We start from the raw sequence: 57,671 nt of genomic DNA on the forward strand, positions 1-57,671 counted from the left end.
ACGCTGCGTGTTCGTGGCGGCGGCCGGAACGGATTGGGTCAGGCCGCGGACTCGGAGGTCGACTCGGCGGACTCCGTGGACTCGGCGGACTCGGCGATGACCTCGGCGATCTGCACCGCGTTCAGCGCGGCGCCCTTCCGCAGGTTGTCGTTGCTGATGAACAGCACGAGGCCGCGCTTGCCCGGCGCGCTCTGGTCTTGACGGATGCGCCCCACGTAGCTCGGGTCGGTGCCCGCCGCGGTGAGCGGCGTGGGCACGTCGGCAAGCTGCACGCCGGGGGCACTCGCGAGGAGCTCCTGCGCGCGCTCGGGGGTGATGTCCGAGGCGAACTCGGCGTTGATCGAGAGGGAGTGCCCGGTGAAGACCGGCACGCGCACGCAGGTGCCCGCGACCAGCAGTTCGGGCAGCTCGAGGATCTTGCGGCTCTCGTTGCGCAGCTTCTTCTCCTCGTCGGTCTCGAGGTCGCCGTCGTCGACGATCGAGCCGGCCAGCGGGATCACGTCGAACGCGATCGGGGCCACGTACTTGACCGGAGCCGGGAACTCGACGGCGTGGCCGTCGTGCACGAGGTTCAGCAGGGCCTCGGGGTCGGCGGTCGCCGCGATCGCCTGGTTCGCGAGCTCCTCGGCGCCGGCGAGACCGGAGCCCGAGACCGCTTGGTAGGTGCTGACGATGAGGCGTTCGAGGCCGGCCTCCTGGTGCAGCACCTTGAGCACGGGCATCGCCGCCATGGTGGTGCAGTTGGGGTTCGCGATGATCCCCTTGCGGGCCTCGGCGATGGCGTGCGGGTTGACCTCGGAGACGACCAGCGGCACATCCGGGTCCATCCGCCAGGCGCTGGAGTTGTCGATCACCGTGACGCCGGCCGCCGCGAAACGCGGGGCCTGGGCGCGGGAGCCGGTGGCGCCGGCCGAGAACAGGGCGATGTCGAGGCCGCTCGGGTCGGCCGTCTCGACGTCTTCGACCACGATGTCCTCGCCCTTGAACGGGAGCACGGTGCCGGCCGAGCGCGCGGTCGCGAAGAACCGGATCGACGCGATCGGGAACTCGCGCTCCTCGAGGAGGCGGCGCATGACCTTGCCAACCTGACCGGTGGCGCCCACGACGCCGACGTTGAGAGCCTTGCCCACGGTGTACCCATTTCCTCGCCGAGAAGTCACTTTCCGTGCTTCCCTGGCGATTTTAGAACGATAAGTGACTTCTCGAGCGCGTCAGCGACCCGTACCGGCGTGCACCACGGCATCCTCGTCCCCGTCGAGGCCGAAGGCGGTGTGCACGACGCGGAGGGCGTCGTTGATGGTGTCGGCGCGGGTGACGACCGAGATGCGGATCTCGGAGGTCGAGATCATCTCGATGTTGATGCCGGCGTCGAACAGCGCGGTGAACAGCTTCGCCGAGACCCCGGCGTTCGTTCGCATCCCGGCGCCGACCAGGGCGAGCTTGCCGATCTGGTCGTCGTACTGCAGCGCCTTGAAGCCGCTCTCCTCCTGCTCGGCGCGGAGCGCCGTGAGCACGAGCTGACCCTCGCTCTTGGGCAGCGTGAACGAGATGTCGGTGAGCCCGGTGCTCGCCGCCGAGACGTTCTGCACGATCATGTCGATGTTCGCGCCGGTCTTGGCCACGATGGTGAAGATCTGAGCGGCCTTGCCCGGGATGTCGGGGACGCCGACGACGGTGATCTTCGCTTCGCTCAGGTCGGTGGCGACACCGGCGATCATGGGCTCTTCCACTGCGGGCTCCGTTTCACTGGGGTTGTAGACGATGGTGCCCTCGTTGTTGTTGAAGCTCGAGCGCACGTGCAGGGTGACACCGTGCCGGCGCGCGTACTCGACGGCACGGATGTAGAGCACCTTCGCCCCGCTGGCCGCGAGCTCGAGCATCTCCTCGCTCGTGATGCGGTCGATCTTCGAGGCCTTCGGCACCACCCGGGGGTCGGCGGTGAAGATGCCGTCGACGTCGGTGTAGATCTCGCAGATGTCCGCGTCCAGCGCGGCGGCGAGGGCGACCGCGGTGGTGTCGGAGCCGCCGCGGCCGAGGGTCGTGATGTCCTTCGTGTCGCGGTTGAAGCCCTGGAAACCGGCGACGATCACGATCGCCCCGTCATCCAGCGCCTCGCGGAGCCGCACCGGGGTGACGTCGACGATGCGGGCGGCGCCGTGGCGTGCATCCGTGATCATGCCGGCCTGGCTGCCGGTGAACGAGCGGGCGTCGTGGCCGAGCGACTCGATCGCCATGGCGAGCAGGGCCATCGAGATGCGCTCGCCGGCGCTGAGCAGCATGTCCATCTCGCGGGGGGCCGGGATGGGGGCGACCGCGTGCGCGAGGTCGAGCAGGTCGTCGGTGGTGTCGCCCATCGCCGAGACGGCGACGACGACCTCGTTGCCCGCCTTGCGGGTCTCGACGATGCGCTTGGCGACCCTCTTGATGCTCTCCGCGTCGGCGACGGAGGAGCCGCCGAACTTCTGCACGATCAAGCTCACGTGGACACTCCTGGAGGGATGGCGCCCGCGGGAGGGCGCTGGGGACGAGGTCTGGCGACCCGACTGCCCACTATATCGCGGGCCTCTGGCTCTCTCGCGGGCATCCGGGGGGCTCGGGGATTCGGGTGCCGCCGCTATTTGGCCTGGTCGTAGCTGTCGACCGTCGCGACCGTGATCGGGAACTCGACCGGGGCGTCGCCGAAGATGAGACGGCCGGCCTCGCCGGCGGCCTCGCGGAGCGCGTCGGCGACGGCCTCCGCGTGCGCCATCGGGGTGTGGACGACGACTTCGTCGTGGAGGAAGAAGGCCAGGTGCGGGCGGTGCTCGAGGGGTTCGTTCGGTGCGGTCGTCGCGCCCAGGGTCCAGAGCCGGGTGCGCAGCGAGGCGAGCCAGCACAGCGCCCACTCGGCGGCGGTGCCCTGCACCACGAAGTTGCGGGTGAACCGGCCCCAGGATCGCGCGGCCGAGCGCGCCCGGCTGCGCTGCGCATCCGTGGCGCCGTCGGCGCGGGCGGTGTCCTGCACGTCGAGCCAGTCGTCGCCGGGCCGAGGCGAGGTACGGCCGAGACGCGTGCTCACGAGGTTGCCGGCCTCGCCGGTGCGGGCCGCCGACTCGACGAAGGCGATGGCGGCCGGATAGGCCCGGGCCAGGCGCGGGAGCATGCGGCCGCTCTCGCCGGCAGTGCCGCCGTACATGGCGCCGAGCATCCCGAGCTTGGCGTGGGCCCGGGTGTCGACCGCACCGGAGGCGACGATGCCGTCGTAGAGGTCGCGGCCGCGGCCCGCGGCGGCCATGGCGCGGTCGCCCGCCAGGGCGGCGAGCACGCGGGGCTCGAGCTGGGCGGCGTCGGCGACCACGAAGGTCCAGCCCGGGTCGGCCCGCACGGCGCCGCGCACCTGCTTGGGCAGCTGGAGCGCGCCGCCGCCCTCGGCCGCCCACCGGCCGGTCACGACCCCGCCGGGGAGGTAGTGCGGATGGAAGCGGCCGTCGCGCACCCAGGTGTCGAGCCAGTTCCAGCCGTTGGCCGTGAGCAGGCGGCTGAGCTTCTTGTAGTCCAGCAGCGGGGCGATGGCGGAATGCCGGAGCTCCTTGAGCTCCCAGGAGCGGGTGCTGCGGGCGTCGATGCCGGCGCGACGCAGCGACTTGAGCAGCTCAACCGGGGAGTCGGGGTTGGCGGTGGGGTCGCCGAGCGCGTCGCGGATGCGGTCGAGCAGCTCGGCCAGGCGCGCCGGGCGCTCCTGACCGGTGGGGCGGGGGCCCATCAGTGCGGTGAGGATGCGGTCGTGCTCGACGGCGCTCCACGGCAGGCCGACGTGCTCCATCTCGGCGGCGGCGAGGCTGCCGGCCGACTCCGCGGCGACCAGCAGGGCGATCCGGCTCGGGTCGGTGGCGCCGTCGATGGCGGCGCGCTGGCGGCGAAACTCCTCGGCCTCGGTGATCCGGGGCCGGCCGGATGGCGGACCAGATTGCGGGCCGGATGCCGGGCCGGCCGAGGCGTGCGGCCCGGATGCTGTCTCGACGAGGTCGTCGTCGAACAGCGCGGTGTCGTGGGTGCGGCGATGCGTGACCACGTCGAGCACGCTGTCCGGGGCTCCGACGCCTCCCGGATGGCCCGGGGTGCCGGGGTGCACGGGGCCGCCCGGGTTGCCGATGGCCGGCATCGCGTCCCACTCGGAGGCGGGTGCCGTCGCGAGTTCGGAGGCGGCCGTCAGCTCGGAGGAGCGGAGGATGGCGTGGGCGAGGCGCAGGTCGACGCAGCGTTCAATCCGCACGCCGGCGGCGAGCAGGCCGGGGTACCACCGGGTCGTGTCGCCCCAGACCCAGCGCGGTCGTTCGGTGCGTTCGAGCAGGGCGACCGCCTCTGCCAGCTGGTCAAGCCGACAGGCCTGGGGGCCGTCGTCGCCCGCGGGCGCGCCCCGTTCATCCACGCGCTCGAGGAGCGCGCCGCCCGGGGTCGCCGAGACGACGATGAACGGATTCATCTAGCGGCGGTGCCGGGGCAGGGCTGCGGGTTAGGCACGTCAGCTCTCGACGAGTCGGCGGCCTTCGAAGGCGCGGCCGAGGGTGACCTCGTCGGCGTACTCGAGGTCGCCGCCGACGGGGAGGCCGGAGGCGAGGCGGGTGACGCGGATCTCGAGCGTGGTCAGCAGCCGCGAGAGGTAGGTGGCGGTGGCTTCGCCTTCGAGGTTGGGGTCGGTGGCGATGATGACCTCGGTGACGGTGCCGTCGGCCAGACGCTGCATCAGCTCGCGGATGCGCAGGTTGTCGGGCCCGATGCCGTCGATCGGGCTGATGGCTCCGCCGAGCACGTGGTACAGGCCACGGAACTCGCGGGTGCGTTCGATCGCCACGACGTCTTTCGCCTCTTCGACCACGCAGATCAGGTTCTGCGCACGGCGGGGGTCGCGGCAGATGCCGCAGGTCTCCTGCTCGGAGACGTTGCCGCAGATCTGGCAGAAGTGCACCTTCTCGCGCACGTCGGTGAGGATCTCGGCCAGGCGCGAGACGTCGAACGACTCGGTCTGGACGATGTGGAACGCGATGCGCTGCGCCGACTTCGGCCCGATTCCGGGCAGGCGGCCGAGCTCGTCGATCAGTTCCTGGACGATTCCTTCGTACATGTCTCTACGTTCCTGCTCCCGCTAGCCGTCACGGCCCGGGAGCGGCTGCTCTTCGATGAAGTTCGCGCCGAGGATCTCGCGCACCACTGCCTCGCCGTACCGCAGCCGGCCGCCGGCCTGCGTGGCCGCGGGGGTTCGGGGTGCCGACTGCGGGGCCGGTGAGCCCGCGGCCTCCGGCTGAGCCTCGAACCGGAGCGCGCCGGGGCGTGCGGCGGGGTCGCCGCCGGGGGTGCGGCCCGTGGCGGAGCCGGCGGGTCCGGCGGCCGGTGGGCGGCCCGCCGCAGAGCCGGCCCGCGCACCGTCGCCGGTCGTCTCGGGAGCCCGCGTGGGGTCGGCGGCGATCGTGGAGTCGTTTCGGCTCGAACTGGTCGTCGGGATCGAATTGGACGACGGGAACGACTCGGCGCGGTCGGCGGGCAGGTCGGGCTCGTCGCTGGGCATCGGTTCGTCGGCCAGCGGCACGTCGTCGTCGTCGCCCGAGGAGGTGGGGATGGCCACGACGTCCCACGACGTCGTCGGAGCCGCTGCGGCTTTGGCGGCACCGGGAGCCTTGGTGCCACCAGGAGCCTTGGTGCCACCAGCCTCGTTCGCCCGGGTCGCGGCCGGTGCGGCCGTTGCGCTCGCCGGCGCGCTCGTCGGGCTCGCCGGCGCGTTCGTCTGGCCCGCCGGGGCGTTCGTCTGGCCCGCCGGGGCGTTCGTCGGGCCCGCCGGGGCGTTCCTTCGCTCCTGTCGCACCGGAGGAGCCTGCACCTGAGCGGCGGACGACCCGGAGCTCTTCGCATCCGCTCCGCCCTGGTCGGCGGCTCTTCCGGCGGGCGCAGTCGCCCCATCCGGGCCGGGCGAGGTGCTCGGGGCGGCCGGCCCGGCGGCCGGGGTCTGGGGTTCGGTCGCGAGGCCGGGCACGGCCCAACCGGACGCGTCCACCGGCGGGCGCCGCGGCGCGACCGGTGCGGGTTCGGGCTGAGCGGCACCCGGGGCAGCAGACGCACTGGCCCCTGCCGTCGATGCGACGGGCACGCTGGCGCCCGAGGCCGATACGCTCGGCGCGTTGGCACCCGAGGCCGGTGCGCTCGGCGCGTTGGCACCTGAGGTCTGGGCGTCGGTTCCGGGCGCGGGGGCCGCGGGGCGCGCATCCGGGGTGTCGGGGTCGTGGGGGCGCAGAGTGGTGTCGACCCGGGCGATGTACTTCACCCGGAGGCCGAGCACGTCGAGGATCGCCTGGCGGAGGAATTCGCTGACGCCCTGCCCGGGCGCCGAACGCTCCTTGAAGCTCGCCACGTCGTTCTCGCTCGGGAACGCCAAGGTCAGCACGTCGCCGTCGAGCGCCCGCACCTGGGCGGTGAAGACGACGAGCCACGCCGTCATCTTCGCCTTCTGCACGGCCTCGAGGATCTCGGGCCACGCATCCTTCAACTGCTGGAGCGTCACCTCGCCCGCGGCTGCAGCCGCGGCGGCCGGTGCCGAGTCGCTGCCCAGCGGCGGCGCGACAGGCACTGCCGATGCAGGCACGGCCACCACGTCGGGTGTGGCGATGCCGGATGCGCCGGACGCGCTGGCACCGTCGGACCCAGTGCCGCCGGCGGGCGCAGTGCCGCCGGCTCCGCCGCTACGAGACCCGCTGTCGCCGGATGCTCCGCCTGCGCCGACCCCGCCGGTGGCCGAGCTCGACGTACCCCCGGCCTGTTCAGCCGGGGCGGAGATCGAAGGCGCGGTCGCGGCCGGTGAGCCGGGAGTCGCTGCGGTTCCGACAGCCGTGGTCGCGACACGACCGGGGCCGCCCGTCGCTCCGGACGACTCGGACCGATCGGTCGATGAACCAGCGGAGGTGGAGGCGCCCCCAGCAGAAGACGAGGAAGAAGCCGAACCCAAGGCCGAGCCCGCCTCGACGGCCGCGAACGACGCGACCCCCGCATCCGGCGAATCGACGCCGATGCGCCGCTCGAGGCGCTCGACGCGTGCGAGGGCCCCGCGCTGCGTGTCGTCGGAAGCGGGAACGAGCGCGCGCGCCACCATCAGTTCGAGGTGCAGTCGCGGTGAGGTGGCGCCCGTCATCTCGGAAAGCGCCGTGTTGACGATGTCGGCCACCCGCGACAGCTCGGCGTGCCCGAACAGGGCGGCCTGGCGGCGCATGACCTCGATCTCGTCGGCGGGCACACCGCGCAGCACGGAGGACGCCTGCTCGCGGGTCGCCGCGACGACGATGATGTCGCGGAGCCGCTCGAGGAGGTCTTCGACGAAGCGCCTCGGATCCTGCCCCGTCTGGATGACGCGGTCGACCGCGTCGAAGACCGCCGCGCCGTCGTGCGCGCCGAGCGCGTCGATGGCCTCGGAGAGCAGGGCGCCGTGCGTGTAGCCGAGGAGCGCGACGGCCCGCTCGTACTCGACACGGTTGTGCTCGGATCCCGCGATCAGCTGGTCGAGCAGCGACAGCGTGTCGCGCGCCGAACCGCCGCCCGCCCGCACCACGAGCGGGAGCACGCCGGGAGCCACCTCGACCCCCTCGGTCTCGCAGAGGTGCTGCACGTACTCGAGCAGCTGCGCCGGCGGGATGAGGCGGAACGGGTAGTGGTGGGTGCGCGAGCGGATGGTGCCGATCACCTTGTCGGGCTCGGTCGTCGCGAAGATGAACTTGATGTGCTCCGGCGGCTCTTCGACGATCTTGAGCAGGGCGTTGAAGCCCTGCGGCGTGACCATGTGCGCCTCGTCGAGGATGAAGATCTTGAAGCGGTCGCGGGCCGGTGCGAACACGGCGCGCTCGCGCAGGTCGCGGGCGTCGTCGACACCGTTGTGGCTCGCGGCGTCGATCTCGACCACGTCGAGCGAGCCCGGGCCGTCGCGCCCCAGCTCGACGCAGCTCGGGCAGACGCCGCAGGGGGTGTCGGTCGGACCCTCGGCACAGTTGAGGCAACGGGCCAGGATGCGGGCCGAGGTCGTCTTGCCGCAGCCGCGCGGGCCGCTGAACAGATAGGCGTGATTGACCCGGTTCGTGCGCAGCGCCGTCATGAGCGGATCGGTCACCTGCGACTGTCCGATCATCTCGGCGAACGTCTCAGGCCGATAGCGGCGATACAGGGCGGTGACCACGGACCCAAGACTACCTGCGGCCACCGACACTGGGGCTGTGCCTCTGCGCGGGGCTGTCCTCTGCGCCGGGGCTGTCCTTTCGCGCCGGGGGCCGTGCTGCGCGCGGCTCCCGGCGGCTGCGCCGGTCCCTGCCCGGCGCAGCGCGGCATGTTCGCGTGCGGTCGCTGCCGCGGCCGCGCGCTCACCTTGGGTCGACGAGCGCGGCCTGCGGCTCTGCCTCGCGCTGCCTCGTCTCTCGCGGCGTCAGCGTGCGCGCCCTACCGACTGTCCGCGATCCGTCAGTTGTCGTCGCTAAACGGCCTGGATAGCGACAACTAGTGACGGGTCGGGGGCCTTGGAGCGGGTCACGGGGCCCAGGGGCTCCCCCGGCCCCACGGTGGGCGGACGCCGCGGCGAGGCCGCGGGCCGCGCCCGACGACCCAGGGTGAGCGCGCGGCCGCGAAGCGACCGCACGCGAACATGCCGCGTCGCGCCGGGCAGGGACCGGCGCGACCCGGGACGGGCGCGCGGAGCACGCCCGTCCCGGCAGCTAGCCCAACTCCTTCGCGTAGCAGAGGGAGAGGGGGGAGCCGACGTAGGGGCCGAAGGCGGGGATGGGGGTGTAACCCTCGCGCTCGTAGAAGCGCACGGCGTCGGGCTGGCCGGTGCCGGTCTCGAGCACGAGGCGGTCGAGGCCCATGGCCCGGGCCTCGTCCTCGATCGCACGGAGGATCGCGGTCGACACACCGCGCCCGCGCGCGGCCGGCGCTACGTACATCCGCTTGATCTCGGCCCCGCCGCCCTCGAGCGGCCGGAGTCCGCCGCAGCCGACCGCCTCGCCCTCGGCCGTGCGCGCGACCAGGAACACCGGCACCGACGCCGCCGTCGGCACCGCGCCCGGCTCGTGGTCGTCGCTGCCGTACCGCGCATCCAGCTCGACCCGCTGCGCGGCGCGAAGAGCGGATGCGTCGGCCGAGTCGAACGGCTCCCGGGCGACGACGACGGGCAGGACGGATCGGGTCATGGCAGGCTCTCCTCGCAGAATCTTTCAGGAACAGTTGTTACGATATCAAACGCATCACCCGTCCGACACCGGAGGAGAACTCAGCCCATGCCCCGCACCCGCGACCTCCCCGAGCAGCAGCGCCGGCTCTCCGAAGCGACCTGGGCGGTGCTGACCGAGCGCGGCCTGCCCGGACTCACCATCCGCGCCGTCGCCGAGCGCGCCGGCTGCACGACCGGCCTGGTGATGCACGCCTTCCCCACGAAGGAGGCGCTCCTCCTCCACGCCCGCGACCTGCTCCACAAGCGCACGGGCGAGCGGGCGGATGCGGCCGAGCACTCCGCCGCCGACCCCGAGACGGCCCTGCACGCGGTGCTGCAGAACGCGATGTCGGTCGACTCGCAGAGCGCCGACGAGGCCCGCGTCTGGGTGAGCTACCTCGCCGCATCCCTCGCCGACCCGGCCCTCGCCGAGCGCCACACCACCGGCAACCGCCGCTTCGTCGCCCGGATCACCCGCCTCCTCACCGCCGCCCGCCCCGCCTGGCCCGAGGCCCGGGCCCGCCAGGAGGCCGTGGCGCTCACCGCGCTGGCCGAGGGCATGAACTCCCTGAGTGCCGCCGACCCCGAGACCTACTCCCCCGATGCCCAGCGCCGCGCTATGACGGATGCGCTCCACCGCGCCCTCGACGCCGCCCCCGGCCCCGCCAGCGCCGGCCCGGATGCCAGCCCGGACGCCGGCCAGACCCCGCCGGCACCGACGGAGCCCTCCGCGTCCGACGGACTGAGGATCCGCCCCCTCCGCCCCACCGACCACGACTCCGTCGTCGCCCTCTGGGCCGCCGCCGGACTCACCCGCCCGTGGAACGATCCCCGCAAAGACATCGCCCGCAAGCTCACGGTGCAGCCCGAGCTCTTCCTCGTCGGCGAGACCCCGGATGCACGGGTCGTCGCGACCGTGATGGCCGGCTACGACGGGCACCGCGGCTGGGTCAACTACCTGGCCGTCGACCCCGCCCACCGCGGAGAAGGCCACGCCCGCACCCTGATGCAGGTCGTCGAGACCGAGCTGACCCGACGGGGCTGCCCGAAGCTCAACCTGCAGATCCGCGAGGGCAACGAGGGCGTGATGGCGTTCTACCGCGCCCTCGGCTACGAACGCGACGCGGCGGTGAGCTTCGGCAAGCGCCTAATCCCCGACGCCGACTGACCCGACCGCCCGACCCCGACCCGCCGCACGCCAATGCCGCCCGAACCGGCCGACCCGGTAACAGCCAGCCGCCCGACCCCTTCTACCCCCGACCCACCGCCTCCAGCGACTGCCGCGCGATCTCGAGCTCCTCATCCGTCGGCACCACCAGCGCCGTGACCCGCGCCGACGCCGGCGAGATCACCCGCGCCCCGCGGTCGGACGACGCGTTGAGCTCCGCATCCACCTCGATCCCGAGCTCGGCGAGCCCCGCCACCGCACCCGCGCGCACGAGCGGGTTGTTCTCGCCCACGCCCGCCGTGAAGACGACGGCGTCGAGGTGCCCGAGCTGGGCGTAGTACTGCCCGATGTAGCCGCGGATGCGGTGCAGGTACACGTCGAGCGCGAGCTGCGCCGCCTCGTCGCCGTCGGCCGCGGCCGTCTGCACGTCGCGCATGTCGCCGTGGCCCGAGAGCCCGAGCAGCCCACTGCGCCGGTTCAGCAGCTCGTCGAGGTCGCCGAACGACATGTCGGTCTTCCGGTGCAGGTGGAACAGCACCGCCGGATCCAGGTCGCCCGACCGCGTGCCCATCACCAGCCCCTCGAGCGGCGTCATGCCCATCGAGGTCTCGACCGAGCGCCCGCCGTCGACCGCGCACATCGAGGCGCCGTTGCCCAGGTGCAGGATGATCATCTTCAGCGAGGAGAGCGGCTTGCCGAGGAACTCCGCGGTCGCGCCCGCCACGTACTTGTGCGAGGTGCCGTGGAAGCCGTACCGCCGCACCCGCTGCTTCTCGGCGAGCGCCGCGTCGATCGCGTAGGTGTAGGCCGCCGGCGCCAGGGTCTGGTGGAACGCCGTGTCGAACACGGCGACCTGCGGCACCGACGGGAATGCCTTCTCGGCGGCGTCGATCCCGGCGAGGTTCGCGGGGTTGTGCAACGGCGCGAGCTCGCTCAGGTCTTCGATGTTGATCTTCACCAGGGGCGTCACGATCGTCGCCTCGTGGAACCGCTTGCCGCCGTGCACGACCCGGTGGCCGACGGCGACCAGCGGATGCTCGTCGAACGACGGTCCGTGCTCCGCGAACGCGTCGAGCATCGCTCCGAACCCTGCTGTGTGGTCGGCGATCGGGCGGGTGCTCTCCCAGGTGCCGTCGGGCGTCGTGTGGCGGGTGTGACCGGACTCCTCGCCGATCCGTTCGACCAGCCCCGAGGCGAGCACCTCCTCGCCCTCCATCTCGATCACCTGGTACTTGAACGACGACGAGCCGGAGTTGACGACGAGGATGGCGCTCATGCCGACAGCCCCTCCGCCTGGATGGCCGTGATGGCGATGGTGTTCACGATGTCGGGCACGAGCGCTCCTCGGGACAGGTCGTTGATCGGCTTCCGCAGCCCCTGCAGCACGGGGCCGATGGCGACCGCTCCGGCGCTGCGCTGGACCGCCTTGTAGGTGTTGTTGCCCGTGTTGAGGTCGGGGAAGATGAAGACCGTCGCGCGGCCGGCCACCTTGGAGCCCGGCATCTTCGCGGCGGCGACCACCGCATCCGTCGCCGCGTCGTACTGGATCGGACCCTCGACCAGCAGGTCGGGCCGAGCCGTGCGCACGAGCGCGGTGGCCTCGCGCACCTTCTCGACGTCGGCGCCGGAGCCCGAGGACCCGGTCGAGTACGACAGCATCGCGACCCGGGGATCGATGCCGAACTGCGACGCCGTCTCGGAGGAGGACACCGCGATGTCGGCCAGCTGCTCGCTCGTCGGGTCGGGCACGACCGCGCAGTCGCCGTAGACCAGCACCCGGTCGGCGAGCGCCATCAGGAACACGCTCGACACCACGGAGACCTCGGGCCGGGTCTTGATGATCTCGAACGCGGGCCGGATGGTGTGGGCGGTCGTGTGGGCCGCACCCGACACCATCCCGTCGGCCAGGCCGAGCTGCACCATCATCGTGCCGAAGTACGAGACGTCGGCGACGGTGTCGAAGGCCATGTCGTAGGTGATGCCCTTGTGGGCGCGGAGCTTCTGGTACTCCTCGGCGAACCGGGCCCGCAGCACCGCGTCGAAGGGGCTGACCACGGCGGCGCCGTCGATGTCGAGGCCGAGCTCGGAGGCGCGGCCGCGCACCTCCTCCTCGTCGCCCAGGATCGTCAGCCGGGCGACCTGACGCTTCAGCACCGTGCTCGCGGCGCGGAGGATGCGGTCGTCGCCGCCCTCGGGCAGCACGATGTGCCGGGCGGCCGAGCGCGCGCGATCCAGCAGCCCGTACTCGAACATCAGCGGGGTGACGACGTCGGACTTCGACACGTCGAGCAGCTCGAGAAGCTGCGTGCCGTCGACGTACTGCTCGAACAGGCCGAGCGCGTTGTCGTACTTCACCTGCGAGTCGGCGGCGAGCCGGCCGCGGGTCGAGGTGATGCGCACGGCCGTCTCGTAGGTGCCGAGCTCGGTCGAGATGATCGGGATCTTGGGGTCGAGGCCCTGGATCAGGCGCATCACCGGCTCGGGCACCTCGAAGCCGCCGTTCAGGATGATGCCGGCAAGCGACGGGAAGGTCCCCGACGCATTCGCCATCAGCACGGCCAGCAGGAGTTCGGCCCGGTCTCCCGGGATCACCACCACGGCCCCCTCGGTGAGCCGGGGCAGCACGTTGCGCATGGACATCGCGGCGACGACCACGCCGAGCGCCTCGCGGGCGAGCAGGCGCGGGTCGCCGAGCACCAGCGTGCCGTCGATCGACTCGACGATGCTGCCCACGCTCGGGGCGACCAGCACGCGGTCCTCCGGGATGGCCCAGACCGGGATGCGGCGGGGCTGCACGGGAATGGTGCCGGTGGCCGTGTCGGTGGCACCGGCACCGGCACCCGCACCGGCACCGGCGGCGGATGCGGCCAGGCCGTCGGCGGCGTCGCGGGCGGCGACCCCGATCGCGTCGCGGATCTTCTCCAGGTGCCCGGGGTCGGAGCGGTTCGCGATGATACCGACCAGGGTCGCGTGCGCGTTCCGCAGCTCGACCAAGGCGAGCTCGGTGATCTGGCGCATCTCGTCGGCCGAGCGCGGCTCGGTGTGGCCGAGCAGTTCATCCGAGCCCTGGCCGCGACGGCCGCCGAGCACGAGCAGCACCGGGGCGCCGAGGTTGGCGGCGATGCGGGCGTTGAAGCCGAGCTCGGTGGGGCTGCCGACGTCGGTGTAGTCCGAACCGAGGATGACGACGGCGTCGCACTCCCGCTCCACCGCCTTGTAGCGCTCGACGATCCGCGACAGGGCCCGCTCCGGATCCTGGTGCACGTCGTCGTAGGTGACGCCGATGGCCTGCTCGTAGTCGAGGTCGCTGCCGTCGTGGTCCAGGAGCAGTTCGAGCACGTAGTCGCGCGAGCTGACCGACCGCGCCACGGGCCGGAAGACGCCGACCCGCTGCACCGAGCGGCGGAGCATCTCCAGCACGCCGAGGGCGATGGTGGACTTGCCCGAATGACCTTCGGCGCTCGTGATGTAGATGCTCTTCACGCCGGTGGGCTGTGCGGGAGCGGGGGCAGGGATGTTGTCGACTGGTGTCACGGAATCCTCTTCGGTCGTCCGCTCCAATCCTAGGCCGGGGCCCGGTGAGCAGGCCTGGAACCGCCCGTTAACGAGAAGGACTCCCCGCGCACCCGCCAGAGCCCGGTTACCCTTGCTACGTTTCCGTCCTGGGGGAGTTGGCCTGGATGGCGCCACACGGGGAGCCGTCGACCAGTGTAGCAACTCCGATCGGGCGCTCGCGCCTTGAGGATGTCGGGCGCGAGGCGTTGACTGGGGAGATGAAGATCGCCATCGCAGGTGGGCACGGGCAGATCGCCCTGCTCACCACCAAGCTGCTCACCGCATCCGGCCACGAGGTCTGGGGCATCGTCCGCAACCCGAAGCACTCCGCCGACATCGAGGAGGTGGGCGGCAAGGCCCTCGTGCTCGACCTCGAGCAGTCCGACTCGGAGGGGCTGGCCGCCGAACTCTCCTCCCGCGAGATCGACGCGGTCGTGTTCGCCGCGGGCGCCGGGCCGGGGAGCTCGGCCGAGCGCAAGCTCACCGTCGACCGCGACGGCGCCATCCTGCTGGCCGACGCCGCCTGGCGCGCCGGGGCCAATCGCTACGTGCTCGTGTCATCGATGGGGGCCGACTCCTTCGACCCCGACGGCGACGACGTCTTCCAGGTCTACCTGCGCGCCAAGAGCGAAGCGGATGCCGCGGTGCGGGCCACCGAGCTCGACTGGACGATCGTGCGCCCCGGTGGCCTGACCGACGACGCCGCGACCGGGTCGGTCACGCTCGCCGAGGAGACCGGCCGCGGATCAATCCCGCGCGCCGATGTCGCCTGGATCATCACGCAGCTCCTGACCACGGGCGAAGGCGTGCACCGGCAGTTCGAGGCCATCTCGGGGCCGACGCCGATCGCCGAGGCGCTGCGCGCGCTCTGATCGGGGCTCTCGACGGCCGAATCGTGATCGGGCGCGATGACCAGGTAGGATGCTTCTTGGTCATCGCCCGCTCGCGGGAATGATGCTCCAGGAGAATTCGCCTAGTGGCCTATGGCGCACGCTTGGAAAGCGTGTTGGGTGCAAGCCCTCGGGGGTTCGAATCCCCCATTCTCCGCCAGACGCGTGTTGGGTGCGCGCACGAGCCCCCAGCCGGGGTTCGAATCCCCCATTCTCCGCACAAGTGTCAAGAACGGCAAAAGGCCCCGGTTCGAGGAACCGGGGCCTTTCGCGTTGGGTGGCTAGTTGTCCGAGCGGATGCGGCGGGCGCGGGTGCGCAGCACGAGCAGCAGCACGCCACCGGCCAGCAGCACCAGCATCCCGGCCGAGAGGCCGATCATCGGCGCGAAGCCCGTGGCCGCGAGGCTCCCGGTGCCGGCACCGGCAGGCGCCGAGGCCGACCCGGCGGGCGCGGTCGTCGACCCCGACCCCGGCTGACCCGCGGTCGGAGCGGGCGTCGGCGTCGCGGTCGGCGCCGGATCCCCCGCCGCAGCGGCGATCGAGAACGCGACCGTCACGGGCTCCGAGCTCCGGGTACCGAGCGCCTGGGCCGCCGAGTAGGAGTACGACCCCGCCGCGGTCAGCGTCGACGGGAATGAGTACGACCAGGTTCCGTCCTCCCCCACGACCGCCGAGGTCTCCATCGCCGTGAGGTGCGCGTTCGACTCGGTCCGGGCCGACTCGGCCGCCAGCGTCACGGCGCCGCCCTCGATCTGCACCGAGGCGCCGGGGAGCCCGGTGCCGGTGAGCGTGGTGACCTTCGAACCCGCGGCCAGCTCGCCCGACGGGGCGTCCGTCACCGTGAAGCCGGTGAGGTCGGCACGCGAGGTGAGCCACTCGGCCGGGCCGGTCGGGTGATCGATGATGCGGGTCTCGCCCACGCAGCCGTTCCAGCCGTTGCGGGCCGCGTCGTCGACCCAGTCGGCGCCGATGATCCAGGGCATGTCGGGGTTGGCCGCGAGCCCGGCGGCGTCGACCGCGTTGCGGAGCACGGGTGCACCGTCGACATACATCGTGATGGTGCCGGCGATCGCGTCGCCGACCACGGCCACGTGCGCCCAGGAGTCGACCATGATCTCGCCCGACCAGTTGGTCTTGTCGCCCTTGGTCGGGTCGCCGGGGACGGCGGTCCACTGGAACTCGCGCAGGTTCGAGATGCCGAGCGCGGAGGGGGACGCGGTCCAGTCCCACTGGGTCTCGGCGAAGCCGTCGATCTTCGACCGGTTGCCCGTGTGCACCAGGAACTTCGACCAGCCGTTCGCCGAGGCCTCCCACTCGGGCGACATCTTCACGAAGGTCTCGATCGTGTAGCCCTTCGAGAAGTCGGCGTTGTTGACCGGCGCATCCGCATCCGTCGTCAGGTAGCTGTACCGCGAGCCGCTCGAGTCGGCGAAGCAGACGCCGGCCTGGTCGGCCGAGTAGCCGTGCACGTCGTCCGACTCGACCGTCACGTCGGCGAGCTCGGTGCCCACCGAGTTCGTCGTCGCGGGGTCGGCCCGGTGCAGGTCGTTCGCGCCCGGCGCGGCCCCGGAGATCGAGGTCGCGACGTCGGGGATCGTCACGTCGGTACCGACGACCCCGTCGAGCCCGTTGAACTGCCAGTGCGCGAGCGTGCCGTCGACCTCGGGGTAGTCGGCAGGCGCGCCCGGGAACTCCGTGGTGATCGGGTCGGGGCCCTCGAACCCGTCGAGCAGGATGTCGCGGGCCTTCTGCGAGAGCGAGGTCGAGTCGGCGGGGCCGGCCGCGAACGTAGGATCGAAGCCCTTGAAGCGCTCGGAGAAGTCGATCGGCACCGTGAACTGCTGCTGCGAGCCCTCGAGGAAGGGCTGGTCGTAGCTGGTGAGGGCGTCCTGCGGCTTCCAGGTGACCCAGGGCGACGCGGTCTGGACGTTGATCACGTCGTGCGTCAGGTCGAACTCGTAGAGACCGAGGTAGCCGTCGCCGCCCTCGTAGGCCATCTGGTAGTCGATGACGACCTCGGTGACCGCGTGACCGAAGTCGTTGGTCTTCGTCAGGCGCGACGAGCCGTGGAAGTGCCCGTTCAGGGTGAGGAAGATCTGGTCGTGGTTCTTGATCAGCCCGTCCCAGAGCCGCAGCCCGTAGTCGGTCTCGCGCGGCGACTCCCCGTCGGGGTCGATGTCGATGACCTGGTGGGTGGTGAGGATGACGGGCACGGTCGGATGCGCGGCCATCACGTCGGACGCCCACTTCAGCGTCGCATCCGAGGCGCGCCAGGAGAGCGCGAGCACCATGTACTGCTGGCCGTCGGCCTCGAAGATGTGGAACTGGTTGAACCCGGTCGGGTCGCTGCCCTCGAAGGTGCTGACGTTCGCGGCGCGGTTCGGGCCGAACCACTTCAGGAACGGCTCGTTGGGCAGGTCGTACTGGTCGTCGTAGAGGTGGTCGTTGCTGTCGCGCACGTCGTGGTTGCCGGCGAGGATCGAGTAGGGCAGCTTCGCGTCGTCGAGGTTCTTGATCGCGTTGTCGGCCGCGACCCACTCCCGGTCGACGCCGACCCGGTCGACGATGTCGCCGAGGTGCGTGACGAAGGGGATCTGCAGCGCGTCGGCGTTCTTCGCCAGCCACTCGGTCTGCACCGAGAACGGGTCGTCGCCGTAGCGCGGCAGGAACTGGTCGGAGGAGTAGCGCGAGTAGAACTGGGTGTCGGGCAGCACCGCGAGGGTGAAGCGCGAGGCTTCGCCCTGATCGGCGGCGGCCGGAGCAGCGGCGGGAGCGGCAGGGACGGCAGCAGAAGCGGCGGCGAGCGCGGGAGCGAGTGCGGGCGCGACCGGGGCGGCGGACGCCGGAGCCGCGGCGACGAGCGCCCCGGCCGCCAGGCACCCCGCCAGCGCGGCGGCTGGGATGGTGGAGAGAAGTCGTTTCACGCCCTCCACGCTCGGCGAGGGCGTCGACCGGCTTCTGGACACCAGACGAACTGGCCCCCGTCCGAGGGTGAACGATCTCGGACGGAGGTTAACGGACAGGTGTCTACCGCACGCCGGACTCGATCGCCTCGACGGCCCGCGGGTCGGCCCCGTCGAGGAACTCGGTCAGTCGCTCGACCTCACCGGTCTCGCCGATGGCCTCGGCTGCGCGGCGCAGCATGTAGAGCGACAGCAGCACGCCGCGGTTCGGCTCGTGCGACCACGGCACGGGCCCCTGGCCCTTCCAGCCGGCGCGTCGCAGCGCGTCGAGGCCGCGGTGGTAGCCGACGCGGGCGTAGGCGTACGACTGCACGGGCTCGCCGCGGTACCAGGCGCGATCGGCCAGGGTGGCCCAGGCCAGCGACGAGGTCGGGAACGACTTCACCGTCTGCTCCAGCACCTCGTCGACGTCGTAGCCGATGGCGCGCGACAGCGAGTCGGCGACGCCGGGCTCTTCGGGCAGAAGGGTCTCGGGCAGGCCGAGGAGGTTCGCGTTGCTCATGCTCCGATCTTAAACGGGAAACGCCCCCCGCCGATCGGCGGGGGGCGTTCTCGAATTCGAGCTGGAAATGCTGCGCCTGAGCGTCAGGCCAGCACCTTCTGAATCGAGCCCAATGAACTGTGCACCTTCATATCGACTCCCTTCGTTGTTCCGTGAACACATTCTGAACCTCCCCGTCGTGAAACGCCAGTGGCTCACAGGATTCAGCGCGCGTTGTCGTCCCCGGTGTCGACGGCCGCCGCGCGTCCGTTCTCGCCGAACGGCAGCCCCGCACTCCCCTGCACGTCCGGCGCGTCCTCACCGTGCGCCCGGGTGTAGGCGCGATGGGCGGCGCGTTCGTCGTCCATCCGCTGCGACAGACCCGCGTACGCGGTGCTGAGGCGCGGCACCCGCCGGATGACGTCCATCACCAGGCGGAACCGGTCGAGGTCGTTCAGCATCAGCATGTCGAAGGGCGTGGTGGTCGTGCCCATCTCCTTGAAGCCCCGCACGTGGATGTTGCTGTGGTTGCGACGCCGATAGGTGAGCCGGTGGATCAGCGACGGGTAGCCGTGGAACGCGAACACGACCGGCTTGTCGCTCGTGAACACCGCGTCGAAGGCGTCGCCGTCCAGACCGTGCGGATGCTCGGCGCTGTCCTGCAGGCGCATCAGGTCGACGACGTTGACGAACCGCACCGCGAGATCCGGGATCTCGGTGCGCAGGATCTGCACCGCCGCCATGGCCTCCACGGTCGGGATGTCGCCGGCCGAGGCCACGACGACCTCGGGCTCCTCGCCCTCCCGCTCGGTGCCGGCCCACTCCCACACGCTCAGCCCGCGGGCCCCGTGCGTGCGGGCCTCCTCGAGCGAGAGCAGGGTCGCGGTCGGCTGCTTGCCGGCGACGATCACGTTGACGTGGTCGCGCGTGGCCAGGCAGTGCTCGGCGGTGACCAGGAGGGTGTTCGCGTCCGGCGGGAGGTAGACCCGCACGACGCTGGCCTTCTTGTTGACGACGTGGTCGAGGAACCCCGGGTCCTGGTGCGAGAACCCGTTGTGGTCCTGCCGCCAGACGTGGGAGGAGAGCAGATAGGTGAATGAGGAGATCGGCCGCCGCCAGTCGACCTCCGCGGCCGACTCGAGCCACTTCGCGAACTGGTTGAACATCGAGTCGACGATGTGGATGAAGGCCTCGTACGAGGTGAAGAGTCCGTGACGGCCGGTGAGCAGGTAGCCCTCGAGCAAGCCCTGCGCCAGGTTCTCGCTGAGGATCTCGATCACCCGGCCGTCGTGCGACAGGTGCTCGTCGGTCTCGAGCACCTCGCCCTGCCACTCCTTGGCGGTCACCTCGTAGACGTCGTCGAGGCGGTTCGACGCCACCTCGTCCGGCCCGAAGATCCGGAAGCTGTCGGGGTTCACCCGGATCAGGTCGCGCAGCCACCGGCCCAGGATGCGGGTCGGCTCGACGACCGTGCCCCTCCCGCCGGAGACGTCGACGGCCTGCGCCTCCAGGGGCGGCAGGGTGAGGGCCCGGCGGAGCAGTCCGCCGTTGCCGTTCGGGTTGTCGCTCATCCGCAGTTCGCCCTCGGGTCGGTCGCCGTCCAGCAGCGCCACCGGCCGGCCCTGGGAGTCGAAGAGCTCCTCGGGACGGTAGCCCGTCATCCACTCCTCGAGCTGGGCGAGGTGCTCGGGGTTGTCGCGCACCGTCGACAGCGGCACCTGGTGCGCCCGCCAGGTGTTCTCGACCGGCAGACCGTCGACGAACTTCGGGCCGGTCCAGCCTTTCGGCGTCTTCAGGATGATCATCGGCCATGCGGGTCGTTCGGTGCGGCCCTCGTTGCGGGCCGCATCCTGGATGGCGGTGATCTCGTCGACGGCCTCGGCGAGCGCCGTCGCGAACCGCTCGTGCACCAGCGCCGGGTCCTCCCCGTCGAAGCCGCCCGAGACGATCCGGGGTGCGTAACCGTAGCCGACGAACAGCGCCTCGAGCTCGCGCTCCGGGATGCGGGCCAGCACCGTGGGGTTGGCGATCTTGTAGCCGTTGAGGTTGAGGATCGGCAGCACCGCGCCGTCCGTCGCCGGGCTGATGAACTTGTTGAGGTGCCAGCTGGTCGCGAGCGTGGCGGTCTCGGCCTCGCCGTCGCCGACGACGCAGGCCGTGATCAGCGACGGGTTGTCGAGGATGGCGCCGTAGGCGTGCACCAGCGAGTAGCCGAGCTCGCCGCCCTCGTTGATCGAGCCCGGGGTCTCGGGCGCCGCGTGCGACGGGATGCCGCCGGGGAACGAGAACTGACGGAAGAGCTTGCGCATCCCCTCGCCGTTGCGGGTGATCTGGGGGAACAGCTCGGAGTACGTGCCGTCGAGCCAGGCGTTCGCCACGACGCCGGGGCCGCCGTGGCCGGGGCCGGCGATGTAGAGCACGTTGCAGGAGCGTTCGACGATGATCTTGTTCAGGTGCGCCCAGATGAAGTTGAGCGCGGGCGTGGTGCCCCAGTGCCCGAGCAGACGCGGTTTGATGTCGGAGGTGCGGAGGGGCCGCTTGAGCAGCGGGTTGTCGAGCAGGTAGATCTGCCCGACCGAGAGGTAGTTGGCTGCGCGCCACCAGGCGTCGACGACAGTGAGTGGGACCGTTCCCGTGGAGGTCATGACTTCAGCCTAGGCGGGAGTACCGTGAAAGAGACAGGGCCTTTCGGCCCGGAACAGGAGCGCCAGGGATGCCTTTCGTCACGACGGATGACGGGGTGCGGCTGCACTATCTGGAGCACGGCGACCCCCAGGGCGACGTGGTGGTGCTGATCGGCGGGTTCAAGGCGCCGGCGGCGAGCTGGAGTGCGCAGCAGGCCTCGCTCGCCGAGGCGGGCTACCGGGTGCTCTCGCTCGACCGGCGCGGTCACGGCGCATCCGACCAGCCTCCGGGCGGCGACACGATGCAGCGGCACGGCGACGACCTCGCGGCGTTCCTGATCGAGCTCGCGCTCTCCGACGTGGTGCTCGTCGGGGCCTCGATGGGCGGCGACACGATCTGGGCCTACCTCGACTCGCACGACGACGACACGGTGCGGGGCATCGTCATCGTCGACCAGACCCCGCGGATGCTGAACGACGAGGACTGGTCGTACGGCTTCTACGGCTACGACGAGTCGAACCGGGACACCTACTTCGCCCACGGCATCCCGGATCCCGAGCGGGTGACCCTGCTCTCCAAGGGCCCGGTGCGGATCGCCCGGCTGGTCAAGGCGCTTGGCCGAGGCGAGGGCAAGCACCTCTCGGCGAGCGAGCAGTCCCTGCTCCAGGACTACGCCGTCTCCGACTGGCGGCCGGTGATCGGCCGCACCCGCACCCCGGTGCTGTTCGTCGCGGGCCGGGAGAGCGAGTACTCGCCGAGCGCGCACGCCGCCGCATCCGCCGCGCTGACGAAGAAGGGCGAGTCGGTCGTGATCGAGAAGGCCGGCCACGCCGTCAACATCGAACAGCCGGCGCTGTTCGACGAGCAGCTGCTGACCTTCCTCGCCGCACTGCACGACTGAGCGCCGCGACAGACCCGCCGCGACAGACTCTCCGCGAGACCCCCGCGCCCGCGGGATGCGCCGGTGCGGGAAACCGCGCGGAACCCGCAGCCGAATGGTGCGGGAAACATCCTGGGCCCGGTGCGGAACCCGCTGCTAGCTTGCCCCCTCAAGCACGCTCCGTGTTCTGCATCGGCGCAACACGGTCTCAGCACCATGATCCAGGGGGTCTTCCATGAACATCGTCCATGAGTCCGGACCGGTCACGCGCCGGCGACGGCTCGCCTCCGTGGCCACGGCCACCGTCTTCGCCGTGGCGGCGACGCTCGGCATCGTCGCCGGCGCCGGGCTGCCGGGTAGCACCGCGCCCGCTCACGCGGCCGGCAACACAGTCGTCTCCCTCACCTTCGACGACGGCAACGCCGACCAGCTGGCCGCCGCCGCGACCATCAACCAGAAGGGCCTGAAGGGCACCTTCTACATCATCTCCGGGGCGATCGGTCAGCCCGACTACTTCACGCAGGCGAACCTCCAGACGCTGTACGCGGCCGGCAACGAGATCGGCGGGCACACGGTGCACCACCAGGATCTGACGACCCTGGCCACCGACGACGTCAAGCGCGAGATCTGCAACGACCGGGTGAACCTCACCAACTGGGGCTTCCCGATGACCAGCTTCGCCTACCCCTACGCCTCGGTGAACGACTCGGTCGAGGCGGTCGCGGCCGAGTGCGGCTACAACAGCGCCCGCGGCCTGGGCGACCTGAAGACCCCTCCGGGAACCGGCTGCCCCGACTGCGATCTCTCCGAGAGCATCCCGCCCGCCGACCCGTACCTGACGAAGGCGGCCGACCAGGTCGACAGCACCTGGGACCTCGCCGCACTGCAGTCCCGCGTCACCCAGGCGGATGCGGTCGGCGGCTGGGTGCAGTTCACCTTCCACCACATCTGCGCGAGCACCTGCGACACCTCCCCGGCGAACGCGACGATCTCGGCCGACCTGTTCGACCAGTTCACGACCTGGCTCGCGCAGTGGCAGGCCGCGGGCAACGGCACGGTCAAGACGGTGAACGACGTCATCGGCGGCGCGGTGAAGCCCGTCGTCGCCGGTCCCCCGCTGGCTCCCGCGCCCGGCCCCGGCGAGAACGGTACGAAGAACCCGAGCCTGGAGACCCCCGGCACGGTCGTCGACATGCCGCAGTGCTGGTGGGGTTCGAGCTACGGCACGAACACCCCTGTGTTCACCACGGTCACGCCCGGCCACACCGGCGCCACGGCGGCGAAGGTGACGGTCACGAACTACGTAGACGGTGATGCGAAACTCCTCGCGCTGTTCGACGAATCGGGATGCTCGCCCAGCGTCACCCCGGGCCATACCTATTCCTTGAGAGCGTTCTACACCTCGACCGCGCCGACCCAGTTCGCGATCTACACCCGCAACACACTCGGCACCTGGACCTACTGGACCTCGAGCCCGTTCTACAACCCGGCGACCATCTACACCCAGGCGTCGTTCACCACCCCCGCCATCCCGAACGACATCACCGGGATCAGCTTCGGGCTGAACCTCACCTCGAATGGCGAGCTGGTGACCGACGACTACGGGATGTACGACAGCAATGGCGCGCCACTGCTGGCCCTCAGCCCGGTCGCCCCGACCGTGGCCGGCACCGCCCAGGTCGGCTCGGTGCTGACGGCGACGGTGGCTCCGTGGGCCCCGGACCCGGTGGCCCTCACCTACCAGTGGAACGCGAACGGCACGGCCATCCCCGGTGCGACCGCCCTGACCTACACGCCGGTGGCCGGTGACGTCGGAAAGGCGATCACCTTCACCGTCTCGGGCACGAAGGCCGGGTACGAGCCGCTCTCCACGGTCTCGGCACCCACCGCCGCGGTGACCGCCGCTGCGGCGACCGTCGTCCGGCTCGGCGGAGCCGACCGCTACGCGGTCTCCGCCGCGGTCTCGGCCAGCACCTTCGCGGCCGGTGTCCCGGTGGCCTACGTGGCCTCCGGCGAGACCTTCCCCGACGCCCTCTCCGGGTCGGCCGCGGCCGGCGTGCAGGGCGGCCCGGTGCTGCTGGTGATGAAGGACAGCATCCCGACCTCGATCGGCTCCGAGCTCGCTCGCCTGGCGCCGAAGAAGATCGTGGTGCTGGGTGGCCCGAACACCGTCTCGGATGCGGTGGTGCAGACCCTCCAGGGAACCGCGCCCACCACCCGGGTCGCCGGGGCCGACCGGTACTCCGGTTCGGCAGCCGTCTCGGCCTCGGTGTTCTCGCCGAACGTGCCCGTGGCCTACGTCGCCTCCGGCGAGGTGTTCCCGGATGCGCTGTCGGCCTCGGCCGTGGCGGGCAAGCTCGGCGGCCCGGTGCTGCTGGTCACCAAGACCGGCGTCCCGGGCAGCGTGGCCACCGAGCTGAACCGCCTGAAGCCGGCGAAGATCGTCGTGCTCGGCGGCACCAACACCGTGGCCGACTCCGTCGTCTCCGCCCTCGGAGCCGTGGCGCCGACCACGAGGGTGACCGGAGCCGACCGCTTCGCGACCTCCGCGGCCGTCTCGGCCTCGGCGTTCACCCCCGGTGTCCCCGTGGTCTACCTCGCCTCCGGAGCCGTGTTCCCCGACGCCCTGTCGGGTTCGGCCGCCGCGATCGTCACGGGAGGCCCGGTGCTGCTCGTCAACTCCGACAGCATCCCGGCGTCCGTGGCGACCGAGCTGAACCGGCTCAACCCGGCGAAGATCGTGGTGCTCGGTGGCCCCAACACCGTGTCGGACTCACTCGTCGGCACGCTGCAGGGCTACATCGGCTGATCGGCCTGCGCAGTCCCCACCGCGCACCCCGAAGCCGATGACCGGCACCACCCCAGATGGCCGATCGTGTGTTCCCCCGCACACGATCGGCCATCGTCCTTTTCCCGGGCATCCGCTGAACGTCGCCTGAAGGCGGGCCGTCGACTGTCCCCCGTTCGGCCCCTTACGCCCCGGGCCATCCACCTCTAGCTTGGGAGAGACCATCGAGCAGCAGAGGTGACCGCAGATGAGCAGCCGGCCACGCACCACGACGACGACCACGATCCTGCGCCCGCGGGCGCAGATCATCAGTCAGACCCGACTCGTCGCCGCGGCCCTGATCCTGCCGATCATGGCCGCGATGCTCTGGTTCGCCATCCCGCGCGGCACCTGGCCGCGGGTGATCATCGCCTTCGCCTTCGTGGTCGCGCTCTACGCGACCGGGGCGGCGCTGCTGCGGGCGGTGAGCATCCGGCTCGACCACGACGCGATCCTCGAGCGGGGCTTCTTCCTCCGCGAGAACCGCATCCCGGCGAAGCGCGTGGCCTCGGCGGTGATCCTGGACGTGTACCGGGGTGCGTCCTCTGAGACGAACCGGCAGCTGTTCCTGCTCGACTCCGCCGGGCTGCTGCTGCTGCGGATGCGCGGGGAGTTCTGGTCGAACGACGACATGGAGACGGTGGCGACCGCGGTCGACGTGCCGATCCGGCGCCTGCCCGATCCGATGACCGCGGCGCAGCTGCGGGCCGAGCTGCCCGACCTGCTGTACTGGTTCGAACGCTGGCCGTGGGCGGGGCGCCTCTCGGCCGCCGGCGTCGTCTCGCTGCTCGCGCTGCTGCTCATCGCGCTGATGTCCCCGGCGAGCCTCGTCGTCGCCTGATCAGCGTCGTACGAAGAGCACACCGTCCGCGTCGCGGCGGAGCTCGCGGAAGCCGACGCGCGGGTAGAAGGCCAGGGCCCCGGTGTTGCGGGGGTCGACGACGAGGTGCACGCCGCGAGCCCCGGCGGCGACCAGTCGCGCCACCACCCCCTCGACCAGCCGGCGGCCCACGCCGCGCCCCTGCGCCTCGGGAAGCAGGTCGACGTGCAGGTGCGCCGGGTACTCGTCGACCTCGGGGATGACGATGTCCTGGGCGTGCTGCCGCCGCTCCTCGGCCGGGAGCGTGCTCGGCCGCTCGCGGAACCGCGCGGCGAACCGGCGGGTGTCGGGGGCGCCGAGCGCATAGCCCACCACCCGGCCGCGGGCCTGGGCGAGCAGGGCGAAGCGCGGCTCGAGGTCGAGGTACGGCGCGGCCCACCGTTCGGTCAGCGGGTCGCGATCCCCGTCGACGAGGGTGCCGGAGGCGTCGGCGCCGGCATCCCCCGTGAGCACGCAGATGCGCAGCACCGCCTCGCGCTCCGCCGGGTCGTGCTCGTCGAAGCCGCGGAGCACGATCGGCTCCCGCCGATCAGACACGGGCGAGGAGTTCGGGCGGCGTGGTGCGCCAGGCCTCGACGAGCTCGCGCCGCACCGTCACCCCGGTGCCGGGGCCGGTCGGAACCGCGAGGCGGCCGTCGACGAGCACGAACGACTCCGTGAGATCCTCGGCGAAGTAGCGGCTGGACGCCGAGGTGTCCCCCGGCAGCGTGAAGCCGGGCAGGGCCGCGAGCGCGACGTTCGCAGCGCGACCGAGGCCGGTCTCCAGCATCCCGCCGCACCAGACCGGCACGTCGCGCTCGAGGCAGACGTCGTGGATGCGGACGGCCTCGAGGTAGCCGCCCACCCGCCCGGCCTTGATGTTGACGATCGAGGTCGCATCCCGGTCGATGGCGTCGATCGCGACCGCGGCCGACACGATGGACTCGTCCAGGCACACGGGGGTGTCGATCGCACGGGCGAGCCGCACGTGCGAGGCGATGTCCTCCTCGACGAACGGCTGCTCGATCAGCAGCAGGCCGAAGGCGTCGAGCTCGCGCAGGTGGTCGATGTCGGCGGTCGTGTAGGCGGTGTTCGCGTCGACCTGCAGCAGAGCGTCCGGCCCGATCATCGACCGCACCGCCGCGACCGGCTCGAGATCCCAGCCCGGCTTGATCTTGAGCTTGATGCGCCGGTAGCCCTCGGCGACGTACCCCGACACCTCGTCGAGCAGGTCGGGGAGGGTGGGCGCGATGCCGACCGAGACCCCGCAGTCGACCTCAGGACGGACCGCTCCGAAGTACTCGCCGAAGCTGACCCCGGCGGCGCGCGTCTGCGCATCGAGGACCGCGGATTCCAGCGCGGCCTTCGCCATCCGGTGCCCGATCACGAACGAGAGGAGGCTCGCCACGTCGACGGCCCGCACCGTGCGGGCGGCCAGGAGCGCGGGCGCGAGGTGATCGCGGATGACGTCGACGCATCCCGCCAGGTACTCGCTGGAGTACACCGGCGCCGACATGGCGACGCACTCGCCCCAGCCCTCACCCTCCTCGGCGAGCACCCGCACGAGCAGCACCTCGCGCGAGGTCTGCCGGCCGAAGCTGGTCTCGAACGGCCGCACCAGGGGCATCGCGATGCGGTGCAGCTCGATCGCCTCGATCTCGATCGGCAGCGACACCGCTCCGGCCCGGGAGCCGTCGTCGCTGCCGCGGTGCACGAGGGGCGGGATGCTCATGGTCTCAGGCGAGCCGGTCTTCGAGGCCCCAGGCCTGGCCGTAGCCGCCCTCGTCGACCGGGGCGGCCATCAGGTCGAGGTAGGGCTGCGCGTCGAAGGCCTCCGGCCCGAGCACGCCGACTCCCGACCAGACGCCCTTCGACAGCAGCTCGAGCGCGATCACCGGGTTCAGCGCCGTCTGCCAGACCACGCACTGGGCCTCGTACTCCTTCATCGTCCACTCGTTGTCGGAGACGTGATAGAGGTACACCTCGCGCGGCCGGCCGTCGACGCCGGTTCCGGTGACCCAGAGCCCCGCGCAGGTCTTGCCCGTCATGAACGGGCCGAGGGTGGCCGGGTCGGGCAGGCCGGCCGCGACCACGTCGCGCGGCGCCACCTCGACCGGGCCGTTCGCCGACCGCACCGTGACCGGCGTCGTCTTGTCGAGCCCGAGCTGGTGCAGGGTCTTCAGGATGCCGATGAACTCCTCGCCGAGCCCGTACTTGAAGGTCACCCGCTTGGCGTCGACCCACCGCGGCATCAGCAGCACCTCCTCGTGCTCGACGTTGACGCACTCGACGTCGCCGATGCCCTCGGGAAAGGTGAAGACCTCGGGCTCGGAGAACGGCGGGGTCGTGAACCACCCCGCGTCCTTCTCCCAGATCACCGGAGGGTTGAGGCACTCCTCGATCGTGGTCCAGATCGAGAACGACGGGGCGAAGATCTCGTTGCCCTCGGCGTCCCGCACCACCAGGTTCGCGCCGTCGCGGGTGCCCAGCTCGTCGATCTCGGAGAACAGGTGGTCGGCGGCGTAGCGCGCGAACACGTCCGAGAGCCCGGGCTCGACGCCCATGCCCACGAGCGCGAGCCGGCCTGCCTTCTCCCAGTCGGGAGCCTGGGCGAACTGGTCGTCGCCCAGCTTGACGCCGGTCTCGGAGTAGGGGGCGACGGGGTTCGGCTCGGAGAGGCTCATCGCCATGTCGAGGTAGTCGGCTCCGGCGGCCAGGGCCCCGGCGAAGATGGTCGGCACGAACTTGGGCTCGACCGCGTTCATCACGTGCGTGGCCCCGTGCTCCCGGGCCACCCGGGCCACGTCGTCGGGGTCGGAGGCGTCGATGCGGTCGGCTGCGAAGCGCGCCGCGACCTCGGCACCGTGCCGCTCCCGCACCCAGGCCACCGTGCGCTCGGCGCGGGTCGGGTCGTAGTCGGTCACCACGATCCGCTCGTAGAAGTCACGACGAGCTGCGATCTTGGCGATGGCGTCACCGACGCCACCGGCGCCCACGAGGAGAATTCTCATGGGTCGACGTTATCGGTTGGCCCCCCGGAGCGGAACGGATGGGTGTTGCGACTGCGCGCGGTGGTCCGGCTGGGGCCGGGTGGCCGGCGGGGCCCGAGGCTCCGGCTGCGCCCGGCGGTCCGGCTGGGGCCGGGGTCAGGAGAGACCGGGCGCGGCCGGCGCCATCAGCACGTCGAGCACCGCGACCGAGACGTTGAAGACGGCGTGCGCCGCGATCGAGGGGCCCAACCGCCGCGTCAGCAGCGCCAGGCAGCCGAGAACGAGCCCAACCACGAAGAGGGTGATCAGCCGGGACACGGCGGCGGCCGACTCCGGCACGCCGTCGACGTGGAACAGCACGAACAGGGCCGCCGAGGCCACGACGGCCACCACGCCGGCGACGACCTCGCGTCGGCCTCGGGCGCCCGGCAACCGCGGCCCCTCGCCGGAGCCGAGCACGGCGTTCTCGACCGCCCGCAGCACCAGGCCGCGGAAGTACAGCTCCTCGACGATGGGCGTGACGACGGATGCCGCCAGCACCGCGGTCAGCACGAACCAGACGGGGTCGCCTCCGATCCCGCCCGAGAAGGGAGTGGGGGGCGCACCGGCCGCGAGCCGGACGACCTCGGCGATCCCGATCGCCGCGAAGCGGAGGAGGATGCCGACGAGCAGCCCGATCGCCACGTCGAGCGGGCGGAATCGCAGCCCGAAGTCGGCGGAGAGCTTGCCGCGCCCGCGCCCCCACGAGGCGACGAGCACGACGATCAGCAGCGGGAGCCAGCCGCCGACGACCTGTTCGATGCCGTAGGCCAGGCGGGGCTGTGCGGCGAAAACCGGCAGCTCGGCCACCAGCCGAGCGGCCGAGGAGAGCAGGAGGAAGAGCACGACCCCCGCGGCGGCGTCGACGAGCCCCCAGCGCGGTGAGGTCCTGGTCGCTCCGCGCTCGTCCGTCACCCCCACACGGTATCGCGAACGGTACCGCGGGCGGGTGACGGACGGGCCGGCCGCAGGCTCACCGCCGGCTGCCTGCGAGCTGCGGATGCGCCGCCGTGAGCGGCCGGGCGGTGAACGAGACGCGGGTCACCTCTCCGGTGACCGCCTCGGTGACGACCGGCATCCCGGCCGCCGCGGCCGAGAGCCGACGCCAGTCGAGCGCGCGTTCGACACGCGGGTCGTGCCGGTCGTCGGTCGCGACCTCGACGACGACGTCGGGCGCCAGGAGCGCCCCCGCCTCGGCGAAGGCCCGGTGCGCCGAGCGTACCAGCGCCGCACCCCAGACCTCGGGGTTCGGGATCGAGGCGTGCACCAGCAGGCAGTGCAGTTCGACCGGGTGCACCGACCCGACCGGCCCCCACCAGACGCCGCGCGCCACCGGGAGGGTGGCGGCGTCGTCGACGAAGGCGAGCCAGGTCCATTCCCGGCGGTAGGTGCCGGTGGCGAAGCCACGGCCCAGCCGCATGGGATCGACCCAGCGCGACGGATCGCGGTTGTTCAGATGGAGGAGTTGCGCGTCGGACGCGCGAAGGGATGACGTGAACACGATGATGTCCTCAGGATTGGGATGAGCGTGGATGAAGACGCTTCCCCGAGGAGACCCGGGCGGCTCTGGATCAGGCCGCGAGGCGGGAGAACGGGGGAAGCATCACGAGGGAAGCCGGGGTCTTTGCCGGTTCGATCATGTGGTTCACCTCCTCGTTCTCTCGGGCGACGCTGTGTCGCGGGTTCCGACAGTATCGCCATCCGTTCGGCGGGCGCAACCCTTTTCTCGGGATCGCGCCCGCCGCGGTGGGCGGGACTCGCTCGACCGCTTCGGGTCAGTGCCCGCCGCCCGGCGCCCCGGTGCGGCGCGGGAGCGCGAACACCAGCAGGAACGCGAGCACGCTGAACCCGACGCTGACCGCCATCGCGGCCGCCGAGCTGTTGACGAAGCCGGTCGCGACGGCATCCTGACCCTGGCCCTGGATCACCAGGCTGCCGAAGAACACGCTGCCGATGACGGCGATGCCGACCGCCGACCCCACCCGCTGCATGGCGCTGATGACACCGGAGGCGGCCCCCGCCTCCGACCGGTCGACGGTGGCGACGATGAACTGGGCGTTCGGGGCGATGAACAGGCCGTTGCCGACGCCGGCGATGAACAGCGGGGCGATCAGCTCCCAGTTCGTGAGGTCGGCCGGCGCGGTGAGCATCAGCACGAGCCAGACCCAGGCCAGGCCGATCACGACGAGCCCGGTGCCGATCGTCAGCACGAGCCGGCCGAGGCGCTGCGCGAGGCGGCTGCTCTGCGACGAACCGATGATCGAGCCGATCGCGAACGGGATCGAGACGACGCCCGACTCCAGCGCGGTGTGACCGAGTCCGGCCTGCCAGAGCAGCGAGATCGTGAAGAAGATGCTGGTGAAGGCGCCGAAGTAGACCAGGGCGAGGATCGTGCCGCCCGTGAACGCGGGGTGGCTGAACAGGCGCGGGGGCACCAGGGGGCTGTTGCCGCGCTTGGAGTAGCGCACCTCCCAGGCGCCGAAGGCGACCAGGAGCAGCACGCCGGCGGCGAGGGAGAGGAAGGTCCAGAGCGGCCAGCCCTCGTCCTCGCCCTGGATCAGGGGCACGAGCAGGGCCACCAGGCCGGCGGAGATCAGGACGAGCCCGATCCAGTCGAGGCCGGCCTTGGCCGGGGCGGCGGCGGGGGCCCCTGCGGGGGCGGCTCCGGCTGCGGGGGCGGCACCGGATGCGGGGGCGGCACTGGATGCGGGGGCCGCACCGGCCGTGGCCGGTCGCTTCCCGCCGCCGAACGCCGCGGCGCTGACCGCCTCGGCCTCGCGACGACCCGGCAGCAGCACGATCGCGGCGATCAGGGTCGCGATGCCGATCGGCAGGTTCACGCCGAAGACGAGCCGCCAGCCCTGCTCGGCACCGAAGGCCTCGATGATCAGACCGCCGACGATCGGGCCGAGCGCGCTCGAGACACCGATGACCGCACCCATGATGGCGAAGGCCTTGCCGCGAGACTGCGGCGGGAACAGCAGCTGGATGAACGCGGTCACGGCCGGCACGAAGATGCCGCCCGCGAGCCCCTGCACGATTCGGGCCGCGACGAGCTGGAAGTCGTTCTGCGACAGGCCGCAGGCCAGGCTCGCGACGGTGAAGAGCGCGAGGCCCGTGAAGAAGACCCACTTGTGGCCGACCCGGTCGCCGATGCGGCCGGCCGGGATGAGCGCGAGGCCGAAGGCCAGCGCGTAGCCCGAGATGATCCAGGAGAGGGTCGACTCCGAGGCGTCGATGCTGTCGCGGATGCTCGGCAGCGCCACGTTCACGATCGTGGTGTCGAGCAGGGCGATGAACATGCCGGCGAGCAGCACGATCAGCGCCTGCCAGGCCCGCCGTGGCACCGCCGGGGCGGTGGGGGCGGAGGTTCGGGTGTCGGTCATAGTCCGTCGGCCTTTCGTGCCAGCTCGTCGTCGATGATCTCGGGGACGAGGGAGAGGAGTGTGCGGTGGGAGGCGATCTCCGAGCGGATCCGATCCGCGCGGTGATGCATGACCCAGGTCTCGGCGACGCTGAGGTGGGGTGCGGCCCGCACCGACATCGCCTCCTGTTCGGCGAGCATCCGCTCGAGTCCCAGGATGCGGAGTTCGAGCGCGGGCCCCAGACGGTCGAGCGCGTCGCGATCGAGCCGGGTCAGGGCGAGGTCGAAGGGGTCGGAGCGGAAGACGATCGAGCGCAGGCCCTCGTCGCGCTGCACGCCGAGTGCGGTGCGACCCTCCTCCGTGATGGCGTAGACCTGGCGCTCGGGGTAGTTGCCCTCGCGCTCGGTGCGCACCTCGCGGATCAGCCCGTCGTTCGCCAGCCGCTTGATCGTGCCGTAGAGGGCGCCCACCGTGACGTCGGCCCAGAGGTGGATGCGTTCCTCCTCGGCCTGCAGTCGCAGCTGGTGCCCGTGCATCTCTCCGCGCGCTTCGAGCGCGCCGAGGATGAACAGTCGCATCGGATTCACGCGACTACTCTCGCATGACTAGTCGGGCGTTGTCAAAAGGGAGTCCGGACACCTTTCGGCCCGAACGGCGTCGCCGCCTGAGGGCGACCGGTGGTCGGCCGGTGGTCTGCGGGTGCGCGGCCCATGGACAGCCGGTGCGCAGCCGGTGCGCTCAGGATTCAGAGGAGTCCTCGGCCAGACGCCGGCCGGCCTCGTGGAGCCAGCGGAGCGGATCGGCCCGGGCCGCATCCGGCTCGCCCGCCAGTGCCGCGAGCTCGACGGCCTGATCGAAGCCCGCCGGTGCGGCGCCGAACACGCCCGCGACGAGCGCGACCGAGACGCCCGGGCGTTCGCGCCGGGCCAGGTCGCGCACGAGCGACGGCACCTTGCCGGCCTCCGACTGCGCGTCGTAGCGCCCCTCCCCCGTGATCACCACGTCGGCGTCGGCGACGTGGGCGGCGAGCCCCAGTTCGTCGGCGACGGCCCGGGCACCGGATGCGGTGGTCGCGCCCCACGCGGCCAGTCCGAATCCGGTCCCTCCGGCCGCACCCGCGCCCGCCGCCTCGGGGTCGGCCCCCGTCGCATCCCGCAGCAGCTCGGCGAAGTGGGCCAGGGCGGATTCGGCCCGACGCTCGAGCCCGGTCTCGATGCCCTTCTGCGCGCCGAAGACCGCGACCGCCCCGTGCCGGCCGAGGAGGGGGTTCGTGACGTCGCCGAGCACGATGGCGCCGCCGGCGGGCGGTGGCAGGAGCGGACCGAGGTCGAGGTGGGCGATGTCGGCCAGGCCGGCGTTGCCGGGTTGCACGGGTCGGCCGTCGCGGTCGACCAGCCGTGCACCCAGGGCGCTGAGGGCGCCGGCACCGCCGTCGGTCGAGGCGCTGCCGCCGATGGCGAGGATCAGTCGGTCGACCCCGGCCTCCAGCGCGGCCCGCACCGCCTGGCCGAACCCGACCGTGTGGGCCTCTAGCGGCGCCAGTCGCGCGAGCAGGGTGATGCCGCTCGTGGACGCGAGCTCGACGACGCCGACGCCACCGACCGCATCCGGATCGGTTCGGCGACCGCCGTCGGGGCCGAGCGCGTTCGCACGCAGGTCGGTTCGACCACCGCCCTCGAGGCCGAGCCCGCCCGCACCGAGGCTGGCTCCATCACCGCCCTCGCCACCTGCAACCGCACTCTCCGCCGCACTGGTCGCGGCGGGCAGCAGCAGCCAGTGCGCCTCCACCCGGCGGTCGTCCGGCCCCGACACCGCCACGGGCATCCGGCGCGCATCCGGCCGGGCCCGCTCGAACGCCTCGAGCGTGCCCTCGCCGCCGTCGGCCATCGGGATGCACCGCACGTCGTCGCCCGGCCGCACCGACCGCCAGCCCGCGGCGATGCTCTCGGCCGCCTCCGCGGCTCGGGCCGTGCCTTTGAAGGAGTCCGGGGCGATGACGACGGTGCGATCCACCCGCTCATCCCCTCACGCCCGCGCCGGCCTGTCAACGCCTCGCCCTTCCGTCGCCCTGCCCCACCCCACCCCACCCCCACCCCGAGCGGCCCGCAGCCGGTGCGTCGGCTTCCGCGGCCCGCGTCCACGCGGAACACTGGTGGCATGGCCGACTCCGATCACGCCCCCGCCCGCATCCACCTCACCTTCGACCTGCCGCCGAAGGCCGCCTCCGCCCTCGCCGCGGCCGGCCACCCCACGTCGAGCACCGCCGACGTCGAGGGTTCCAAGGAGGAGCGGAGGCGCGCCCTGGTCGAGGCCGCCCCCGGCGCCACCGCGATCCTGGCCACGGTCTCCGACCTGGTCGACGCCGAGGTGATGGATGCGGCCGGCCCCGGCCTCCGCGTGATCGCCAACTACGGCGTCGGCTACGACAACATCGACGTTCCGGCGGCGCGCGACCGCGGCATCGTCGTGACCAACACCCCCGGCGTGCTCGACGAGGCCACCGCCGATCTCGCCTTCGCACTGCTGCTCGCCGGAGCCCGCCGCGTGGTCGAGGCCGACCGTTTCGTGCGCTCGGGCGCCGAGTGGAGCTGGGAGCCCGACTTCTTCGTCGGCCTCGACGTGAGCGCCGGCGCCACCCTGGGCATCGTCGGCCTCGGTCGCATCGGCTTCGCGGTGGCGCGCCGCGCGGCCGCGTTCGGGATGCGCATCGTCGCCACAGGATCCCGCGCCTGGACCCCCGAGGCGGCCGCCCTGGGAGTGACGCCCGTCGACCTGCCCGAGCTCCTCGCCACGAGCGACGTCGTGACCCTGCACTGCCCGCTCACCCCGGAGACCCACCACCTGATCGGCGCGCCGGAGCTCGCGGCGATGAAGTCGAGCGCCCTCCTGGTCAACACAGCGCGGGGCGCGGTCGTCGACGAGCAGGCGCTCCTGGCGGCCCTGCTCGACGGCACGATCGGCGGCGCCGCCCTCGACGTCTACGAGCACGAGCCGCGCGTCACGGCCGGTCTCCTCGACCTCCCCAACGTCATCACCGCGCCGCACATCGGCAGCGCCGGCATCGCGACCCGCGAACGGATGGGGGCGGTGGCCGTGGAGAACGCCCTGGCGATCCTCCGCGGCGACACCGCCCCCAACCCGGTCTGACCGACCGGGGCCGGTCACCCGCCGACCGGGATCAGAAGTCCCAGTCCTCGTCCTCCGTGTTCACGGCCTTGCCGATGACGTACGACGAACCCGACCCCGAGAAGAAATCGTGGTTCTCGTCGGCGTTCGGCGAGAGGGCCGAGAGGATGGCGGGGTTCACATCCGTCACCGACTTGGGAAACATCGGCTCGTAGCCGAGGTTCATCAGCGCCTTGTTCGCGTTGTAGTGGAGGAACTTCTTCACGTCCTCCGTCAGCCCGACCTCGTCGTACAGGTCTTGCGTGTACTGCGCCTCGTTGTCGTAGAGGTCGTAGAGCAGCGAGAACGTGTAGTCCTTGATCTCGTCGCGCTTGGCCTGGTCGACCGTCTCCAGCCCGCGCTGGAACTTGTAGCCGATGTAGTAGCCGTGCACGGCCTCGTCACGGATGATGAGGCGGATGAGGTCGGCCGTGTTCGTGAGCTTCGCCCGCGACGACCAGTACATCGGCAGATAGAACCCCGAGTAGAACAGGAAGCTCTCGAGCAGCGTCGAGGCCACCTTCCGCTTCAGCGGGTCGTCGCCATGGTAGTAGTCGAGGACGATCGACGCCTTCTTCTGCAGGTTCGGGTTCTCGACCGACCAACGGAACGCCTCGTCGATGTCCTTCGTGTTCGACAGGGTCGAGAAGATCGACGAGTACGACTTCGCGTGCACCGACTCCATGAACGCGATGTTCGTGTAGACGGCCTCCTCGTGCGGCGTGACCGCGTCGGGGATGAGCGAGACCGCCCCCACCGTGCCCTGGATCGTGTCGAGCAGGGTCAGCCCGGTGAACACCCGCATGGTGAGCTGCTGCTCGGCGGGGGTCAGGGTGGCCCAGGACTGCACGTCGTTGGACAGCGGCACCTTCTCGGGCAGCCAGAAGTTGTTGACGAGGCGGTTCCAGACCTCGACGTCCTTCTCGTCCTGGATGCGGTTCCAGTTGATGGCCTGCACCTTGTTGAGGAGCTTCAGCGGCTCGGAAGGAGGGGGAGTCATCGTTTCATTCTCGATTCGGAATATGTGACGCAGGAGTGGGGGCGGCAGCCGCTAGAGCATGCAGCTGACGCAGCCGTCGACCTCGGTGCCCTCGAGCGCCAGCTGACGGAGACGAATGTAGTAGATCGTCTTGATGCCCTTGCGCCAGGCGTAGATCTGAGCCTTGTTGATGTCGCGCGTGGTCGCGGTGTCCTTGAAGAACAGCGTGAGCGACAGGCCCTGGTCGACGTGCTGCGTCGCCGCGGCGTAGGTGTCGATGATCTTCTCGGCGCCGATCTCGTAGGCGTCGTCGTAGTACTCGAGGTTGTCGTTCGTCAGGAACGGGGCCGGGTAGTAGACCCGCCCGATCTTGCCTTCCTTGCGGATCTCGATCTTCGAGGCCACCGGGTGGATCGACGAGGTCGAGTTGTTGATGTACGAGATCGACCCGGTCGGCGGAACCGCCTGCAGGTTCTGGTTGTAGATGCCGTGCTCCTGGATGGAGGCCTTCAGCTCCAACCAGTCCTCCTGCGTCGGGATGTGGATCTCCGACGAGGCGAACAGCTCCGCGACGCGCTCCGTCGCCGGCACCCAGGCCTGCTCGGTGTACTTGTCGAAGAACTCGCCCGAGGCGTACGTCGAGTCCTCGAAGCCGTCGAACCGCTCGTCGCGCTCGATCGCGATGGCGTTCGAGGCGCGCAGCGCGTGGAACAGCACGGTGTAGAAGTAGATGTTCGTGAAGTCGACACCCTCCTCCGAGCCGTAGAAGACGCGCTCACGGGCGAGGTAGCCGTGCAGGTTCATCTGGCCGAGGCCGATGGCGTGCGACTTGTCGTTGCCGTCTTCGATCGAGCGCACCGAGGTGATGTGCGACTGGTTCGACACCGAGGTGAGGCCGCGGATCGCGGTCTCGACGGTCTTGCCGAAGTCGGGCGAATCCATCGTCAGCGCGATGTTCAGCGAGCCGAGGTTGCACGAGATGTCCTTGCCGATCTCGGCGTAGGAGAGGTCTTCGTTGTAGGTCGTCGGGGTGTTGACCTGGAGGATCTCCGAGCAGAGGTTCGACATGTTGATGCGGCCCTTGATCGGGTTCGCCTTGTTGACGGTGTCTTCGTACATGATGTACGGGTAGCCGGACTCGAACTGGATCTCGGCCAGGGTCTGGAAGAACTCGCGCGCCTTGATCTTGGTCTTGCGGATGCGCGGGTCGTCGACCATCTCGCGGTACTTCTCGGTCACCGAGATGTCGCCGAAGGGCAGGCCGTAGACCTTCTCGACGTCGTACGGCGAGAAGAGGTACATGTCCTCGTCGTTCTTCGCGAGCTCGAACGTGATGTCGGGCACCACGACGCCGAGCGACAGCGTCTTGATGCGGATCTTCTCGTCGGCGTTCTCGCGCTTGGTGTCGAGGAACTTCATGATGTCGGGGTGGTGGGCCGAGAGGTACACCGCGCCCGCACCCTGACGCGCACCGAGCTGGTTGGCGTAGCTGAAGGAGTCTTCGAGCAGCTTCATCACGGGGATGATGCCGGAGGACTGGTTCTCGATCTGCTTGATCGGGGCGCCGGCCTCACGGATGTTCGACAGCAGCAGGGCCACGCCGCCGCCGCGCTTGGACAGCTGCAGGGCGGAGTTGATGCCGCGGGCGATCGACTCCATGTTGTCTTCGATCCGGAGGAGGAAGCAGGAGACGAGCTCGCCGCGCTGCGCCTTGCCGGTGTTGAGGAAGGTGGGGGTGGCCGGCTGGAAGCGGCCGCCGATGATCTCCTCGACGAGGTTGGTGGCCAGCTTCTCGTCGCCCTGGGCGAGGCCGAGGGCGGTCATGACCACACGGTCCTCGAAGCGCTCGAGGTACCGCTTGCCGTCGAAGGTCTTGAGCGTGTAGCTCGTGTAGTACTTGAAGGCGCCGAGGAAGGTGTCGAAGCGGAACTTCTTCGAGTACGCGAGGTCGTTGAGCTGCTGGATGAACTCGAACGAGTACTGGTCGAGCACCGCCTTCTCGTAGTACTCCTTCTCGACCAGGTAGTCCAGGCGCTCCTGCAGGTTGTGGAAGAAGACCGTGTTCTGGTTGACGTGCTGCAGGAAGTACTGCTTAGCCGCCTCTTTGTCCTTGTCGAACTGGATCAGCCCGTTCTCGTCGTAGAGGTTGAGCATCGCGTTGAGCGAGTGGTAGTCGAGTGCAGGCGCCACCTGGGGGGCGTCGATCAGAGTTGCTTCCACAGTCTGTCCAATCCGTTCTGGACGGCCTCGCGGTCATCCGGGGTTCCGAATACTTCGAATCGATGAAGGAGCGGGACCGTGCACTTGCGCGCGACGATGTCGCCCGCAAGGCAGTAGGCCTCGCCGAAGTTGGTGTTGCCGGCAGCGATGACGCCCCGGATGAGTGAACGGTTGTGCTCGTCGTTCAGGAAGTGGATGACCTGCTTGGGTACCGCCCCGCCCATCCCCCCACCGCCGTAGGTGGGGAGGACGAGCACGTAGGGCCGGGTGGCCTTCAGCTTCTCTTCACGAGCGTAGATCGGGATGCGGGACGCAGGACGCCCCAGACCTTCGACGAAGCGATGGGTGTTGCCCGACACGCTCGAGAAGTAGACGATCTCGGCGGCTTCGGGCACGGCCTAGCTCGCCGCGAGACGCGCGAGCTCTTCGATCTTGTCGGGGCGGAAGCCGGACCAGTGGTCGCCCTCCGAGGTCATGACGACCGGAGCCTGGAGGTAGCCCAGCTCCTTGACCGTCTCGAGCGCCTTCTCATCGACCGAGAGGTCGAAGATCTCGAACTCGAGACCCTTGTTCTCGAGGGCGCGATAGGTAGCGGTGCACTGGACGCAGGAGGGCTTCGTGTAGACCGTGATTGCCATGGACAAGCACCTTTCTCGCGGGACGAACGACTGTGATGAAATCTGGAGATTCCGGGCCTTCCGCACTGTTTCAGTGGGCCTCGAGCTCCGGGAGTTCAATACTACATATAGTTGGCGGTCAAGGCGAGCACCCCTAGATGAAGTGTTACACCCGTGTAATTATCCACAGGGGCACCGGGCTTATGCACAGCGTTTCCGATCCCTCCATCCACAGGATGAAGGCCGGAAATCCGCCGAAATCGACTCGCCTGTGGAGAGCCGTGTACCTCAGGTCTGAGGATAACTTCGGCCACCGACATCAGCCGTGTCGGGCGTGTCGCACCCGTCGCACCCACGACACCACGAGCGCCACGGCGGCCAGCGCCGCCGGCACCGCGAGATGGGCCCCCGCGAGCACCACCAGCCCCGCCACGAGCACGACCGAGATCGCCGCCAACCACCAGCCGACCCCGAAGCGCGGCAGGAGCCGGAGCGCCGCCACCACCCCCAGCGCGTACACCGCGACCATGCTCGAGGTGTGGATGAGGATGAACGGGGTGAGCATCCCCCCGGTCAGCACCATCGCCGTGTAGTACGCCGCCACGAGCGCGGCGACCAGCCCGAGAGCCCGCCTCGGCACGCCCCCCTCTTCGGCACCCCGTCCGAAGTAGCGTGGCAGGTCGCGGTCGCGCCCGAGCGCGGCGCCCAGCTTCGCGAAGGCGGCGAGGTAGGCGTTCAGCACGCCGAGTGCCACGATGCCGGCGACGGAGGCGACCGCGATCCGGCCCCAGGCGGGGGCCGTGCGTTCGACGAGGTCCAGGAGCGGCACGGCCGAGTCGCCCGCCCGGTCGCCCAGCACCGTGACCGTGACGAGCTGGAGCCCGAGGTAGCAGGCGCCGACCACGACGATCGCGATCGCGGTGGCGAGCGGGATGGTCCGCCGCGGTCGGCGGAACTCCCCCGCGATGTGGGTCACCGCCTCCCAGCCCGCGAAGGCCCAGACGAACAGGCTCACCGCGGTGCCCACGCCCGCCCAGCCGTGCGGCAGGAACGGTTCGAGGTTCGACGCCTCCCCGGCGGGCGCGGCCACGACGACGACCCCGACCACGACCGCGACCAGGAGGCCGGACAGCACCAGCTGCGCTCGCCCCGAGAAGCGCAGGCCCGCGAGGTTGGAGAGAAAGGGCGGCACCAGCAGCACCGGCGCGACGACGAAGGCGATCCAGCCGGGCGCGCCGAGCACCGCCACCAGGTACTCGGCGCCGAGCAGCGCGACGACCGGAGTGCCGACGCACACCCCGAAGAAGAACCAGTAGCTGGCCATCCGCGCGGCCGTCGGCCCGAGTGCCAGCCGCACGAAGGTCGCGACCCCGCCGGCATCCGGATGCCGCGAGGCGAGTGCGGCGAAGGTGCCGGCCAGGGGCACGGACAGCACGATCAGGGCGAGCACGGCGAGGATCGATCCCGGCCCGGCCGCGGCGGCGGCGAGCGCCGGCAGCACCAGGATGCCCGTGCCGAGTACCGCGGCGACGTACAGCGCCGACCCCTGGGCCAGTCCGACACTGGGGCGGCGCGCGTCGGCAAGGGGGGAGGCGGTCGTCGCAGAACTCATGCGCCCAGTCTGATCATCCGGAACCCGCGCCGGAATGGCGCCGATGCCAGACTCCATCGACATCCTGCCAGCGGGCCGGGGTGGGTCGGGGGGGTCTGCCGCCTCAGTCGGGGCCGGGCGAGTCGTGGTGGCCCAGCCAGGCGGTGAGGATGCGCTCCAGCGTCATGCGGTCGGCGACCGACAGCTCCTCCACCAGGCGGCGCTCGTTGGCCATGTGGTCGGTGAACGCGGCGTCGATCCGCTCGAGACCCTCCGGCGTCAGTGCGACGACCCGCCGTCGACCGTCCCCGCCGGCCAGCCGCCGGGTGACCAGGCCCGCCGCGACGAGTCGGTCCAGGCGCTTGGTCATCGCCCCGGTGGTCACCATCGTGTGCTCGGCGAGCTCGCTGGGCGCCCGCTCGAACGGAGGGCCCGCCCGTCGCAGCGTCGCCAGCACGTCGAACTCGCCCTCGCCCAGACCGTGCCGGGAGTAGACGGTTGCGAGCTCCCCGGTCAGAGCGTTCGCGAGCCGGTGCAGGCGACCGATGACCCCTTGCGGGCTGACGTCGAGGTCGGGGCGGGCTGCGGCCCACTCGGCCTGGATGCGCGCCACCCGGTCGTCGATTCCGCTCATGCCCTCGACTCTACCTTCCCAGGAAGCTATATTCGCTTCCATGGAAGCTACATGGCGCTGGATCGCCGTCACCGCGATCGCCCCCATCGCCTGGGGCTCGAACTACTTCGTGACCCGGCAGTTCCTGCCGGTCGACGTGCCCCTCTGGGGAGCCGTGCTGCGCGCCCTGCCGGCCGGACTCATCCTGTTGCTCGTCGCCCGCGAGCGGCCTCGCGGCGACTGGTGGTGGAAGTCGCTCGTGCTCGGGGTGCTCAACGTCGGCGCGTTCTTCGTGCTGATCTACGCGGCGTCGCAGCTGCTGCCGACCAGCATCGCCTCGACCGTGATGGCCACCTCCGCCGCGGCGCTGATGCTGCTGGCCTGGCCGCTGCTCGGCGAGCGCCCCGGGGCGTTCGCCGTCGCGGGCGCCGCGGTGGGCTTCGCCGGCGTCTGCCTCATGCTGCTGCAGGGCGCGCAGGGCGGGGTCGATCCGCTCGGCGCCGCCGCCTCGCTCACGGCGATGCTGATGTCCTCGGTCGGATTCATCCTCACCAAGAAGTGGGCGGACGGGCGGCGGGTGCTCCCGCTGACCTCGTGGCAGCTGATCGCCGGCGGCCTCGTCGTCCTGCCCTTCGCCGTCGCGCTCGAGGGGCCGCCGCCGGCACTGGACGGCCCGGCCGTTCTGGGCTTCGTCTACGTGGCCGTCGTGGCGACGGCGCTGGCCTTCCTCGCCTGGTTCGCCGGGCTGCGACACCTGCCGGCCGGATCGGTGGGTCTCGTCGGGCTGCTCAACCCCGTGACGGGAGTGGTGCTCGGCACGGTGGTCGCGGGCGAGGCGTTCGGTCCGCAGCAGGCCCTCGGCACCGCCCTGGTGCTCGGAGGCGTACTCCTGGGTCAGCGCCGGCGGCCGGCGGACGCTAGCCCGTGACCTTGGCGGCGGCGGCCGCGAGCTGCGGAACCAGGCCGTCGAGCACGACCGGGATGCTCAGCACCGAGGCCGCACTGTAGGCCGCGGACAGCTCGCCGTCCGGGTCGAGCACGATCGCCCGGCCGTCCTTGACGACCGAGAGGGTCTGCAGCAGCGGGTCGGCGAGCGCCTCGGCGGCGGTGAAGCCGATCGGCAGCACCACCGCGACCTGGGCGTCGAAGTCGGCGACCTGCTCGGCCGAGACGCTGGCGTAGAAGCCGCTGGCCGGGAGGTCCAGCACGGGCGGGTTCTGCACGAAGCCGAGGTCGGCGAGCAGGTCGAACCGGCCGTCACCGGCGAGGTACGCGCCGTAGGCGTCACCGAACTTGCTGGCCGCCACCGTCGTGAGGCCGGCGAGCTCCGGATGCGCGGTCGCCGCATCCGCGATCGCCGTCTCGGTGTCGGCGACGAGGGCGGACGCCTCGTCGGACTTGCCGAGGGCGGCGCCGATCTGCTCCAGCTGAACGTCCCACGCCGTGGCGAAGGAGCCGGTGCCCTCGGGCGAGTAGACGGTCGGCGCGATCTGCGCGAGGCGCTCGTAGTCCTTCTCGTCGCCCGCCGAGCGCACGTTGAGGATGACATCGGGGTCGAGCGCCTGGATCTGCTCGAAGTTCACGCTGTCGCCGGAGGCCTCGATGATCTCCGGGGTCGAGTCGCCGAACCGGTCGGTGGCCCACGGGCCGACGCCCTTCGTGTCGGCGGTGAAGCCCTGCCAGGAGTAGACGCCGACCGGGGTGACGCCGAGCGCGAGCGCCATCTCGGCGTCCGACCACCCCAGTGCGACGACCTTGAGATCGCCGTCTTCGGGCTGCGGCACGGTGACCTCGCCGAACATGGTCTGCACGGTGCCGAGGTCGCCCCCGGCGGCCGGGGAACCGGTGGCCGAATCGGTCGAGGTGCCGGAGCAGCCGGTGAGGACGAGCGCCGAGGCGGCGAGGAGGGCGGCCGAGACGGAGAGGGATCGGGTGAGTCGCATTAGGTAAGGCTACCCTGACCAGATAACGACGGAATAACGACGGGGTAACGAGCGACGGTCGGACGGCTCGGATCCGGCCGCTCAGGCTCGTCGGCTCAGTGCGCCCCGGCCAGCGGCACCACCAACGGCGTGTGCGACTCCGGATCCTCGATGACGCGGCAGCGCAGCCCGAACACCTCGTGCACGAGCTCGGCGGTCACGATCTCCGCCGGGGCGCCCTCGGCGACCACGCGGCCGTCGCGCATCGCGATCAGGTGCGTGGCGTAGCGCGCGGCCTGGTTCAGATCGTGCAGCACCGCCACGAGAGTGCGGCCCTCGCGGTTGAGCCGGCCGAAGAGCTCGAGCAGCTCGAACTGGTGCGTGATGTCGAGATAGGTCGTCGGCTCGTCGAGCAGCATGAGCGGGGTCTCCTGGGTGAGCGCCATCGCGACCCAGACCCGTTGCCGCTGCCCGCCCGAGAGCTCGTCGACCGTGCGGTCGGCCAGGTCGGTCACGTTCGTGGCCGCCATCGCCTCGACCACCGCGGTCTCGTCGGCGTCCGACCAGCGGCGCAGGATGCTCTGGTGCGGGTAGCGCCCACGCGAGACCAGATCGATCACGGTGATGCCCTCGGGAGCGATCGAGGTCTGCGGGAGCAGCCCGATCCGCTTCGCCACCTCCTTGGCCGGCAGCGCCGCGATGTCCGCGCCGTCCAGCAGCACCCGCCCCGCGCTCGGCTTCAGCAGCCGCGCGAGTGCGCGCAGCAGCGTCGACTTGCCACAGGCGTTCGGCCCGACGATCACGGTGAACGACCCGGGCGGGATGACCACGTCGAGTTCGGGGAGGATCGTGCGCTGGTCGTAGCCGACCCGGAGTCCCGCACCCTCGAGCCGCGAGGCAGCGAGGCCGGGGCGGGCGGGGGTGCCGAGGGGGGAGAGCGGTTCTGATGCCGGCATGGTCACCGTCTTCCTGCCTGGGAGATGAGGAGCGCGATCAGGTACACGCCGCCGAGCGTGACGGTCACGGCGCCGACCGGCAGCGCGGCGGGCGCGATGATCCGCTGCGCGATCACGTCGCTGGCGAGCAGCAGCGCGGCGCCGGTCACCGCGGCGGGCACGAGCGGGAGGCCGGGCGCGCGCGTCAGCCTGCGGGCGATCTGGGGGGCGGCGAGCGCGACGAAGACGATCGGTCCGGCCACCGCCGTGATCGTGGCCACGAACGCGACCCCCACGATGACCAGGGCGAGCCTGCTGCGTTCGAGGGGGACGCCCAGGCTGCGGGCACGTTCGTCGCCGAGTTCGAGCATCCGGAGCCGGGGGGCGAGCAGGGCCAGCAGCGGGATGAGCACGGCGACCGCGATCGCGACCGGGCCGACCTCGCTCCAGGCGAGGTTGTCGAGCGAGCCCATGCCCCAGCTCGCCGCCGAGATCGCGGCGTTCAGGTCGGCGCGGAGCACGAGGAAGTCGTTGGCCGCGTTCAGCACCGCACTGATGGCGATGCCGATCACGATCAGGCGGAAGCCCTGCATCCCGCGCTTGTACGCGAGCAGATACACCACGACGGCGGTGAGGATGCCCCCCACGAGTGCGCCGGTCACGGTCGCCGCGTAGTTCCCGCCGATCAGGAGCGTCACGACCAGCGCTCCTGTGTAGGCGCCCGAGTTGAATCCGATGATGTCAGGGCTGCCGAGCGGGTTGCGGGTGAGCGACTGGAAGACGGCCCCCGCGAGCCCGAGCGCCGCCCCGCCGACGACGGCCATCACCACACGCGGCAGCCGCCATTCGAGCACGATCCGCAGCACGCCGTCCGAACCCTGCCCGCCCAGGGCGGCGATCAGCTGATCGAGCGGGATGGGGTACTCCCCCTGAGTGATCGCGAACGCACCGAGCGCGAGCACCACCAGCACGGTCACGGCCACCACGACGAGGCTGCGGCGGTGCAGCACGCCGCTGAACGGCCCGACGCGGAGGGCGATCCTGCCGGGCACGGCCGGGGCGGCCCCGACGGCGGGCGGCGCCTGGACACCGGATCGGCTCATCACAGCCCCTGCTTCTTCGACCGGCGGATCAGCACGATCAGGATCGGCGCCCCGACGAAGGCCGTGACGACGCCCACCGGCATCTCGCCCGGCACGAGCACCCGCCCGGCGACGTCGGCCGAGAGGAAGATGATCGGCGCGAACACCATCGTGAGCGGCAGCACCCATCGCTGGTCGGGCCCCACGATCGAGCGGGCGACGTACGGCGCCATCAGGCCGAGGAAGGCGATCGGGCCGGCGGCCGCGGTCGCCGCGCCGCAGAGCAGGGTGATCGCGACGAAGGAGAGCAGCCGGGTGCGCAGGATGCGGGCGCCCAGCGAGGTCGCCAGGTCGTCGCCCAGGGCCACCGCGTTGAGCGGCCGGGCCACGACGAGGGCGAGCAGCACGCCGGCCACCAGGAACGGCAGGATGCCCCAGAGCGAGTCGAACTGCCGGTTCTGCAGCGAGCCCGCCTGCCAGAACCGGATCTTGTCGAAGATGTCCGGGTTCCGGATGGTGATGGCGAAGGTCACGCCCTGCAGGGTCGCCGAGAGCGCGACGCCCGCGAGCACGAGCCGCACGGGTGTCGCGCCCGCTCCGGCGCCGCCCCGGCCGCTCCCGCTGCGGGCGCCGATCAGGTAGACCGCGACGGCCGCGAGCGCTGCACCGAGGAACGACCACCAGACGTAGTTCGAGAGGTCGGCCACGCCGGCGAGCGCGACCGCGAGCACCACGGCGAGATAGGCGCCCGAGTTCACGCCCAGGATGCCGGGGTCGGCGAGCGGGTTCCGCGTCACGGCCTGCATCACCGCGCCGGCGAGGCCGAGCGCCGAGCCGACGGCGATGCCGAGCAGCATGCGCGGCACGCGGTAGTCGGTGACGAGCACCGAGTTGGTGTCCGTTCCACCCTGGGTGAGCGCTGTCCAGACCACCTCGGGGGAGAACATCCCCGAACCGATGAACAGGCTCGCGATGGCGACGACCGCGAGGAGGACGAGGGCGCCGAGCAGAATGGCGAACCGCGAGGCCGTCGAGCGCGCGATGCCCGTGCGCGCCGCGGCCCGGGCCCGCTCTCGGGCGGTCGGGAGCCGGAGGCTGTCGAGGTCTGCGCTCATCGGCGTGACCCTTCTCTCGGCATTCAGGCAAGGTTACCCTAACCCGAATACCGGGCCACGCGAAGGCCCTGGGATGCGATACAGTCCAACACACTCTTCATCCCACCGATCGAAACGGGGACTCGTGACCGGATGCGTGCTGGCAGCGACAGGATTCGACTCGGGGCCGCTCCTGCTGGCCCTCGCCGTGATCGCGATCGGAGCCGGCATCGTCTGGCTCCTGCTCGCCCGCCGGCGCGCACGTCGTGAGGCGCAGCGGGGCGGACTGGCCGCCCTCGCCGCCATCCCGTTGCTCGTGATCGCCCTGCTCGCCTCGGGCGGGCTGGCACCCGCGCCGGCCCAGGCCGCCGAGCCGTGCCCGGCCGGCACCGTCTCGGCCCCGGCGACGCAGAACCCGGCGACGCAGAACCCGGCGACCCCGGCGCCCACCCCGACCCCCACCGAGACGACGAACCCGGTCGACTACACCCCCGGCGCGGCCGGCATCGGCGACCCGTACTACCCGCTCGACGGCAACGGCGGCTACGACGTGCAGCACTACGGCCTCGACCTCGCCTACGCCCCCACCACGGGTGTGCTCTCGGGCACGGTGACCATCACCGCCCTCGCCACCCAGAACCTCTCGGCGTTCAACCTCGACTTCGACACCCGCGAGGCCGACGGCACCGACTCGATCGTCGTCTCCGGCGTCACGGTCAACGGAGCCACCGCCGACTGGAGCCTCGCGACCACGCAGATCAGCATCGACTCCGGCCAGCCGCAAGCGCCCGGCTCGACCGACGGGAACGCGACGCCACCGCGCACCGAGCTCACCGTCATCCCGCACGCCGGTCTGCCGACCGGCTCGACGATCACGACCACCGTCGCCTACAGCGGCGTGCCGATCGAGATCGACGACGCCTTCGGCCCCGCCGGCGTCTTCCGCACCCCCACCGGCGCCGTGATCGTCGGCCAACCCCGCGTCGCCGCGACCTGGTTCCCCTCGAACGACCACCCCTCAGACAAGGCCACCTTCAGCACCAGGATGACCGTGCCCGAGGGTCTCCAGGTGATCGGCAACGGCCGCCTCGCCGCGCAGCAGACCGCGAACGGCCAGACCACCTGGGACTGGGAGATGGAGAAGCCGATGGCGACCTACCTCGCCACGGCGACGATGGGCGACTACCGGATCGGCACGAACACGGATGCGGCGACCGGCATCACCTACTACGACGCCATCGACCCCACCCTGTTCAGCCGCGAGGCCGACGGCGGCGGTACCACGGTCGGCGACGTCGCGACCGCGATCTTCGCGACCGAACCCCAGGTGATCGCGTTCCTCGAGCAGTCGTTCGGCGACTACCCGTTCAGCGAGGCCGGCGGGATCGCGATCGGCGAGATCGGGAACGGCGACGATCTGCCCTACGCGCTCGAGAACCAGACCCGCCCGATCTACCCGGCCTGGTCGTTCCCGGCCGACGCCGACGCCTCCGTCGTCGTGCACGAGCTCGCGCACCAGTGGTATGGCGACAGCGTCTCGATGGAGCGCTGGTCGGACATCTGGTTGAACGAGGGCTTCGCCACCTACGCCGAGTGGCTTTGGGAGGAGGGCCAGGGCGGCCGTACCCCGCAGCAGCGCTTCGACGCCTACTACGCGAACCCGCCCGGGCCGGACGCCGCGTTCTGGGCGACCGTCGTGGCCGACCCGGGTCCGGCCGGCATCTTCGACTCCGCGGTCTACACCCGCGGCGGGATGACCCTGCAGGCACTCCGGAACGCGGTCGGAGACACCGCCTTCTTCGCCATCCTCAAGGGCTGGGCGAGCGAGAAGGCCGGCACCTCGGCGTCGACCGCCGACTTCGAGGCCTACGCGGAGCAGGTCTCGGGGCAGGATCTCGACGCGCTCTTCACGGCCTGGCTGCACACGGGCACGAAGCCCGCGGTCTAGCGGGGCAGCGCCTGGTCGAGATCGGCGAGCAGGTCGTCGACCGACTCGATGCCGACGGAGAGCCGGATGACGTTCTCCGGCACCTCGAGGACCGTCCCCTTCACCGAGGCGTGGGTCATCTCCGACGGGTAGCCGATCAGCGACTCGACGCCGCCGAGCGACTCCGCGAGCTGGAAGAGCTTCGTCGACTCCGCGAGCGCCCGTGCGGCGGCCGGGCCGCCGGAGAGGGCGAGCGAGATCATGCCGCCGAAGGACTTCATCTGGCGCGCGGCCAGCTCGTGCCCCGGATGCGTGGGCAGGCCCGGGTAGTACACCGCGTCCAGCGCGGGGTGACCCACCAGGTGCTCGGCGATCGTCTGGGCGTTGGAGGAGTGCCGGTCCATCCGCACCGCGAGGGTCTTGATGCCCCGGGTGGTGAGCCACGCATCCATCGGCCCGGAGATGCCGCCGGAGGCGAACTGCAGGAAGCGCACCTTCTCCTCGAGCTCGTCGTCGTTCAGCACGACCGCGCCGCCGAGCACGTCGGAGTGACCGCCCAGGTACTTGGTGGTGGAGTGCACGACGATGTCGGCGCCGAGGGTGAGCGGCTGCTGCAGGTAGGGCGAGGCGAAGGTGTTGTCGACGACGACCAGGGCTCCGGCGGCGTGGCCGATCTCGGCGAGCGCGGCGACGTCGCTGATCTTCATCAGCGGGTTCGACGGGGTCTCGAGCCAGAGCAGCTTCGTGCGGCCGCCGGCGACCGCGGCGGCGACGGCGTCGAGGTCGCTCATCTCGACGACGACGTTCTCGACCCCCCACTTGCCGTGGATGCGCTCGATCAGGCGGTGGGTGCCGCCGTAGACGTCGTTGCCGAGCACGATCCGGTCGCCGGGTTCGAGCACGGCCCGAAGCAGCGCGTCCTCGGCGGCGAGGCCCGAGGCGAACGAGAGGCCGTGCCTGGCACCCTCGAGCGAGGCGAGCAGCGTCTCGAGCGAGGTGCGCGTCGGGTTGCCGCCGCGGGCGTACTCGTAGCCGTTGCGGAACCCGCCGATGCCGTCCTGCACGAAGGTGCTGGTCAGGTAGACCGGGGGGATGATCGCACCGGTCGTGGGGTCGAACTCCTGCCCGGCGTGGATGGCGCGGGTCTCGAAGGCCTCGCCGCGTGCGAAGTCGTCGTCCTCGACCGAGCGGTGCGCCTTCTCGGTGTCGTCAGGGCGGATGGTGTTCTCGGAGGTCATGTCGTGTCCTTTCGTCGTCGCGCGCTCGGGCGCGGTCACGCTTCGCTGAGGAAGGTGAGGAGGTCTTGCCGGGTGATGACCGAGACGGGCTTGCCGTCGTCGCTCACCAGCAGGGCCGGGGAGTCCTTGAGGGCCGCGCGGGCCGAGGAGAGCGGTTCGTTCGCGCCGATCAGGGGCAGCGGGGTGCCGACGAAGTCGCCGACCTTGTCGGTCATCGCGGCCTTCCCGCCGAAGACCTGGTCGAGCAGGGCCTGTTCGTCGAGCGACCCGACGACCTCACCCATGACGACCGGCGGCTCTGCGGTCAGCACGGGCAGCTGGGAGACGCCGTAGGTGGTCATGATCTCGATGGCGTCGTGCACCGTGTCGGAGGGATGCACGTGGACGAGCGCGGGGAGCCCGCCCTCCTTGCGCGCCAGGATGTCGCGCACGGTCGAGCCCTCGGTCTCGGAGGCGAAGCCGTAGGAGCGCATCCACTTCTCGTTGAAGATCTTGCCGAGGTAGCCGCGGCCGCCGTCCGGCAGCAGCACGACGACGACCGCGTCGGCCGGCAGGTCGCGCGCCGCCTTGAGGGCGGCGGCGACCGCGAGGCCGCTCGAACCGCCGACGAGGAGGCCCTCCTCGCGGGCCAGTCGACGGGTCAGCTCGAACGACTCGGCGTCGGAGGCAGCGATGATCTCGTCGACCACGGTGCCGTCGTACGCGGCCGGCCAGAAGTCCTCCCCCACACCCTCGACCAGGTAGGGGCGGCCGGTGCCGCCGGAGTAGACCGAGCCCTCGGGGTCGGCGCCGATCACCGTCACCCGCCCGTCGGAGACCTCCTTGAGGTAGCGACCGACACCGCTGATCGTGCCGCCGGTGCCGACACCCGCGACGAAGTGCGTGATCAGGCCCTCGGTGTCGCGCCAGATCTCGGGGCCGGTGGTCTCGTAGTGGCTGAGCGGGCCGTTGGGGTTGGAGTACTGGTTGGGCTTGAACGCGCCGGGGATCTCGCGGGCCAGTCGATCCGACACCGAGTAATAGGAGTCCGGGTCCTCTGGCGCGACCGCGGTCGGGGTCACGACGATCTCGGCCCCGTAGGCGGTGAGCACGTTCCGCTTGTCCTCGCCGACCTTGTCCGGCAGCACGAAGACGCAGCGGTAGCCGCGCTGCTGGGCGACGAGCGCGAGGCCGATGCCGGTGTTGCCCGAGGTGGGTTCCACGATCGTGCCGCCGGGCTTGAGGAGCCCGTCGCGCTCGGCCGCGTCGATGATGCGGGTCGCGATCCGGTCTTTCGACGAACCGCCCGGGTTCAGGTACTCGACCTTCGCGAGCACGGTGGCGGCGATGCCCTCTGTCACACTGTTGAGCTTGACGAGCGGGGTGTCGCCGACGAGGTCGATGACGCTTTCTGCGTACTTCATGGCTGTCCTTGGCTGAGGCTGGGCCTCGCACCCGCTACGTGCACGAGCGTGCACGGCGCGCTGCGAGAGCGGCGGCTGGGGGGTGGCGAATCGTCTGAGAAGAAGGGACGTCGCTCAGCGACGACAACAGCGGAGATTCACGAGCACGGGAGCCATCCTACTCGCCCGGGCCGTGCAGGTGGGCCCGCATCCGGGAGGGGACGGCGGATGCGGAATACGATGAAGACGCGGTGCCATCCGGAACCGCCGAACGGAGAACCCTCGTGAGCGACACCTCCCCCTTCCGCATCGGCTACAAGGCCTCGGCCGAGCAGTTCGCGCCCTCCGAACTCCTGGACTACGGCGTGCTCGCCGAGCAGGCGGGCTTCGACTCCGTCTTCATCTCCGACCACCTGCAGCCCTGGCGGCACACCGGTGGGCACGCGCCGGCGGCGATCCCGTGGCTCGGCGCGCTCGGGGCCCGCACCGACAGCATCCTGATGGGCACGTCCGTGCTCACCCCGACCATGCGGTACCACCCGGCGGTCATCGCGCAGGCCTTCGGCACGCTGGGGTCGATGTATCCCGGGCGCGTGATCCTCGGCGTCGGCACCGGCGAGTCGCTCAACGAGGTCGCCCTGGGGCTGCCCTGGCCCGACCAGAAGGAGCGGTTCGCGCGCCTCAAGGAGGCCGTGACCTTGATCGAGCAGCTCTGGCGCGAGGACAGGGTGACGCACGAGGGCGAGTACTACACGACGGAGAACGTCACGATCTACGACCGGCCCGAGACCCCGGTGCCGATCTACATCGGCGGGGCGGGCCCGGCGGCCACCCGGCTCGCGGGGCGAATCGCCCAGGGCTTCATCACGACCTCGGGCAAGGCGCCCGAGCTCTACTCCGAGACCCTGATGCCGGCCCTGGCCGACGGGATCGCGAAGGGCGCCCGCACCTCGCCGGTCGACACGATGCTCGAGATGAAGGTCTCCTACGACCACGACAAGCACCGTGCGCTCGAGGACACCCGGTTCTGGGGCGCCCTGGCGCTGACCCCGGAGGAGAAGACCGGCATCGAGGATCCGATGGAGATGGAGCGCCGCGCCGACGAACTGCCGATCGAGCGGGTCGCGACGCGCTGGGTGGTCTCGGACGACCCGGAGGAGATCGTGGCGGGCATCCGGCCCTACGTCGAGCTCGGCTTCCGGCACCTGGTGTTCCACGCTCCGGGGCCGGATCAGACGCGGTTCTTGGAGGTGTTCGGCAGCGAGGTCGTGCCGCGGCTGCGGGCCCTGTTCGGCTGAGCCGGGCTCGGGCGTCTACGCGGTCGAGAGCTGCTGCTCGTACAACCGCGCGTAGGCGCCGTCGCGCGCCAGCAGCTCGCTGTGCGACCCCGACTCCACGATGCGTCCTGCGTCGACCACGAAGATGACGTCGGCGTTCACGATCGTCGACAGCCGGTGCGCGATCGCGATGGTGGTGCGGCCGCGCGCGGCCGTGTCCAGCGCATCCTGCACCACCCGCTCCGAGATCGAGTCCAGCGCACTGGTCGCCTCGTCGAGGATGAGCACGGCCGGGTCTTTCAGCAGCACGCGGGCGATCGCGATGCGCTGCTTCTCGCCGCCGGAGAGGCGGTAGCCGCGCTCCCCCACCACGGTCTCGTAACCCTCGGGGAAGCTCATGATGCGCTCGTGGATGTTCGCCCGCCGGGCCGCGTCGACCAGTTCGTCAGCGGTCGCGTCGGGTCGGGCGTACCGGAGGTTCTCGGCGATCGTCGCGTGGAACAGGTAGGTCTCCTGGCTCACGATGCCGAGCCGATCGATCAGCGACTGGTGCCGCAGCTCGCGCACGTCGCGCCCGTCGACGAGCACGGCGCCCTTGCTCGCCTCGTAGAGCCGGGGCACCAGGTACGAGACCGTGGTCTTGCCGGCGCCGGAAGGTCCGACGAAGGCGGCGAACTGCCCGGGCTCGACCGTGAACGAGACGTCGTCGAGGGTGGGATGCTCGGGCTCACCGTCGGGGTAGACGAAGCCGACGTGGTCGAACTCGACGCGACCCGCTCTGCCCGAGCGCGGAAGGTCGACGGCGTCGGGCGCATCCGTGATCGCGGGGCGCAGATCGAGGTACTCGAAGATGCGCGCGAACAACGCGCCCGAGGTCTGCAGGTCGAGGCCGACCCGCATCAGCCCGAGCAGCGGCCACATCAACCGGGCCTGCACCGTGGTGAAGGCCACGATCGTGCCCGCCGTGATGTCGACGCCGCCGGCGATCAGATAGCCCGAGACGAGGTAGACCACGGCGGGCACGATCGAGAGCACGATCTGCACGATCGCGAAGAACCACTGACCGCTCATCTGCTGGCGCACCTGCAGACCGATCTGGTTGTCGTTCTCGTCGGAGTAGCGCGCGATCTCGGTGTTCTGCCGGTTGAAGCTCTTCGCGAGCAGGATGCCCGAGACGCTCAGCGTCTCCTGCGTGATCGCCGTCATCTCCGACAGCGACTCCTGCGTCTGCGAGGCGATGCGCGCGCGCACCTGGCCGACCCGGCGCTGCACCCAGACCAGGATCGGCATCAGGATGACCGCGACCAGCGTGAGCTGCCAGCTGAGCAGCAGCATGGCCACCAGCGCCGCAATCACCGTGACCGTGTTGCCGAGCACGCTCGACACGGTGTTGGTGAGCACGTTGGCGACACCGCCGACGTCGTTCTGCAGCCGCGACTGGATGACGCCCGTCTTGGTGCGGGTGAAGAAGGCGAGTTCCATGCTCTGCAGGTGCGAGAACAGGCGGATGCGCAGATCGCCCATCACCCGGTTGCCCACCCGCGCGGTGAGATAGGTCTGCCAGACGCCGAGCGCGGCCGACACGACCCAGATCAACACCATGAGCCCGACCAGCTCGATCAGCACCGGGATGTTCGGACCGCCGGCCGGGAACAGGCCCAGGTCGAAGGCCTGCTGGGTCAGCAGCGGCGGGATGACGGTGAGCGCGGCCCCGACGAGCACCAGGATGCCCGTGACCACGAGCGCCGAGCGGTACGGCACGAAGAGCGTCGAGATGCGCCGCAGCAGATGCGGGATCTTCGGGGCGTCGGCATTGGCGGCCTTCTGTGCGTTCTTGTCTCCGCCCGACACACGCCCGCCACCGGGATGGCTCCGCCCGCCCGCCGCCGCTACCGCCGCCATCCGGCCGCCACCTACACCGCTCATGGCCACAGCGTACGCCGCACCTCCGACGCCGGAGCCGCGTTCCTCCCGCAGCGGAATCGCGTCCTCCCACATCGGAATCGCGCGGACGACGACGAACGTCGCGGCGACCAGACCCCTCGGGGCCGCCGGTCGCCGCGACGTTCGGAGAACTCCGCGACTACCCCTTCGTCGACCCCGCCAGCAGGCCGCGCACGAAGAAGCGCTGCAGGGCGAAGAAGACGATCAGCGGCACCACGATCGCCACGAAGGCACCGGCGGTCAGCAGGTACCAGTCCTGGCCGCGCGAACCGGTGATCTCGGCCAGGAGCTTCGTGATCGGCGCCACCCCGCCGTCGGCGAAGATCAGCGCCACCAGCAGGTCGTTCCAGACCCAGAGGAACTGGAAGATCGCGAAGGAGGCCAGCGCCGGCATCGTCAGCGGCAGGATGATGCGGAAGAAGATCTGCCCGTGCCCCGCGCCGTCGACCCGCGCGGCCTCGATGACCTCGCGAGGGATCTCGGAGACGAAGTTGTGCAGGAGGAAGATCGCCAGCGGCAGGGCGAAGATCGTGTGCGCGATCCAGACCTGCGAGAAGGTGCCGTTGGAGGGGATGCCCGAGAAGATCCAGTCGTCGCCCACCGCGACGCCGCGGGAGAACAGCGACAGCAGCGGCACGAGGGCCATCTGGATCGGGACGATCTGCAGGGCGAAGACGCCGATGAACAGCCAGTCCTTGCCCTTGAAGTCGATCCACGCGAAGGCGTAGGCCGCCAGCGCCGCGATCACCAGGGGGATCAGCGTCGCCGGGATCGTGATCGCGATCGAGTTGACGAACGACGAGGCGATCGTCACCTGCGAGTTGCCGGCCTGCAGCACCTCGGAGTAGTTGTCGAGCGTGAACCCGGGGTTGAACAGCGTCGTCCACCACCCGGTGGTCTGGATGGCGTTGCGGTCGCGGAACGACGAGATGAACAGGCCGAAGGTCGGCACGGTCCAGATGATCGCGATGACCAGGGCCGCGATCGTCGCACCCCGGCTGGTCAGCCGGCGCTTGGTGCGCTTGACCGCGGTCTCGTCCCGCTCGATCGCCTTCTCCCCGCTGCGCAGCTGGTTCTTGGTCGACGCGTCGACCGGCAGGTCGATCGGCTGCACCGCGCTCATCGGATCTCCCTCTGCTTCTTGATCTGCCTGGCGTTGTAGATGACGATCGGCATCACCAGGATGAACAGGATGACGGCGAAGGCCGCCGACCGCCCGTATTCGAAGTTCTTGAACTGCGTGTACATCTCGTTCGCCAGCACGCTGGTGTCGTTCGCGCCCGCCGTCATGGTGCGCACGATGTCGAAGACCTTCAGCGACGCGATCGAGATCGTGGTGATCACGACGATCAGCGACGAGCGGATGCCGGGCACCGTCACGTTGATGAAGCGCTGCCAGGCGTTGGTGCCGTCGAGCTCGGCCGCTTCGAGCTGCTCGGTGGGCACGCCCTTGATGGCGGCGGAGAGCACGACCATCGCGAATCCGGTCTGGATCCAGATCAGCACGATGATCAGGAAGAAAGTGTTCCAGGGCGACTCCTGCAGCCACTGCACGGGCTGGCCGCCGAACCACACCACGAGCTGGTTGAGCAGACCGATCTGGTTCTCGTCGACGGGACGGTAGGTGTAGACGAAGCGCCAGATGATCGAGGCGCCCACGAACGAGATCGCCATCGGCATGAAGACGAGGATCTTGAAGAACTTCTCGCCGCGGCTCTTGTCGATGAAGACCGCGTAGGCGAGACCGAAGATCGTCGAGGCCGCGGGCACGACCAGCACCCAGATGATGGTGTTGAGGATGACGCGGAGGTTCTGGGGCTGCGTGAGCACCCAGACGAAGTTGTCGAGGCCGACGAAGTTGCCGCGGCTGGAGAACAGCGAGTCGATCGCCGTCTTCACCGTCGGGTAGATCAGCCCCACCAGCAGCAGGATGATCGCGGGGGCCAGGAAGCCCACCAGCTGGAAGAGGTACCCCGCGCCCTGCTTGGAGCGGCGGTCGAGGTAGAAGAACAGAAGGCCCAGGGCCGCGGCGATGAGGGCCGCCCACCAGACCGAGCCGAGCAGCACCAGCGCCAGGAAGGGCGCGGCCACGCACACGGCGAGGCGGATGATCGTGTACTTGCGCCCGCTACGAGGCGCGATCTCCACGAAGAAGAGGATCAACGCGACGACGACGCCGAACGCGATGACGACGATGGGGATCTGCGCCAGCGGAGGCAGCTTCCCCACCCAGAGGAGGAAATCCGACATGACAACCTTTCGAGTGCAGCTCTGAACTCAGGATCGGCCCGACGCCCGGCGTCGTTGAGACACCGTAGCACCGGGGTGCGCGGAGGCCGCCCGAATCTCTTCGGGCGGCCTCCTTGCATCCATTCGATTACCGGAGGGATGGACGACCTATTCGGTCGGCCAGCCGCCTTCGATCTGGGTCAGCACGTCGGACTGCGGCGTGCCGTCGATCCAGCTGACCATGCCCTTCCAGAACGTTCCGGCGCCCACGGCACCGGGCATCAGGTCGGAGGCGTCGAAGCGGAACGTGGTGTCCGGGTCCTGCAGGATGCCGATGGCCTGCTGCAGGATCGGGCTCGTCGCGCTCTTCGGGTCGAGACCCGTGTTCGCCGAGATCACGCCGCCGAGGGCGACGCGGCTGTTGGCCCACTCGGGGCTCGAGAGGTACTCCTGCACCTTGACGGTGTCGGCGTCGTTCGAGAACGCACCGACGATCTCGCCACCACCGGTGACGGCCGTGTCGCCCTCGGTCACCGGCGGGGTCACGAAGGCCCAGATGTCGGCGTCGGGGCCGACGGTCGCGCCGGCGTCGGTGAGGAAGCCGTCGAAGAACGAGGCCTGGTGGGTGAGCGAGCAGGTGCCCGCGGCCATGGCGTTCGCCACGTCGCCGAACGCCGTGGCGTTGATCGACTTGACGTCACCGAAGCCGGCGTTGACGTAGCTCGGGTTCAGGAGGATGTCGCCGACGGCGGTGAAGGCGTCGGAGATCTTCGGGTCGGTGAACTTGACGTCGTTCTTGACCCACTGGTCGTAGACGTCGGGGCCGGACTGACGCAGGACGAGGTCTTCGACCCAGTCGGTGCCCGGCCAGCCGGTGGCGTCGCCCGAGCCGAAGCCGGCGCACCACGGGGCCGCGCCCAGGGTGGTCTGCATCTTGGCGGTCAGGTCGACCATCTCCTGGTACGTCTTCGGCACGGCCCAGCCGTTGGCCGCGAACTGCTTCGGCGAGTACCAGATGAAGCCCTTGACGCTGGCCATCAGCGGAGCACCGTAGAAGGTGTCGTCGACGGTGCCGTAGGCCTTCCAGTCGGTCGACCAGTACTGGTCGACGTTCTTCTCGACGCCCTCGGGGGCCTTCTGGATGAAGCCGCGCGACGCGAGGTCGGCGAGCAGACCCGGCTGCGGGAAGATCGCGAGGTCGGGCGGGTTGCCACCCTGGGCCCGGATGCCGATCTGCGACTCGAACTCCTTGGACGACTCGTACTGGATGTCGATGTTGTTCGCCTTCTCCCAGTCGGCCCAGGACTGCTCGAGCAGCTCGGCCTCGGTGTCGGCGATCGTTCCGTACACGGTCACGACGCCGTCGGCCTCACCGACGGTGTTGGCGGAGGACCCTCCGCCGGCACCGCCGGAACAACCGACGAGCGCGAGCCCGAGGCCCGTCGCAAGGGCGATGGGTGCTGTGACACGGCGGTGCAAGATGGACCGCATTTCTCCTCCTCATTGAGTAGACGTGAACGGACCGATCAGCCCGCCCACTCTCCGATCGACCGATCGGACTAGGACAGAACGCCCCCGTCAAGGTGCCTCAGGGAGCGGGTGTAGG

The 57,671-nt window shown here is 70.7% G+C and carries 45 protein-coding genes, 1 tRNA gene and 1 other RNA gene (1 of these 47 only partly in view); 10 read left to right on the top strand and 37 right to left on the bottom strand.

Going from position 1 to position 57,671, the window contains the following annotated elements; all coding sequences use genetic code 11:
* From AC59HU_RS05305 to AC59HU_RS05335, 7 genes are all read right to left on the bottom strand, one after another.
* Positions 1-2, bottom strand: a 2-nt sliver of a protein-coding gene (locus AC59HU_RS05305; protein ID WP_497222317.1) for an SGNH/GDSL hydrolase family protein. 754 nt of this gene lie to the left of the window's left edge; a 2-nt sliver of its 756-nt coding sequence is all that appears in the window; only part of the start codon is in view: it crosses the left edge, with 2 bases visible at positions 1-2; its stop codon lies off the left edge, out of view.
* Positions 3-38: 36 nt separating this feature from the next.
* Entirely contained in the window at positions 39-1,130 is a 1,092-nt protein-coding gene (locus AC59HU_RS05310; RefSeq protein WP_497222318.1) for an aspartate-semialdehyde dehydrogenase, read from the bottom strand.
* Between the two features lie 81 nt (positions 1,131-1,211).
* A complete protein-coding gene (locus AC59HU_RS05315; RefSeq protein ID WP_497222319.1) occupies positions 1,212-2,480 on the bottom strand; it encodes an aspartate kinase in 1,269 nt (422 codons plus the stop codon).
* Between the two features lie 134 nt (positions 2,481-2,614).
* Positions 2,615-4,462 carry a bifunctional 3'-5' exonuclease/DNA polymerase gene (locus tag AC59HU_RS05320; protein WP_497222320.1) on the bottom strand — a complete coding sequence of 616 codons (1,848 nt, stop codon included), beginning with the start codon at positions 4,460-4,462 and terminating at the stop codon, positions 2,615-2,617.
* A 39-nt stretch (positions 4,463-4,501) separates the two neighbouring features.
* Positions 4,502-5,101, bottom strand: coding sequence for a recombination mediator RecR (gene recR, locus AC59HU_RS05325; protein WP_497222321.1), 600 nt, complete (start codon positions 5,099-5,101; stop codon positions 4,502-4,504).
* A 21-nt stretch (positions 5,102-5,122) separates the two neighbouring features.
* Entirely contained in the window at positions 5,123-8,185 is a 3,063-nt protein-coding gene (locus tag AC59HU_RS05330; protein ID WP_497222322.1) for a DNA polymerase III subunit gamma and tau, read from the bottom strand.
* 529 nt (positions 8,186-8,714) lie between these two features.
* Complete coding sequence (locus AC59HU_RS05335; RefSeq protein ID WP_497222323.1) at positions 8,715-9,188, bottom strand: GNAT family N-acetyltransferase; 474 nt, start codon at positions 9,186-9,188, stop codon at positions 8,715-8,717.
* 87 nt (positions 9,189-9,275) lie between these two features.
* Between AC59HU_RS05335 and AC59HU_RS05340 the strand changes: the two genes are divergently transcribed.
* Positions 9,276-10,376, top strand: coding sequence for a GNAT family acetyltransferase (locus tag AC59HU_RS05340; protein WP_497222324.1), 1,101 nt, complete (start codon positions 9,276-9,278; stop codon positions 10,374-10,376).
* An 82-nt stretch (positions 10,377-10,458) separates the two neighbouring features.
* Here the strand turns inward: AC59HU_RS05340 and AC59HU_RS05345 are convergent, their stop codons facing one another.
* The 3 genes from AC59HU_RS05345 to ffs form a co-directional block, all read right to left on the bottom strand.
* A complete protein-coding gene (locus AC59HU_RS05345; protein ID WP_497222325.1) occupies positions 10,459-11,652 on the bottom strand; it encodes an acetate/propionate family kinase in 1,194 nt (397 codons plus the stop codon).
* Positions 11,649-13,910: a phosphate acetyltransferase gene (pta, locus tag AC59HU_RS05350; RefSeq protein ID WP_497222326.1), complete on the bottom strand. Its 2,262-nt coding sequence runs from the start codon at positions 13,908-13,910 to the stop codon at positions 11,649-11,651. The genes AC59HU_RS05345 and pta overlap by 4 nt, the downstream gene beginning before the upstream one ends.
* A 72-nt stretch (positions 13,911-13,982) precedes the next feature.
* An RNA gene (gene ffs, locus AC59HU_RS05355) (signal recognition particle sRNA small type) lies at positions 13,983-14,079 on the bottom strand.
* Positions 14,080-14,149: 70 nt separating this feature from the next.
* On the opposite strand from ffs, the gene AC59HU_RS05360 reads away from it, so the two are divergent.
* Both AC59HU_RS05360 and AC59HU_RS05365 read left to right on the top strand, forming a co-directional pair.
* Positions 14,150-14,803, top strand: a complete 654-nt coding sequence (locus AC59HU_RS05360; RefSeq protein ID WP_497222327.1) for an SDR family oxidoreductase — start codon at positions 14,150-14,152, stop codon at positions 14,801-14,803.
* Between the two features lie 90 nt (positions 14,804-14,893).
* Positions 14,894-14,981: transfer RNA gene (locus tag AC59HU_RS05365), tRNA-Ser, on the top strand.
* A gap of 121 nt (positions 14,982-15,102) precedes the next feature.
* Here AC59HU_RS05365 and AC59HU_RS05370 read toward each other — a convergent pair.
* The 3 genes from AC59HU_RS05370 to AC59HU_RS05380 all read right to left on the bottom strand — a co-directional run bounded on the left by AC59HU_RS05370 (position 15,103) and on the right by AC59HU_RS05380 (position 20,910).
* Positions 15,103-17,745 carry a LamG-like jellyroll fold domain-containing protein gene (locus tag AC59HU_RS05370; RefSeq protein WP_497222328.1) on the bottom strand — a complete coding sequence of 881 codons (2,643 nt, stop codon included), beginning with the start codon at positions 17,743-17,745 and terminating at the stop codon, positions 15,103-15,105.
* Positions 17,746-17,848: 103 nt separating this feature from the next.
* Positions 17,849-18,286, bottom strand: a complete 438-nt coding sequence (locus AC59HU_RS05375; RefSeq protein ID WP_497222329.1) for a DUF3151 domain-containing protein — start codon at positions 18,284-18,286, stop codon at positions 17,849-17,851.
* A 203-nt stretch (positions 18,287-18,489) separates the two neighbouring features.
* On the bottom strand, positions 18,490-20,910 hold the full coding sequence (locus tag AC59HU_RS05380; protein ID WP_497222330.1) for a phosphoketolase family protein: 2,421 nt from the start codon (positions 20,908-20,910) through the stop codon (positions 18,490-18,492).
* Positions 20,911-20,978: 68 nt separating this feature from the next.
* On the opposite strand from AC59HU_RS05380, the gene AC59HU_RS05385 reads away from it, so the two are divergent.
* From AC59HU_RS05385 to AC59HU_RS05395, 3 genes are all read left to right on the top strand, one after another.
* Positions 20,979-21,791 carry an alpha/beta fold hydrolase gene (locus tag AC59HU_RS05385; RefSeq protein WP_497222331.1) on the top strand — a complete coding sequence of 271 codons (813 nt, stop codon included), beginning with the start codon at positions 20,979-20,981 and terminating at the stop codon, positions 21,789-21,791.
* A gap of 214 nt (positions 21,792-22,005) precedes the next feature.
* Positions 22,006-24,579, top strand: a complete 2,574-nt coding sequence (locus AC59HU_RS05390; RefSeq protein ID WP_497222332.1) for a cell wall-binding repeat-containing protein — start codon at positions 22,006-22,008, stop codon at positions 24,577-24,579.
* Between the two features lie 226 nt (positions 24,580-24,805).
* The gene (locus AC59HU_RS05395; protein WP_497222333.1) at positions 24,806-25,438 is read left to right on the top strand and encodes a hypothetical protein; all 633 of its coding nucleotides are present in this window, start codon (positions 24,806-24,808) and stop codon (positions 25,436-25,438) included.
* Here AC59HU_RS05395 and AC59HU_RS05400 read toward each other — a convergent pair whose 3' ends face one another.
* The 8 genes from AC59HU_RS05400 to AC59HU_RS05435 form a co-directional block, all read right to left on the bottom strand.
* On the bottom strand, positions 25,439-26,014 hold the full coding sequence (locus AC59HU_RS05400; protein ID WP_497222334.1) for a GNAT family N-acetyltransferase: 576 nt from the start codon (positions 26,012-26,014) through the stop codon (positions 25,439-25,441). It lies immediately after the preceding gene.
* Complete coding sequence (gene menC / locus AC59HU_RS05405) at positions 26,007-27,083, bottom strand: o-succinylbenzoate synthase (protein ID WP_497222850.1); 1,077 nt, start codon at positions 27,081-27,083, stop codon at positions 26,007-26,009. The genes AC59HU_RS05400 and menC overlap by 8 nt, the downstream gene beginning before the upstream one ends.
* Before the next feature lie 109 nt (positions 27,084-27,192).
* On the bottom strand, positions 27,193-28,467 hold the full coding sequence (locus AC59HU_RS05410) for a saccharopine dehydrogenase family protein (protein WP_497222335.1): 1,275 nt from the start codon (positions 28,465-28,467) through the stop codon (positions 27,193-27,195).
* Positions 28,468-28,602: 135 nt separating this feature from the next.
* The gene (locus tag AC59HU_RS05415) at positions 28,603-29,400 is read right to left on the bottom strand and encodes a CPBP family intramembrane glutamic endopeptidase (RefSeq protein ID WP_497222336.1); all 798 of its coding nucleotides are present in this window, start codon (positions 29,398-29,400) and stop codon (positions 28,603-28,605) included.
* Between the two features lie 58 nt (positions 29,401-29,458).
* Positions 29,459-29,986: a hypothetical protein gene (locus AC59HU_RS05420; protein ID WP_497222337.1), complete on the bottom strand. Its 528-nt coding sequence runs from the start codon at positions 29,984-29,986 to the stop codon at positions 29,459-29,461.
* 274 nt (positions 29,987-30,260) lie between these two features.
* Positions 30,261-31,871 carry an MFS transporter gene (locus AC59HU_RS05425; protein WP_497222338.1) on the bottom strand — a complete coding sequence of 537 codons (1,611 nt, stop codon included), beginning with the start codon at positions 31,869-31,871 and terminating at the stop codon, positions 30,261-30,263.
* Positions 31,868-32,428, bottom strand: a complete 561-nt coding sequence (locus AC59HU_RS05430; RefSeq protein ID WP_497222851.1) for a PadR family transcriptional regulator — start codon at positions 32,426-32,428, stop codon at positions 31,868-31,870. Before AC59HU_RS05430 ends, AC59HU_RS05425 begins: the two co-directional genes overlap by 4 nt.
* A 160-nt stretch (positions 32,429-32,588) precedes the next feature.
* A complete protein-coding gene (locus AC59HU_RS05435; protein ID WP_497222339.1) occupies positions 32,589-33,863 on the bottom strand; it encodes a glycerate kinase in 1,275 nt (424 codons plus the stop codon).
* A 144-nt stretch (positions 33,864-34,007) separates the two neighbouring features.
* Between AC59HU_RS05435 and AC59HU_RS05440 the strand changes: the two genes are divergently transcribed.
* Positions 34,008-34,997, top strand: a complete 990-nt coding sequence (locus tag AC59HU_RS05440) for a 2-hydroxyacid dehydrogenase (RefSeq protein ID WP_497222340.1) — start codon at positions 34,008-34,010, stop codon at positions 34,995-34,997.
* A gap of 31 nt (positions 34,998-35,028) precedes the next feature.
* Here the strand turns inward: AC59HU_RS05440 and nrdF are convergent, their stop codons facing one another.
* From nrdF to AC59HU_RS05470, 6 genes are all read right to left on the bottom strand, one after another.
* On the bottom strand, positions 35,029-36,015 hold the full coding sequence (gene nrdF, locus AC59HU_RS05445; RefSeq protein WP_497222341.1) for a class 1b ribonucleoside-diphosphate reductase subunit beta: 987 nt from the start codon (positions 36,013-36,015) through the stop codon (positions 35,029-35,031).
* Between the two features lie 51 nt (positions 36,016-36,066).
* Positions 36,067-38,214 (bottom strand): class 1b ribonucleoside-diphosphate reductase subunit alpha, encoded by a 2,148-nt coding sequence (nrdE, locus tag AC59HU_RS05450; RefSeq protein ID WP_497222342.1) that lies wholly within the window; start codon positions 38,212-38,214, stop codon positions 36,067-36,069.
* On the bottom strand, positions 38,199-38,609 hold the full coding sequence (gene nrdI, locus AC59HU_RS05455) for a class Ib ribonucleoside-diphosphate reductase assembly flavoprotein NrdI (protein ID WP_497222343.1): 411 nt from the start codon (positions 38,607-38,609) through the stop codon (positions 38,199-38,201). Before nrdI ends, nrdE begins: the two co-directional genes overlap by 16 nt.
* Positions 38,610-38,612: 3 nt before the next feature.
* Positions 38,613-38,852, bottom strand: coding sequence for a glutaredoxin-like protein NrdH (nrdH, locus tag AC59HU_RS05460; protein ID WP_066039368.1), 240 nt, complete (start codon positions 38,850-38,852; stop codon positions 38,613-38,615).
* A gap of 298 nt (positions 38,853-39,150) precedes the next feature.
* Positions 39,151-40,443 carry an APC family permease gene (locus tag AC59HU_RS05465; RefSeq protein WP_497222344.1) on the bottom strand — a complete coding sequence of 431 codons (1,293 nt, stop codon included), beginning with the start codon at positions 40,441-40,443 and terminating at the stop codon, positions 39,151-39,153.
* 103 nt (positions 40,444-40,546) lie between these two features.
* Positions 40,547-41,056 carry a MarR family winged helix-turn-helix transcriptional regulator gene (locus AC59HU_RS05470; RefSeq protein WP_497222345.1) on the bottom strand — a complete coding sequence of 170 codons (510 nt, stop codon included), beginning with the start codon at positions 41,054-41,056 and terminating at the stop codon, positions 40,547-40,549.
* Between the two features lie 40 nt (positions 41,057-41,096).
* Between AC59HU_RS05470 and AC59HU_RS05475 the strand changes: the two genes are divergently transcribed.
* A complete protein-coding gene (locus AC59HU_RS05475; RefSeq protein WP_497222346.1) occupies positions 41,097-41,963 on the top strand; it encodes a DMT family transporter in 867 nt (288 codons plus the stop codon).
* Here AC59HU_RS05475 and AC59HU_RS05480 read toward each other — a convergent pair.
* The 4 genes from AC59HU_RS05480 to AC59HU_RS05495 form a co-directional block, all read right to left on the bottom strand.
* Positions 41,953-42,978 carry an iron-siderophore ABC transporter substrate-binding protein gene (locus tag AC59HU_RS05480; protein WP_497222347.1) on the bottom strand — a complete coding sequence of 342 codons (1,026 nt, stop codon included), beginning with the start codon at positions 42,976-42,978 and terminating at the stop codon, positions 41,953-41,955. The genes AC59HU_RS05475 and AC59HU_RS05480 overlap by 11 nt on opposite strands.
* Positions 42,979-43,073: 95 nt before the next feature.
* Positions 43,074-43,913 carry an ABC transporter ATP-binding protein gene (locus tag AC59HU_RS05485; RefSeq protein WP_497222348.1) on the bottom strand — a complete coding sequence of 280 codons (840 nt, stop codon included), beginning with the start codon at positions 43,911-43,913 and terminating at the stop codon, positions 43,074-43,076.
* 2 nt (positions 43,914-43,915) lie between these two features.
* Positions 43,916-44,995 (bottom strand): FecCD family ABC transporter permease, encoded by a 1,080-nt coding sequence (locus AC59HU_RS05490; protein WP_497222349.1) that lies wholly within the window; start codon positions 44,993-44,995, stop codon positions 43,916-43,918.
* Positions 44,995-46,089: an iron chelate uptake ABC transporter family permease subunit gene (locus tag AC59HU_RS05495; RefSeq protein ID WP_497222350.1), complete on the bottom strand. Its 1,095-nt coding sequence runs from the start codon at positions 46,087-46,089 to the stop codon at positions 44,995-44,997. The genes AC59HU_RS05490 and AC59HU_RS05495 overlap by 1 nt, the downstream gene beginning before the upstream one ends.
* Positions 46,090-46,225: 136 nt before the next feature.
* Here AC59HU_RS05495 and AC59HU_RS05500 point away from each other — a divergent pair, with 136 nt between their 5' ends.
* On the top strand, positions 46,226-48,016 hold the full coding sequence (locus AC59HU_RS05500; RefSeq protein WP_497222351.1) for a M1 family metallopeptidase: 1,791 nt from the start codon (positions 46,226-46,228) through the stop codon (positions 48,014-48,016).
* Here AC59HU_RS05500 and AC59HU_RS05505 read toward each other — a convergent pair.
* On the bottom strand, positions 48,013-49,233 hold the full coding sequence (locus tag AC59HU_RS05505; RefSeq protein WP_497222352.1) for a cystathionine gamma-synthase: 1,221 nt from the start codon (positions 49,231-49,233) through the stop codon (positions 48,013-48,015). The two genes, AC59HU_RS05500 and AC59HU_RS05505, sit on opposite strands and share 4 nt — an antisense overlap.
* A 35-nt stretch (positions 49,234-49,268) precedes the next feature.
* Complete coding sequence (locus AC59HU_RS05510; RefSeq protein ID WP_497222353.1) at positions 49,269-50,636, bottom strand: cystathionine beta-synthase; 1,368 nt, start codon at positions 50,634-50,636, stop codon at positions 49,269-49,271.
* Between the two features lie 263 nt (positions 50,637-50,899).
* On the opposite strand from AC59HU_RS05510, the gene fgd reads away from it, so the two are divergent.
* Positions 50,900-51,913 carry a glucose-6-phosphate dehydrogenase (coenzyme-F420) gene (gene fgd, locus AC59HU_RS05515; RefSeq protein WP_497222354.1) on the top strand — a complete coding sequence of 338 codons (1,014 nt, stop codon included), beginning with the start codon at positions 50,900-50,902 and terminating at the stop codon, positions 51,911-51,913.
* Positions 51,914-51,928: 15 nt separating this feature from the next.
* Here fgd and AC59HU_RS05520 read toward each other — a convergent pair whose 3' ends face one another.
* From AC59HU_RS05520 to AC59HU_RS05535, 4 genes are all read right to left on the bottom strand, one after another.
* Positions 51,929-53,794: an ABC transporter ATP-binding protein gene (locus AC59HU_RS05520; protein ID WP_497222852.1), complete on the bottom strand. Its 1,866-nt coding sequence runs from the start codon at positions 53,792-53,794 to the stop codon at positions 51,929-51,931.
* Positions 53,795-53,975: 181 nt separating this feature from the next.
* Positions 53,976-54,959, bottom strand: a complete 984-nt coding sequence (locus AC59HU_RS05525; protein WP_497222355.1) for a carbohydrate ABC transporter permease — start codon at positions 54,957-54,959, stop codon at positions 53,976-53,978.
* Positions 54,956-56,086 (bottom strand): carbohydrate ABC transporter permease, encoded by a 1,131-nt coding sequence (locus tag AC59HU_RS05530; RefSeq protein ID WP_497222356.1) that lies wholly within the window; start codon positions 56,084-56,086, stop codon positions 54,956-54,958. Before AC59HU_RS05530 ends, AC59HU_RS05525 begins: the two co-directional genes overlap by 4 nt.
* Positions 56,087-56,233: 147 nt before the next feature.
* The gene (locus tag AC59HU_RS05535; protein WP_497222357.1) at positions 56,234-57,556 is read right to left on the bottom strand and encodes an ABC transporter substrate-binding protein; all 1,323 of its coding nucleotides are present in this window, start codon (positions 57,554-57,556) and stop codon (positions 56,234-56,236) included.
* Positions 57,557-57,671 lie beyond the last annotated feature (115 nt).

The organism is Herbiconiux sp. 320_LB (genome assembly GCF_059691755.1).

Coding starts and splice junctions, on each gene's coding strand:
- AC59HU_RS05535 (WP_497222357.1), bottom strand. CDS start 57,556: ATGCGGTCCATCTTGCACCGCCGTGTCACAGCACCCATCGCCCTTGCG.
- recR (WP_497222321.1), bottom strand. CDS start 5,101: ATGTACGAAGGAATCGTCCAGGAACTGATCGACGAGCTCGGCCGCCTG.
- AC59HU_RS05335 (WP_497222323.1), bottom strand. CDS start 9,188: ATGACCCGATCCGTCCTGCCCGTCGTCGTCGCCCGGGAGCCGTTCGAC.
- AC59HU_RS05385 (WP_497222331.1), top strand. CDS start 20,979: ATGCCTTTCGTCACGACGGATGACGGGGTGCGGCTGCACTATCTGGAG.
- nrdF (WP_497222341.1), bottom strand. CDS start 36,015: ATGACTCCCCCTCCTTCCGAGCCGCTGAAGCTCCTCAACAAGGTGCAG.
- AC59HU_RS05480 (WP_497222347.1), bottom strand. CDS start 42,978: ATGCGACTCACCCGATCCCTCTCCGTCTCGGCCGCCCTCCTCGCCGCC.
- AC59HU_RS05430 (WP_497222851.1), bottom strand. CDS start 32,428: ATGCGACTGTTCATCCTCGGCGCGCTCGAAGCGCGCGGAGAGATGCAC.
- AC59HU_RS05485 (WP_497222348.1), bottom strand. CDS start 43,913: ATGCCGGCATCAGAACCGCTCTCCCCCCTCGGCACCCCCGCCCGCCCC.
- AC59HU_RS05320 (WP_497222320.1), bottom strand. CDS start 4,462: ATGAATCCGTTCATCGTCGTCTCGGCGACCCCGGGCGGCGCGCTCCTC.
- AC59HU_RS05510 (WP_497222353.1), bottom strand. CDS start 50,636: ATGAAGTACGCAGAAAGCGTCATCGACCTCGTCGGCGACACCCCGCTC.
- AC59HU_RS05340 (WP_497222324.1), top strand. CDS start 9,276: ATGCCCCGCACCCGCGACCTCCCCGAGCAGCAGCGCCGGCTCTCCGAA.
- AC59HU_RS05440 (WP_497222340.1), top strand. CDS start 34,008: ATGGCCGACTCCGATCACGCCCCCGCCCGCATCCACCTCACCTTCGAC.
- AC59HU_RS05465 (WP_497222344.1), bottom strand. CDS start 40,443: ATGAGTTCTGCGACGACCGCCTCCCCCCTTGCCGACGCGCGCCGCCCC.
- AC59HU_RS05360 (WP_497222327.1), top strand. CDS start 14,150: ATGAAGATCGCCATCGCAGGTGGGCACGGGCAGATCGCCCTGCTCACC.
- AC59HU_RS05375 (WP_497222329.1), bottom strand. CDS start 18,286: ATGAGCAACGCGAACCTCCTCGGCCTGCCCGAGACCCTTCTGCCCGAA.
- AC59HU_RS05525 (WP_497222355.1), bottom strand. CDS start 54,959: ATGAGCGCGGTGCAGCCGATCGACCTGCCGGTCGACGCGTCGACCAAG.
- AC59HU_RS05410 (WP_497222335.1), bottom strand. CDS start 28,467: ATGAGAATTCTCCTCGTGGGCGCCGGTGGCGTCGGTGACGCCATCGCC.
- AC59HU_RS05470 (WP_497222345.1), bottom strand. CDS start 41,056: ATGAGCGGAATCGACGACCGGGTGGCGCGCATCCAGGCCGAGTGGGCC.
- AC59HU_RS05530 (WP_497222356.1), bottom strand. CDS start 56,086: ATGTCGGATTTCCTCCTCTGGGTGGGGAAGCTGCCTCCGCTGGCGCAG.
- nrdH (WP_066039368.1), bottom strand. CDS start 38,852: ATGGCAATCACGGTCTACACGAAGCCCTCCTGCGTCCAGTGCACCGCT.
- AC59HU_RS05425 (WP_497222338.1), bottom strand. CDS start 31,871: ATGACCGACACCCGAACCTCCGCCCCCACCGCCCCGGCGGTGCCACGG.
- AC59HU_RS05390 (WP_497222332.1), top strand. CDS start 22,006: ATGAACATCGTCCATGAGTCCGGACCGGTCACGCGCCGGCGACGGCTC.
- AC59HU_RS05380 (WP_497222330.1), bottom strand. CDS start 20,910: ATGACCTCCACGGGAACGGTCCCACTCACTGTCGTCGACGCCTGGTGG.
- AC59HU_RS05475 (WP_497222346.1), top strand. CDS start 41,097: ATGGAAGCTACATGGCGCTGGATCGCCGTCACCGCGATCGCCCCCATC.
- AC59HU_RS05395 (WP_497222333.1), top strand. CDS start 24,806: ATGAGCAGCCGGCCACGCACCACGACGACGACCACGATCCTGCGCCCG.
- AC59HU_RS05495 (WP_497222350.1), bottom strand. CDS start 46,089: ATGAGCGCAGACCTCGACAGCCTCCGGCTCCCGACCGCCCGAGAGCGG.
- AC59HU_RS05345 (WP_497222325.1), bottom strand. CDS start 11,652: ATGAGCGCCATCCTCGTCGTCAACTCCGGCTCGTCGTCGTTCAAGTAC.
- menC (WP_497222850.1), bottom strand. CDS start 27,083: ATGCCCCTGGTGCGGCCGTTCGAGACCAGCTTCGGCCGGCAGACCTCG.
- AC59HU_RS05520 (WP_497222852.1), bottom strand. CDS start 53,794: ATGGCGGCGGTAGCGGCGGCGGGCGGGCGGAGCCATCCCGGTGGCGGG.
- AC59HU_RS05490 (WP_497222349.1), bottom strand. CDS start 44,995: ATGAGCCGATCCGGTGTCCAGGCGCCGCCCGCCGTCGGGGCCGCCCCG.
- AC59HU_RS05505 (WP_497222352.1), bottom strand. CDS start 49,233: ATGACCTCCGAGAACACCATCCGCCCTGACGACACCGAGAAGGCGCAC.